This is a genomic window from Pseudomonas sp. LS1212 (assembly GCF_024741815.1).
Taxonomy (GTDB): Bacteria; Pseudomonadota; Gammaproteobacteria; order Pseudomonadales; family Pseudomonadaceae; genus Aquipseudomonas.
The window spans coordinates 459,713-517,383 of sequence record NZ_CP102951.1; the positions used below are offsets into that span (position 1 = coordinate 459,713).

Genomic DNA, 57,671 nt, shown 5'->3' on the forward strand with positions numbered 1-57,671 from the left:
CCGGCAGTTCCTTGAGCAGGTGGGCGCAGGCCTTGAGCAGCAGCGGCAGGACGGTCAGCTTGACGCCGGCTTTCTCGGCCACGGCCTTTTGGGCTACGCGGAAGGCTTCCAGCTCGGTGATGTCGGCCGAGTCGAACTGGGTCACGTGCGGCACGTTCAGCCAGCTGCGGTGCAGGTTGGCTGCGCCGACCTGCATCAGGCGGGTCATCGCCACTTCTTCGATTTCGCCGAAGCGGCTGAAATCGACCTCGGGGATCGGTGGAATGCCGGCGCCGCCGGTAGCACCGGCTGCCGGTGCTTCCTTGGCCTTCTGCATCATGGTCTTGACGTAAGCCTGGACGTCTTCCTTGAGCACGCGACCGTGCGGGCCGCTTGAGCCCACGGCGCTCAGCTCGACGCCGAATTCACGGGCCAGCTGACGAACTGCGGGGCCGGCGTGAACCTTAGCGCCGTTTGCTGCAGGTGCAGCGGCCGGCGCCGGAGCGGCTTCGGCTTTTGCAGCCGGTGCCGGGGCAGCGGCAGGTGCAGCGGCTTCAGCCTTGGCCGGAGCGGCGGCCTGAGCAGGCGCGGCGGCCGGGGCTGCGCCCACGACCTTGAGCTTCAGGATCAGGTCGCCGGTACCGACTTCGTCGTCCAGCTTCACGCTGACGCTTTCGACCACGCCAGCGGCAGGAGACGGGATCTCCATGCTGGCCTTGTCGGATTCCAGGGTGATCAGCGATTGATCGGCTTCGACGGTGTCGCCAGCCTTGACCAGGACTTCAATGATCTTGGCCTTGCCCGCTGAACCGATGTCCGGAACGTGAATGTCCTGGACAGTCGCCGCAGCCGGTGCAGCAGCAGGAGCTGGCGCCGCGGCAGGCGCGGCTGCCGCTTTCTCTTGGGCAGGGGCAGCCGCTGGCGCCTGGGCCGCCGTTGCCGCAGCGGCACCTTCGACATCCAGTTCCATCAGCTCGTCGCCTTCTTTCAGGCGATCACCCAGCTTTACCTTCAAGCTCTTGATGACCCCGGCCTTCGGGGCCGGGATTTCCATGCTGGCCTTGTCCGACTCCAGCGTCAGCAGGCTTTGGTCGGCTTCGATGCGATCGCCGACCTTGACCAGCAATTCAATGACTTCACCTTCACCGCTGCCGATGTCAGGTACGCGAATGAGCTCGCTCACAGAAATTCTCCTCAGCAGTCCAGTGGGTTGCGTTTCTCGGGGTCGATACCGAACTTGACGATGGCTTCTGCCACCACTTTAGGTTCGATGTCGCCGCGATCGGCCAAGGCTTCCAGGGCAGCCAGCACAACGAAGTGGCGGTCGACTTCGAAGAAGTGACGCAGCTTCTTGCGGCTGTCGCTGCGACCGAAGCCATCGGTACCCAGGACTTTGAATTCTTTGCTCGGAACCCACTGACGAATCTGTTCGGCAAACAGCTTCATGTAGTCGGTAGAGGCGATCACCGGACCCTTGCGGCCGTTCAGGCACTCTTCGACATAGCTCAGCGCAGGCTTTTGCTCCGGGTGCAGGCGGTTGCTGCGTTCCACGGCCAGGCCATTGCGACGCAGCTCGTTAAAGCTGGTAACGCTCCAGACATCGGCGCCGACGTTGTACTGTTCACGCAGGATCTTCGCCGCTTCACGCACTTCACGCAGGATGGTACCCGAACCCATCAGTTGCACGTGGTGTGCAGCTTCGCGGTTGTCTTCCTCGAGCAGGTACATGCCCTTGACGATGCCTTCCTCGACGCCTGCCGGCATGGCTGGCTGGGTGTAGGCTTCGTTCATCACGGTGATGTAGTAGAAGATGTCCTGTTGCTCTTCGGTCATCTTCTTCATGCCGTCCTGGATGATCACCGCCAGCTCATAGCCGTAGGTCGGATCATAGGTGCGGCAGTTCGGGATGGTGCCGGCCAGCATGTGGCTGTGACCGTCTTCGTGCTGCAGGCCTTCGCCGTTGAGCGTGGTACGGCCGGCGGTGCCGCCGATCAGGAAGCCACGGGTGCGGCTGTCGCCAGCGGCCCAGGCCAGGTCGCCGATACGCTGGAAGCCGAACATCGAGTAGAAGATGTAGAACGGCAGCATCGGCTGGTTGTGGTTGGAGTACGAAGTACCGGCGGCAATGAAGGAGCTCATGGCGCCCGCTTCGTTGATGCCTTCCTCGAGGATCTGGCCCTTCTTGTCTTCGCGGTAGAACATCACCTGGTCTTTATCGACTGGCTCGTAGAGCTGGCCGACGGACGAGTAGATGCCCAGCTGGCGGAACATGCCTTCCATACCGAAGGTACGGGCTTCGTCCGGGATGATCGGAACGATGCGCTGGCCGATTTCCTTGTCCTTGACCAGTTGCGCGAGGATCCGCACGAAGGCCATGGTGGTGGAGATTTCGCGGTCGCCCGAACCGTCCAGGATCGCCTTGAGGGTTTCCAGTGGCGGGGTCGGGATGCTGAAGCTCTTGGCGCGACGCTGCGGGACGAAACCGCCCAGTGCGGTACGACGTTCGCTCAGGTAACGGGCTTCGGCGCTGCCTTCTTCGGGCTTGAAGAACGGCAGGTTTTCGATCTCGTCGTCCTTGACCGGAATGTCGAAGCGGTCGCGGAACGACTTCAGGCTATCGACATCGACCTTCTTGGTGTTGTGCGCAGTGTTCTTCGCTTCGCCGGCACCGGTGCCATAACCCTTGATGGTCTTGGCCAGGATGACGGTAGGCTGCTCTTTGTGGTTGACCGCTTCGTGGTAAGCCGCATAGACCTTGTACGGGTCGTGGCCGCCACGGTTGAGCTTCCAGATCTCGTCGTCGGAGAGGTCTTCGACCATCGCCTTGAGTTCCGGGGTGTTGAAGAAGTGCTCACGCACGAAGGCGCCGTCTTTGGCCTTGTAGTTCTGGTACTCGCCGTCGATGACTTCGTCCATGCGGCGTTGCAGGATACCGTCGGTGTCCTTGGCCAGCAGCGGGTCCCAGAAACGGCCCCAGACGACCTTGTTGACGTTCCACTGGGCACCGCGGAACACGCCTTCGAGTTCCTGGATGATCTTGCCGTTGCCGCGAACCGGGCCGTCGAGGCGCTGCAGGTTGCAGTTGATGACGAAGATCAGGTTGTCGAGTTTTTCACGGCCCGCCAGAGAGATCGCGCCCAGGGATTCCGGCTCGTCGCACTCGCCGTCGCCCATGAAGCACCAGATCTTCTGCTTGCCTGCAGGAATGTAGCCACGGCTTTCCAGGTACTTCATGAAGCGTGCCTGGTAGATCGCCTGGATCGGGCCAAGGCCCATCGATACGGTCGGGAACTGCCAGAAATCAGGCATCAGCCATGGGTGCGGGTAGGACGACAGGCCTTTGCCATCGACTTCCTGGCGGAAGTTGTTCATCTGGTCTTCGGTGATCCGGCCTTCCATGAACGCACGGGCGTAGACGCCTGGCGATGCGTGGCCCTGGAAGTAGATCAGGTCGCCGCCGTGCTCGTCGGTAGGGGCCTGGAAGAAGTAGTTGAAGCCGATGTCATACAAGGTGGCGCTGGAGGCGAAGCTGGAGATGTGGCCGCCCAGATCCGAGTCTTTCAGGTTGGTACGCATTACCATGGCCAGCGCGTTCCAGCGTACCAGCGAGCGAATGCGGCGTTCCATGAACAGGTCGCCAGGCATGCGTGCTTCGTGGGTGACGGGAATCGTGTTGCGGTATGGCGTGGTGATGGCATAGGGCAGTTGGGAGCCACTGCGGGTGGCCAACTCGCCCATACGGGTCATCAGATAGTGAGCGCGGTCTTCGCCTTCTTTGTCGAGAACCGACTCCAGGGCGTCCAGCCATTCCTGGGTTTCGACGGGATCGAGGTCTTGCATGGCTTGCTCCAGGGCGGAAAGGCTTCCAGAATCGGTTGCCTGAGTTTGCGACTGGCCTTGTGGGCAGACGACATGAAATTCTTGGATTACCGGAGGTTGTACCGGCGTTGTGTAGTTTTACTACAAATCGACAGTCATTTCATGCTTTCGAAGTAGGTATGCAGTAGTAAAACTACAGAAAAACGGCATCTGGCCCTCTGTTTGGTTGTGAGAAAAATCGATACTGTTGGTTAAAGCAGTGTCTGGAAAAGGTGAAATGCGATGATTTGTGCCAGAAATTTTGAATCTTCAGCTATTTCTAACTTTTGTATGACAGTCCAGCCTCGCGCGATTTTTCTCGCGACCTCCATCATATCCCGTTGCACGCCGATCAAGGATAGACCATGAGCATGCCTGCGCTGGCCGATCTGCCAGCCATCCTCCAGCCTTTAGTCAGCCGTAACGAGCAGTCGTTGCGGGCCGCCGTCGCCACCGTGCCCGGTGCTCACCTGGATGACTGGACGGCCCGGCGCTGGGCCGATTTCGCGCGGGTGTGCGCGGCCAGTGAATATGTGCTTGAGCAGGCGGTGCGCGATCCGGCCATGTTTCTGGCATTGGTCGCCAGTGGTGAGCTGGACCGGGGCTTCAAGCCGGGCGAACTCTGCGCGCAGATTGCCGCCGCCGCCCAGGCTGCCGAAACCGACGACCAGCTTGGCCGTCAATTGCGCCGTCAGCGTGCCCGGAATCAGGTACGCATCATTTGGCGCGACGTCACCCGCCAGGCGGATCTGGTGCAGACCTGTCGCGATCTGTCGGACATGGCCGATGCTTCGATCGACCAGGCTTATCAATGGCTGTACCTGCGCCATTGCCAGCAGTTCGGCACGCCCATGGGCCGGCGCAGTGGCCAGCCACAACAGATGGTCATCCTCGGGATGGGCAAGCTCGGCGCGGTGGAGTTGAATCTGTCTTCGGACATCGACCTGATCTTCGCCTACCCCGAAGGTGGCGAGACGGAAGGGGTCAAACGCCCGCTGGACAACCAGGAGTTCTTCATTCGCCTGGGCCAGCGCTTGATCAAGGCGCTGGATCCGATCACGGTCGACGGCTTTGTCTTCCGGGTCGACATGCGCTTGCGACCGTATGGCTCGTCCGGCGCCCTGGTGCTCAGCTTCAACGCGCTGGAGCAATACTATCAGGATCAGGGGCGCGACTGGGAGCGCTACGCGATGATCAAGGCGCGGGTGGTCGCCGGGGATCAAGTGGCCGGCGCGCAGTTGCTGGATATGCTGCGGCCTTTCGTTTATCGCCGTTACCTGGATTTCTCGGCCATCGAAGCGCTGCGGACCATGAAGCAGCTGATTCAGCAGGAAGTCCGGCGCAAGGGCATGTCGGACAACATCAAGCTGGGGGCGGGCGGTATTCGCGAAGTGGAGTTTATCGCCCAGGCGTTCCAGTTGATCCATGGCGGCCGCGACCTGAGCCTGCAACAAAGACCGCTGTTGAAGGTCCTCGCCACGCTGGAAGGGCAGGGTTATCTGCCGCCGGCGGTGGTAAGCGAACTGCGCGAGGGTTATGAGTTCCTGCGTTACACCGAACACGCGATCCAGGCGATTGCCGACCGCCAGACCCAGATGCTGCCCGATGGCGAGCAGGATCGCGCGCGTATTGCCCTTATGCTCGGGTTTACCGATTGGGCGGCGTTCCATGCGCAATTGATGTATTGGCGAGGGCGCGTCGATTGGCATTTCCGCCAGGTGATTGCCGATCCGGATGAAGAGGAAGGCGATGAGGGCGAAGTGGTGGTCGGCGGCGAATGGCTGCCGCTCTGGGAAGAGGAGCAGGATGATGAGGCCGCGTGCCGTCAGTTGCAGGAAGCCGGCTTTGTCGATGCGCCCAAGGCCTTGAAACAACTCGCCGGGCTGCGTGGCAGCCCTCAACTGCGTGCCATGCAACGGCTCGGTCGCGAGCGTCTGGATGCGTTCATTCCAAGGCTGTTGGCGCAGGCGGTGGAGCATGCCCATCCCGACCTGGTGCTGGAGCGGGTGCTGCCGCTGGTTGAAGCGGTGGCCCGGCGTTCGGCGTATCTGGTGCTGCTCACCGAGAACCCGGGCGCCTTGCGCCGATTGCTGACGCTGTGTGCCGCCAGCCCCTGGATCGCCGAACAGATCACCCGATTCCCGTTGCTGCTCGATGAGCTGCTCAATGAAGGACGGTTGTTCAGCCCGCCGCAGGCCCCTGAGCTGACCGCCGAGTTGCGCGAGCGCCTGACCCGGATTCCCGAGGATGATCTCGAGCAACAGATGGAAGCCTTGCGGCACTTCAAGCTCGCCCACAGTTTACGCGTGGCGGCTTCTGAAATTGCCGGCAGCCTGCCGCTGATGAAGGTCAGCGATTACCTGACCTGGCTGGCCGAAGCGATCCTGGAGCAAGTTCTGGCCCTGGCCTGGCGCCAGACCGTGGCCAAGTACGGCCAGCCGCAACGTATCGACGGCAGCCTGTGCGATCCGGGTTTCATCATTGTCGGCTATGGGAAGGTCGGGGGAATCGAACTGGGGCACGGCTCCGATCTTGACCTGGTGTTTGTCCACGACGGCGATCCGCAGGCTGAAACCGATGGGTCCAAGCCTATCGATGGCGCGCAATTCTTCACCCGCCTTGGGCAGCGGATCATCCATCTGCTGACCACCCAGACCAACTCCGGCCAGCTTTATGAAGTCGACATGCGCCTGCGCCCATCCGGGGCGGCGGGGTTGCTGGTCAGTTCGTTGGGTGCGTTCGAGCGCTATCAGGTCAATGAGGCCTGGACCTGGGAGCATCAGGCGCTGGTGCGGGCACGGGTGCTGGTCGGTTGCAAGGAGGTGGGCGCCGCGTTCGAGAGGGTCCGTGCCAGGATACTGGGGCGCGAGCGCGATCTGCCGAAGTTGCAGGCCGAAGTCAGCGAGATGCGCGCCAAGATGCGCGACAACCTTGGCACCAAGGCCACTGCCGCAGGCTTGGCCGCCAATGCCTTCGAGGCCACGGCGCCCTTTGATATCAAGCAGGATGCCGGTGGTATCGTTGATATTGAATTTATGGTGCAATACGCGGCCCTGGCCTGGTCTCATGAGCATCAGGCGTTAACGCTTTACACCGACAACATCCGTATTCTCGAGGGTCTGGAGCAGGCCGGGTTGATTCCTGCCGCCGATGCCAACCTGTTGCGTGAGGTCTACAAGGCCTATCGCTCCGCTGCCCATCGCCAGGCGTTGCAGAAGGAAGCCGGGGTGATTGGCGGTGATCAGTTCGTCGCCGAACGGCGCGAAGTACTGCGGATATGGGCTCAGCTAGGGTTGAGCCAGGGCTGAGTCAGGATCGAACAACGAGCTGTCGAAGGCTCGTTCAAACTGTCTGGCGGTTGCTCCATGCTGCCAGCTCTGGATTCATTGAGGAACGCAATGATGTCGATGGCCGATCGTGATGGCGTAATCTGGTATGACGGCAAGCTGGTGCCGTGGCGTGACGCCACCACCCATGTCCTGACCCACACCCTGCATTACGGCATGGGCGTGTTCGAAGGCGTGCGCGCCTACGACACCCCGCAAGGCACGGCGATCTTTCGCTTGCAGGCGCACACCGATCGTCTGTTCGATTCGGCCCACATCATGGGCATGAAGATTCCGTTCAGCAAAGATGAAATCAACGAAGCGACCCGTGTCGCCGTGCGCGAGAACAACCTCGACAGCGCCTACATCCGCCCGATGGCGTTCTACGGGTCCGAAGCCATGGGCCTGCGCGCCACCGGCTTGAAGGTCCACGTGATCATCGCGCCCTGGAGATGGGGCGCCTATATGGGCGATGAGGCCCTCAAGACCGGCATCAAGGTCCGTACCAGTTCCTTTACCCGGCACCACGTGAACATCTCCATGACCCGGGCCAAGGCCAACGGTCATTACATCAATTCCATGCTGGCCCTGCAGGAAGCGCTGTCGGGCGGTGCGGACGAAGCGCTGCTGCTGGACCCGGAAGGCTTTGTCGCCGAAGGCTCCGGCGAAAACGTGTTCCTGGTCAAGGACGGGGTGCTGTATACCCCGGACGTGACGGCCTGCCTGAACGGCATCACCCGCAGCACCGTGCTGACGCTGGCTGAGGAGATGGGGATCAAGTTCGTCGAGAAGCGCATTACCCGAGACGAAGTCTATATTGCCGATGAAGCCTTCTTCACCGGCACTGCCGCAGAAGTGACACCGATCCGTGAAGTCGACGGTCGCCAGATCGGTATTGGCCACCGTGGTCCTGTGACCGAGAAGCTGCAAAAGGCCTACTTTGATCTGGTCAGCGGTAAAACCACTGCACACAGCGAGTGGCGTACACTGGTCAAATAACGCCTGATTAAAAAAAGACGGGGAGGCCAGGCTGTTCTCATACAGGCTGAAGCCTCCCTGATCGTTTCTGGATAGAACATGAGAATTCTGATCATTGGCCCCAGCTGGGTCGGCGATATGGTGATGGCACAGACGTTGTTCCAGTGCCTGAAACAGCGTCACCCTGACAGTGTGATCGATGTATTGGCACCCGAGTGGAGCCGACCGATCCTGGAACGCATGCCTGAAGTGCGCCAGGCCTTGAGCTTTCCGCTCGGCCATGGCGTGCTGGAACTGGCGACCCGGCGCAGGATTGGCAAGTCCCTCAAAGGCCAATACGACCAGGCGATCCTGCTGCCGAACTCGCTCAAGTCGGCATTGGTACCATTCTTTGCCGGCATTCCCAAGCGGACCGGTTGGCGTGGCGAGTTCCGCTATGGTCTGCTCAATGACGTACATATGCTGGACAAGGAACGCTATCCGCTGATGATCGAGCGTTTCATGGCCCTGGCTTATGAGGCGGGTGCCGACCTGCCCAGGCCTTACCCGCGGCCGAGCCTGCGCATCGATGCAACCAGTCGGGATGCGGCCCTGGCCAAGTTCGGCTTGAGCCTGGACCGGCCGGTGCTGGCGCTGTGCCCGGGCGCCGAATTCGGCGAGTCCAAGCGCTGGCCGTCCGAGCATTACGCCAAGGTTGCCGAGATCAAGATTCGTGAAGGCTGGCAGGTCTGGCTGTTCGGCTCGAAGAACGACCATGCCGTGGGCGAATCGATTCGCGAGCGTCTGATTCCGGGCTTGCGCGAAGAGTCGGTCAACCTCAGTGGCGATACTTCTCTGGCCGAGGCCATTGACCTGATGTCCTGTGCCGACGCAGTGGTTTCCAACGATTCTGGCCTGATGCATGTGGCCGCGGCATTGAATCGCCCGCTGGTGGCTGTCTACGGCTCAACCTCGCCCGGCTTCACGCCGCCGCTGGCCGAACACGTCGAGATCGTGCGCCTGGGGCTCGATTGCAGCCCTTGCTTCGATCGGACCTGCCGCTACGGGCACTATAACTGCCTGCGTCAGCTCGAGCCTCAGGCGGTGGCAGCAGCCTTGCAGCGCCTGGACGGTCCGGCGCTGGTCGATATCACGGCAGAGGTCCAGTAAGTTGCGGGTATTGCTGATCAAGACCTCCTCCCTGGGCGATGTCATCCATACGCTGCCGGCCCTGACCGATGCTGCGCGGGCGATTCCGGGTATCCGTTTCGATTGGGTCGTGGAAGAGGGCTTTGCCGAGATCCCGGCCTGGCATCCGGCGGTAGACAAGGTCATACCCGTGGCGATCCGCCGCTGGCGCAAGAACCTCTGGCAGACCGTCAAGAATGGCGAGTGGCGGCGATTCAAGCAGCGCCTGCGCGAAACGAAATACGATCTGGTGATCGATGCCCAGGGGCTGCTCAAAAGTGCATGGCTGACCCGCTATGTAAAGGCGCCGGTCGCCGGCCTGGACCGCGAGTCGGCGCGCGAGCCGCTGGCCAGTCGTTTCTATCAACGGCGCCTGGCCGTGGCGCGCGGTCAGCATGCTGTCGAGCGCCTTCGCCAACTCTTTGCCCTGGCACTGGGTTATGACCTGCCTTCGGGCATCGGTGACTATGGCTTGAACCGCGCGCGCCTGTTGGAAAAACCGGCGTCAATTCCCTATGTATTGTTCTTGCACGGCACGACCTGGGACACCAAGCATTGGCCCGAGGCCTATTGGCGCGAGCTGGCCGAGCGATTGGGCCAGGCGGGCATTGAAGTGCGCCTGCCCTGGGGCAACCCGGCAGAGCGCGCCCGCGCCGAACGTATTGCCACCGGCTTGAAGAATGCCGTGGTACTGCCCAAATTGAATCTGGCAGGCGTCGCCCGTGTGCTGGCCGGTGCCAAGGCCTGTGTAGCGGTGGACACCGGGCTCGGTCACCTGGCCGCGGCACTGGATGTGCCGACCCTGTCGTTGTTCGGGCCGACCAACCCGGGCCTGACCGGGGCCTACGGCAAGGGGCAGGTGCACCTGGGCAGCGATTTTCCGTGCGCGCCGTGCCTGCAGAAGAAATGTGCCTATCAACCGACGGCTGAGGACCAGCGTCGGTTCGATCTCAAGCGCGAGTGGCCATTGTGTTTCACTCGTTTGAACCCCGAGCGCGTGGCCAGCCGACTGGCGGCCATGTTGCTTGCCGAGGATCTTCGTTGATGCAATTGGCTTTTGTGCTTTACAAGTATTTCCCGTTCGGTGGCCTGCAGCGCGACTTCATGCGCATTGCGCTGGAGTGCCAGCAGCGCGGCCATCAAATCCGGGTCTATACCCTGATCTGGGAGGGTGATGTGCCGCCCGGCTTCGAAGTGCTGGTGGCACCGGTTTCGGCCTTGTTCAATCATCGCCGCAATGAAAAGCTCAGCGCCTGGATGGAGGCCGACCTGGCCAAGCGTCCGGTAGACCGCCTGATCGGTTTCAACAAAATGCCTGGCCTGGACGTCTACTACGCCGCTGACGGCTGTTTCGAAGACAAGGCCCAGACCTTGCGCAACGCGCTGTACCGGCGCTGGGGCCGTTACCGGCACTTTGCCGAGTACGAGCGGGCGGTATTTGCGCGTGACGCGAAAACTGAAATCCTGATGATTTCCGAAGTGCAGCAGCCGTTGTTCATCAAGCACTACGACACCCCGGTGGAGCGCTTTCATCTGTTGCCGCCGGGCATTGCCCAGGATCGTCGGGCGCCGGCCAATGCGGCGCAGATTCGTGAAGAATTCCGTCGAGAGTTCGGGCTCAAGGACGATGAACTGTTGCTGGTGCAAATCGGCTCCGGCTTCAAGACCAAGGGCGTGGACCGTAGCCTGAAGGCTGTGGCCGCACTGCCATCGGCCCTGCGCAAGCGTACCCGGCTGTTCGTCATTGGCCAGGATGACCCCAAGGTTTTCCAGTTGCAGAGTGCTGCGCTGGGCCTGGGCGAACAGGTACAGTTCCTCAAGGGGCGCAGCGATATTCCGCGTTTTCTGCTGGGGGCGGACCTGCTGATCCATCCGGCCTACAACGAAAACACCGGAACGGTGTTGCTCGAGGCGTTGGTTGCCGGCCTGCCGGTACTGGTTTCCGCAGTCTGTGGTTATGCCCATTACATCGCCGAGGCCGACAGCGGCAAAGTGCTGGACGAGCCGTTCGAGCAGGGCCAGCTCAATCAATACCTCAAGCAAATGCTCGAAGACGATGTGGCGCGAGCCCAGTGGGCGCGCAACGGTCTTGCATTTGCCGATACTGCCGATCTTTACAGCATGCCGCAGCACGCGGCTGACGTGATTCTGGCGCAGGGGCGCGAATGAAACTGATACTGGCAGAACCCTTCAAGCGGCTCTGGGCCGGACGCGATGCCTTCACCGAGGTCGAGGGCTTGCAAGGGCAGGTTTACCGCGAGCTGGAAGGCCGTCGGACCTTGCGCACCGAAGTCGAGGGGCGGGGTTATTTCGTCAAGATCCACCGGGGTATCGGTTGGGGCGAGGTGGCCAAGAACCTGTTGACGGCAAAGTTGCCGGTGCTGGGCGCAGGCCAGGAGTGGCGGGCCATCGAGCGCCTGCATGAAGTCGGTGTGCCGACCATGACCGCCGTGGCCTATGGTGAGCGTGGCAGCAATCCGGCCGCCCAGCACTCGTTCATCGTCACCGAAGAGCTGGCGCCGACCATCAGCCTGGAAGATTTCAGCATTAACTGGCGCAAGGAGCCTGCGCAGCCGCGTCTCAAGCATGCATTGATCGCCGAAGTGGCGCGCATGACCGGCATGATGCACCGCGCCGGGGTCAATCATCGCGACTGCTACATCTGCCACTTCCTGTTGCATACCGACAAGCCGGTGACCGCCGAAGACTTCAAGCTTTCGCTCATCGACCTGCACCGGGCCCAGACCCGTTCGCAGATCACCCGGCGCTGGCGCAACAAGGACCTGGCGGCCCTGTATTTCTCGGCGCTGGATATCGGCTTGACTCAACGCGACAAACTGCGTTTTCTGCGCGGCTACTTCCAGCAGCCGCTACGCCAGATTCTGCGCGACGAGGCCGCGCTGCTCGCCTGGCTCCAGGCCAAGGCCAACAAGCTCTATGAGCGTAAACAACGTTATGGAGATGCGCTCTGATGGCGGGTTGGACTCTGGAACCGCCCTATGCACACCTGGCGGCAGACTTTGGAACTCTCGATGCCGTCTTTGCCCTGCAGGGTGAGCGGCTGACCCACGACCCGCTGTCGGAGGTCATCCGCGTCGAACGGGAGGGTGTCAATTATTACGTCAAGCGCTACACCGGTGCGGGTAAGGGGTTGCGCCGTTATCTGGGGCGGCCGCGGGTCAAGTCCGAATGGCAGAACCTCAAGCGCTTCGCCAAGTGGGGAATCCCCACTGCCGAGGTGGTGGCCTGGGGCCTGGAGCGGCGCGGAGCCGCTTATGCGCGCGGCGCGATGATCACCCGCGAACTGCCTTGCACCGAAGACCTTTCGGCGCTGGCGTTGCGCAAGGACCCGCTGCTGGCCAATGCCGCCTGGGTGGACCGGATCAGTCGGCAACTGGCCCATCACACGCGCGCGATGCATGACCATCATTTCACCCATAACGACCTGAAGTGGCGCAACCTGCTGGTCGATGACCAGGACACGCTGTACTTCATCGATTGCCCCAATGGCGCGTTCTGGCGGGGGTTCCTGCTGCGTTACCGGATCACCAAGGACCTGGCGTGCCTGGACAAGGTCGCCAAATATCATCTGTCGGCAACCCAGCGGCTGCGCTTCTATCTGCAGTACCGCAAGCGTGCGCGGCTCAATGCGTCGGACAAGCGACGCATCCGGCACATCGTGACGTTTTTCGAGGGGCGTGAATGAGGGATTTCATTGCAGAGGCCGATCAGGCACTGCTGGAGCGCCATGGATTGAATGCATTCGAGCAGCTCTGGGAGCTGGAACTCGATGCAGTGGACGAACCCAATACCGGGCGTGGCGGCTGGAGCAGCGTCTATCGCCTCGAACTCGAGGGCAAGGGGTATTACCTCAAGCGTCAGAGCGATTACCTGACGCGAACCTTGTATCGGCCCTTTGGCGAGCCGACCTTCGCTCGGGAGTTTCGCAACATCAGCCGCTACCAGAGGCTGGCCATCCCGGCCCTGCAGGCGGTGTTCTTCGGCGAGCGCCGGATCAATGGCGAGCGCTGCGCGATCCTGATGACGCGCGCCCTGGACGGCTGGTCCGACCTGGATGCGCTGTTGTCTGACTGGCCGACGTTCAAGCCTGCCCAGCGCGAGGCGATCCTCAAGGCCTGCGGCAACCTTGCGCGGGTGCTGCATGGAGCCGGCCAGGTACATGGCTGTTTCTATCCCAAGCATATCTTCCTGCGCGCCCGCGCCGACGGTTACCAGGCGCAGTTGATCGATCTGGAAAAGACCCGGCCGCTGCTGTTCGGCCTGCGCGATCGCGTCAAGGACCTCGAGCCGTTGTTGCGCAGGGCGTCAGTCTGGAGCGGTGCCGATATCCGGTTGTTTTTGTCGACCTATCTGGACCAGACTCAAGACAGCTCGTTGGTCGATACCTGGATGCAGCGTCTGACGCTGCGCCGCCGTCATAAAGAGGCACGCTGATGCGTTTGTCCGAATTGAAAAACACCGGACGCAGTCCGGCATTGCCCCTGAGCCTGGAATTGGCCGATGCCGCAGGCCCCGCTCAATTGCAGCTGCTGAGCCTGTTGCGGGTATTGCCGGGGCAGCGGTATGTCGGGGCCGCCGTCTGGCGTGGGCGTGCGGTGTTGGCCAAGCTGCTGGTCGGGCCCAAGGCTGCGCGGCACTTCCAGCGCGAGTTGGCCGGCGTGCGTTTGCTTGCCGGGCAGGGCCTGACCACCCCGGTGTTGTTGGCCGATGGCCTGCAGGAAGGCGAGGGCGGCTGGTTGCTGTTCGACTTCCTCGAAGGCGCCCAGAGCCTGGGCGATGCCTGGGGCGAGGTCGAGCATTTGCCGGCCTTGGCCGATGAGCAACAGGTGATTCTGGGCGAGGCCCTGGCGGCCGTGGGCGCGATGCACGCCAAAGGCTTGTGGCAGGAAGACTTGCACCTGGACAATCTGCTGCGTCATCAAGGGCAGTTGTACCTGATCGATGGTGCCGGGGTGTGTGCCGAGGAAGCCGGCAAACCGTTGTCGCGCCAGCGTGTGCTGCAGAACCTGGGGGTATTTTTCGCCCAGCTGCCCAAGCACTTCCAGCCCTATTACGAAGAGTTGCTGGTGCATTATCTATTGGCCAACGGCGAGCATGCCTTGCCGCTCGAAGCCCTGCAAAAGCAGGTTGAAAAGGTGCGTAACTGGCGCCTCAAGGACATCCTCGACAAGGTCGGTCGTGACTGCACGCTGTTCAGCGTCAGCCGTGGCGCTTTTGCCTTGCGTGCCATACGCCGCGAAGAAGAGCCGGCCATGTTGCCGGTGCTGGCCGAAGCCGACGCGCTGCTCGACAAGGGGCATTTGTACAAGACCGGCGGTGCGGCCAGTGTCGGCCGGGTCCAGGCTGGCGGCAGAACATTGGTGGTCAAGCGCTACAACATCAAGAATGTCCTGCATTGGCTCAAGCGCTTCTGGCGTCCGAGCCGCGCCTGGCATTCGTGGGTCGAGGGCAACCGCCTGGCGTTCCTCGGCATTGCCACGCCCAAGCCGCTGGCCCTGCTTGAGCGGCGTTTTCTCTGGTTGCGCCGGCAGGCCTATCTGGTGACTGAATACTTGCCCGGCCCGGACATGCTCGAGCGTTTCGCGCCCTACGTGGCAACGGGAGAAGTGCCGGAGAATGAACTGGTGGCGCTGGACCAGCTGTTTGCCGACTTGATCGGCCAGCGCATCAGCCATGGCGACCTCAAGGGGCATAACCTGTTCTGGCATGAGCAGCAATGGGCCCTGATCGACCTGGATGCCATGTGCCAGCACCACACCTTGCACAGCTTTGCCCCGGCGTATGCCCGGGACCGGGCGCGGCTGCTGCGCAACTGGCCGGCCGAGAGCGCCCTGCACCAGATGCTGGATCGGCGCTTGCCCAGGCTGGACTGAGCTCCGGTTTATGTAGCCGCTGCCGCAGGCTGCGCTCGCGCGCGTTAGCGGGCGCAAGATCTCGAGACCGCCGGGGAGCCCCTGCGGGACTCCAGCGCAGCCTGGCGGCAGCGGCTACAGGCTGTGGCGCGGGCGCATTCCATTCGCCTTTACGCTATAATCCCGCCCTTTAGCTGCTGCTCGCCCATTTGGCGGGGGCGCATTTTTCAAGATTAAAGAGGCTAGACCTTTGGCATTGACGATTCTTGGCCTGTCCGGCGCCCTTAGCCATGATCCTTCCGCGGCCCTGTACATCGACGGCAAGCTGATCGCCGCCGCTGAAGAAGAGCGCTTCGTGCGCGACAAACATGCAAAGAACCGCATGCCCTATGAGTCGGCGAAGTTCTGCCTCGAGCAGGCCGGTATCAAGCCTTCGGATGTCGATGTGGTCGCGATTCCGTTCGCCCCCATCAGCCTGTTCGACAAGGCGCGCTGGCACTACGCCAAGCGTTACTGGTACGCCCCGGATCGCGCCCTCGATGCATTGCTGATGGGCAACCGCCGCTACAAGCGCTATCGCAAGCACATCGTGTTCTGCCTGCAGCAGCTGGGCTTCGATCCGAAGAAAATCAAGATCGAGCCGGTCGAGCACCACCTCGCTCACGCTTCCAGTGCCTATCACTGCTCAGGGTTCAAGGAAAAGACCGCGATCCTCGGCATCGACGGCAAGGGCGAATACGCCACCACTTTCTTTGGCTACGGCGAAAACGGCAAGATCCACAAGATCAAGGAGTTCTTCGATCCGGACTCCCTGGGTGGCCTGTACGGCGCGATCACCGAGTTCCTCGGTTTCGAGATGCTCGACGGTGAGTTCAAGGTCATGGGCATGGCCCCTTACGGCGACGCCAGCAAGTACGACTTCTCGCGCCTGGCCAGTTTCGAGAACGGTGAGCTGGTGATCAACACCGAGTACGCCAACGTCATCGGCCTGCGTCGCCATAAAGAGAAAGGCAAAGGCTTCTATTTCTCGCCGAAACTGATCGAGTGGCTGGGGCCAAAGCGCGAAGGCGACATCGCCGACGAGCCGTACATTCACTATGCGGCGAGCATGCAGGCGTTGTTCGAGAAACTCGCACTGCAAATGATCGACCATTACCTGGGCGACATTCTCAAGGAAACCGGCAAGCTGGCATTCGCCGGCGGCTGCGCCCTGAACGTCAAGCTCAACCAGAAGATCATCGCCCGCCCCGACATGAAGGAGCTGTTCGTGCAACCGGCATCGGGCGATGCCGGTACTGCAGTCGGCGCGGCAGCCTATGTGTCTCACGCCCGTGGCGTACCGGTGGAGAAGATGGAACACGTCTATCTCGGCCCGGCCTACTCCAACGAGGACGTGATCGCGGCCTGTGCCCGCCACGCCAGCAAGCCGGTATGGCGCAAGATCGACAACATGCCCCAGCGCATTGCCAAAATCATGGTCGACGGCAACCCGGTGGCCTGGTTCCAGGGGCGCATGGAGTTCGGCCCGCGTGCCCTCGGTGGTCGCTCGATCATTGGTTGCCCAAGTGTGCCGGGCGTGGCCAACCGCATCAACGAACAGATCAAGTTCCGCGAGCGCTGGAGGCCTTTCTGCCCGTCGATGCTCGATACCGTCGGCCCGCAGATGATCAAGGTCGACCACCCGGCACCCTTCATGACCTTCACCTTCGAGGTGGCCGAAGAGTGGAAGACCCGTGTGCCGGAAGTCGTGCACGAAGACGGTACGTCGCGGGCCCAGGTACTCAAACGCGAATACAACCCGCGTTACTACGACATGATGAAGGCGCTCGAAGACCTGACCGGCAACGGTGTGTCCTTGAATACCTCGTTGAACCGTCGTGGCGAGCCGATGATCTGCTCGCCGACCGATGCGTTGAACATGTTCTTCGGCTCTGACCTGCAATACCTGATCATGGAAGACATCCTGGTGGTCAAGGATGGCGCGGATGCCTATGACTCGCTCGGCTGAACGTCACGTCCTGCAGTTCTGTCACGGCTATGACGGGCCGTTCCTGGACTGCGCCCGGCAATATGCCAGCCTGTTTGCCGGCAGCGGCTATCGCGTGACCACGGTGTTTCTCACCGGGGTCGCCGATCCTGAAGTCGCCGCTGGCTGCGCGTCTGATGAAGTCCTGTTTCTCGAATACAGCTCCAGTGCCGTGCGCGGCCTGAAGCTGGGCGCCATCCGGGATCTGCGCAAGATTGCCGCGTCGCGCAATTTCAGCTTCTGTATCGCGCATCGCTTCAAGCCGATTTACATCGCCTTGCTCGGCACCGATTTGCCGGTCATCGGCGTGCATCATGCCTTCGGCGATTATCAGCGGCGCACACGCAAACTCTTTGCCCACCTGTTTCGCAAGCGCCTGAGCCTGCTCGGCGTGTCCGATGCGGTGCGCGACGATATGCGCAAGTGCCTGCCCAATTGGCCGACCGGACGCATCCGCACCCTCTACAACCGTATTGATACCGAGTCCCTGCAGGCCTCGCAACTGCCGGCCAGCCAGGCACGAGAGGCACTAGGCCTGGCCAGTGACGCCTGGATCGTCGGCAATGTCGGGCGCCTGCATCCGGACAAGGATCAGGCCACCCTGTTGCGCGGTTTCGCCCAGGCGTTGCCGAGCCTGCCCAAGCCGGCTCAGTTGGTGATCATGGGCAAGGGCCGCCTGGAGCAGGACCTCAAGGAACTGGCCAATGAGCTGGGCATAAGCGCCTATGTCACCTTTGCCGGCCAGGTCCCGGATGCCCGGCGTTACTTCCGCGCTTTCGACGCCTTTGCCTTGAGCTCGGACCATGAGCCTTTCGGCATGGTCCTGCTCGAAGCCATGGCCGCCGGCGTACCCTTGCTGGCCACGGCGTGTGGCGGTGCCAAGGAAGTGGTCGAGGGTGTCGGCATCCTGTTCCCGCTTGGCGATGCCGCGCATCTGGCGCAGGGGCTTGTACATTTGGCGTCGCTCGATGCCGAGCAGCGCCAGGCGTGCGCTGAGCTGATGCAACAGCGCTTGCATGAGCGTTTTTCCGATCACGCCGTGCGTGAGGCATTCTGGCGACTGCCGCAAGTCACCGATCTGATTGCGGAGGCTTGATGCTGAACCGAATTCAAGGCTGGCGCGAGCGCGGCTGGACGGCGGTGGATGCCGCAACTTATGCACAAGCCTGGCAGCGTTTCGGCGGTAGCGTCGCGACCCATCCGTTGGTCGTCGAGCAACTGGCCGATCTGGCGCAGATCCCGGTGCGGTATCTGGCCTGGGAACAGGGCGGCGACATCAAGGCAGCGATTCCGACCTGGGGCCGGCACCTGGCCTTGTCCAAGGAAGTGCTCAAGCGCAAGGGCAAGAAAGGCCTGTTCGATCTGGGCAATGCCGAGCTGATCCTGCCTGCCGCCGCAGAGGCGAGGGCGCCACTGCGCCATGCGGGCCGTTACCTTTCTGCGCTTAACGAGGGCCGCTTCAGTGAGCTCAAGCCCCAGCCTGAAAGCCTGGCCATGGCGCGTGAGCCCGAAGAGCTGTCGAAGAAGTTTCGCTACAACCAGCGTCGCGAACTGCGCCTGCTTGAAGAGGCTGGCGGCGTGGTGCATCCGGTCAGCGATTTCAGCAGTGCCGAACTCGCCAGGATGTACTGCGATCTGTTTCTGCGGCGCTGGGAATTCCCTGCCACCGGGGCCGCGCGCATGACTGAAGTGATCGAGCGCTTGCGTTCGCTGTTGATCGGCTCGGTGGTGTTTCTGGGCGACGCGCCTATCGCTATTCAGTTGGTGTATCGGGTCGAGGCGCCCGAATGGATCAGCGTCGAGTACATCAATGGTGGCGTCGACCCGCAGACGCGTGCGTTCAGCCCGGGCAGCGTGTTGAGCTTTCTCAATACCCAAAGTGCCTGGGAAGATGCGCGTGCCCGGCAGAAACCGCTGCGGTTTTCCTTTGGGCGAGCGGACCGCGATTACAAGGATCGTTGGTGCAACCCCGTGCCGGTATTTCAGGTTTGAGCCGCAAGCAGGAGCTTCTCAAGCGTCATCGGCGCAACAAGCGCCTGGGCCTGTTGCTGGGCCTGGTGTTGCTGATTGCCATCGGGGTACTGGTCAAATGGTGGCTGCCGCTGTTGTTGGCGCTGTTGGCATGGGTCGCTCACGAAGCCTGGTTTGCCGATCACCTGTTCTACTCGCCGGCCGAGGATTATCAGTACCGCTTTGCGCAAGACAGCGAGCAGGCAAAGGTGCGTCTGGACGGGGAGCTGCTGCAGCTTGAGCAGCCATTGAGCCTGAGCGGGGATGAAACTCTGGTGCTGCGCATGCGGCTCAGAAGCACCTGGTTGGGGCGATTCCTCGATCCTGCGGTCGAGCTAACGGGGGACGACCAGCAGGACCGGCAGACGTTCGAGCGTGGCGTGAACGGCCAGCGTTACCTGAACCTGACAGGCCTTGGCACCTCGTTTAGCCAGGGTCGCCTGCGACTGCGTGGACGGTTCTGTCGTCTGCTTGGGCAGCCCGAGTTGTGGGTGTTCCGTCATCCGGACTATCGCCAGCAACGGGTCATGGTCATTGCGCCTCACGCCGACGATGCCGAACTGGCAGCCTTCGGCCTCTACAGCCAGGCACAAGACACCTGGGTCGTGACCCTGACCGCCGGTGAGATCGAGGCAGAGCACTATCAAAAAATGGGCATGGCAACTGCCGAGGCCGCGCGCTTGAAAGGACGCTTGCGGGCCTGGGACAGCATTGCCGTACCGCGCTGGGCCGGAGTACCCGAGGCGCAATGCGTACAACTCGGTTATTTCTGTTTGCAACTGCCGGCGATGCAGGCGGCACCGGATCAGTCGGTTGCCTCCCGGGAAGCAGACCTGAACGACACACGACTGTTTCGGCAGTTCAACGCGTTGACATTGCCGGGCGACAGTGATGGTGCACCGACCTGGAACAATCTGTTGGCAGACCTGCGGGCACTTCTGCTCCAGGCCAGGCCGCAAGTTATCGTACTGCCGCATCCTTCGCTGGACCCGCACCCTGACCATATCTGCGCGCAGCAGGCTGTGCTTGAGGCGCTGGACGGGTTGCAATGGCAACCTGATACCCTGCTGGGGTACGCCAATCATCTTCACGACAATGATCGTTGGCCGATGGGCGACTCGGGCGCTGGCGTGAATTTACCCCCATTGCTGGACGCCACGCAGTTCTGGGTTCCTTACAGTTTGTCGCTTGATCTTGCTCGGCAGCGCGACAAAGCGATGGCGCTGGGTATGATGCATGACTTGCAGCCTCGCCCACCTTTCAAGCGGCTAGTGCGACGGGGGGTGCAGCGCCTGTTGGCAGGGCGTCGGGATTCCGTTTATGGCGAGAATGAGTTCTTTCGCAAGGCGGTACGCCGGCACGAATTGTTCTGGGCCGTGAAACATAAATAAGGATGTGAGGCGCTTGTTTTGCCTCTCGAAATCTCTGACAGTGAGCTTCAAGTGATCAATCTAAACCCGCGGATTCTTTTCATTATTCCGTACTTCGGACGCTGGCCGTTCTGGATGCCGTTCTTCCTTGCGAGCTGTCGGTGCAATCCGGATATCGACTGGTTGCTGTTCAGTGACTGTGGTACGCCGGAGGATCTGCCAGACAATGTTCGGATAGAGGCGATCAGCTTTACCGAGTATTGCCAGATGGTTTCAAAGCGCCTGGAAATCGACTTTGTGCCGACCGAGGCGTACAAACTGTGCGATATCAAGCCTGCGCTGGGGTATATCCATGCTGACAGGCTCAAAGGTTACGATTTCTGGGCGTTCGGCGATATTGATTTGATTTATGGCGATTTGCGCGCGTATTTCACGGCGGAGCGCCTGGCCAACCATGATCTGTTTTCAACCCATGAGCGGCGGGTCGCGGGACATTTGTGCCTGATGCGCAATACGGCGTGCAAGCGCGAATTGTTCAAGGAAATCAAGGGCTGGCGCACGCGTTTTACCGATAATGAACATCATGCGCTGGATGAAGGTGCGTTCAGTCGCCTGTTCCTCTGGCGCAAGAACTTTCCGAAACCCTTGTTCGAGCTGGTCGGGAAGTTTAATCCCTTGCGGCGCCGCAGCGAATTCACCGAGGCATTCAGTACGCCCGGTGGTGTGATCAAGTGGCACGATGGCAGTGATGATTTTCCCAGGCAATGGTATTGGCGCGATGGCTGCCTGAGCAATGATCGCGATGGTAACCGGACCTTTCCGTATTTTCATTTCGTCTGCTGGAAGCGCAATGAGTGGTCCCGTCTGCCGGAACCGGACCAGGCGCACATCAAGCAATTGGCGCAAAAACCAGCGTGGGTCATCGACGAGACCGGTTTTCATCAGGGAGAGTTATGAGACAGCGTTCCAGGGTTTTGCAATTACAACCGGACTACAACGTCAAGAAGCACGATTTTGCTGATCTGGCAGAACAGATCGTCAAGGCCCTGCCGGTTGAACGCTATGAGGTGACCGCAGCATTTCTCAGAGGGCGGCCTCAGCCAGGTGATGCGGTAAGTCGTGCTGATCACTCAGTGTATTTCGACTTTTCGGACAAGGCACTCAAGGGCATGCGCGTGCGTGCCATGTGGCGCCTGTATCAGTTCTGCCGAAAAGAAAAGTTCGACGTGGTGATCTGCAATCGCTTCAAGCCGGTAAATATGATGTTGCAGCTCAATCGGTGGTTGAAGGTTCCACTTTGTATTGGAATCTCCCACGGGTTTGGCGAGTACGACCGCTATTACCGCCGGCGTCAGACCCAGCGCCTGATCGATCGTGCCTGGCGTATTGTCGGTGTGTCGCCTGCGGTCAAGCAATACTTGATCGAGTGCAGCTGTGGATTTACCGATCAGAACACCTATGCCATTACCAATGCCATCGATATCGAGCAGGCAGAAGGGTTGCAGCATTCGCGCGAACGCTCGCGAGAGCTGTTGGGGCTATCCCCCTCGGCTCGCTTGATCGGTGCATTGGGGCGACTGGTACCGGTTAAAGGGCACATCCATCTGTTGCAGGCTTTTGCTGCCCTCAAGGACAAATACCCTCAGGTGGAACTGGCGATCATTGGTGCGGGGCGCGAACAAGGGCGTCTGGAAAGCGAAATCGAGCGGTTGGGGCTGGCTGGACGGGCACATTTGCTCGGATTTCGTGAGAACGCGCTGCAATACGTGCGCGCATTCGATATCTGGACCATGCCATCGTTGGCCGAAGGCCTTGGGTTGGCGCTGCTTGAAGGCATGAGCGGCCATCTGCCGGTGATTGCTTCCAATGTGCCGGCGATGCTGCCATTAATTGAAGGGGCTGGCGGGCTGGCGGTGGAACCGGCCAATGTTACGGCGCTGACGACGGCCCTCGATAGCTATCTGGGGCTGAGCGATGATGCGCTACGCGCCAAGGGCGAACAGGCCTACCGCTATTTGCAGACACATCACGACATCGACGTTTTCCGACAGGAATACCTGGACTTGATCGACTCGGGTCTGAGCCTGGTACGGAAGGAGCAAGCATGAAAGACGATCAGCCACTGGTGACGGTGATTATCGCCTCGTACAACCACGGCCCCTATATCGAAGAAAGCATACTCAGTGTGCTTGGACAGACCTATCCGAATATTGAGCTGCTGGTTGTGGATGACGGCTCCAAGGATGACAGTGTCGAGCGAATTGCACGCTTGCAGGCCATCCATGGCTTCGATTTCAGGGTGCAGCAGAATCAGGGGCTGACCAATACCCTCAATGGCGCCATTGCCCGGGCCAAGGGCACGCTGATCGCGCCATTCGGTTCCGATGACATCATGCTGCCCGAGCGTATTGCTACCCAGGTAGCCTATATGGCCGACAAGCCGGAAGTCGGCATCTGTGCAGGTAATATCGAGCTCATTGATGCTCAAGGGCAGTTGTACCCCGAGAAGCGGCAGCGCAGGGACGTGCCATTCCGCCGTCTGGACTTCGATGACATGTTTCTTGAGCGCAAGCCCTACCCGCCAGCGCCGACGTTGCTGATCCGGCGCGAGGCACTGGAAAAGGTTGGCGGCTTTGACCCCAGCATCCGTCTTGAAGACTTACTGATCGAGCTGAAAATCACCCGGGCCGGATACTTCATTGACGGGCTTGGCGTATTGATGGCGCGCTACCGCAAGCATGCGACCAATTCGTACAAGAACCATCGTTTCATGATCGACAATATTCTGCGCTCCTACGCATTGTTCAGCGATCACCCGCAGTACGAGGAAGTGAAGTACAAGTTTCTCAACTCGATGTTTTTGAAAACATCGAACCGTGACCACGCGCTGGCGCGCGAACTGTTGACGCAGATACCGCTCAAGGCCTGGAGTCGCAAGACGTTGCGCGGGTTGACTCGGTTGTACTTTTTTCCGCTGGAACGCGATTGAGTGGAGTCAGCTAATGGTTGAGTGCGTATTAGTGATTCACGGCGCAGTTTCTTGTGCTGTTACGCACTCGGTATCCCGGTTGCGGCGCAGCCATTGAACCACTTTTTTGCCTGCCACAATTCCCGGTTTCTCGATGAACAGGAAGGTTATGCTGCTCAGTACAATCAGCAAGCAACTGCTCAGGGCGATAAGAGCGAGGAAAGGAATCGAGTTGTCCCGAGCGTAGGGGAGTTGTGGCAGTAGCTGATAGATCACCAGCCAGAGCACGAATCCATGAAGCAGGTACGTGCTGTAGCTGATTTCTCCGAGCCAGCGAATGCTGCGCCACTTCAGCGCGCCGAACAGGTCATTGCCGGAAGCGACGATGACAAAGAAGAGCGTGAGCAGCAGCAGTGGCAGGGTTGCAAAGCTTTTACGAAACGCGGTCATGACGATCAGCAGTGCGATCAGGGCGACGACGCTGGCAGTCCGAGTTTTTCCCCAGGCCAGTAATTTTGGCTGGCGAATCCAGTAGGTCGCCGCGATACCGCCCAGGAAGCTGGCCAGATAATGCTTTTTCAGCGAGTGCTCCCAGCCGATGACCTGGTACAGCGTGTAGATGCCTATCAGACACAGCGCCACTTGCACGCGACCGCCTCGGTAGATGAACAGCATGCCCAGCAGGGGCAGCGCCGTATAGAAGAACACTTCATAAGCCAAGGTCCAGGTAACGTTGGAGATCAACATTCCGGTCTGTGGATATTGATTGATATCCGGCCGATCGAAGCTTAGCCATAGGGCGATCTGCTTCGTGATGTCGAGCGGCGACTCCTTGAACTCCCAGCCTTGCAGGTAAAAGACGCACAGCACGACTATCGTCAACAGCGGCAGGTAGAGCGGATAGAGCCGGAATACCCGAGAGACTGCAAAGGCGAGCCAATCGTGCTGGCGACCTTGTTTGAGCAGCCTGCTCCAGAAAAGAAAACCGGTAATCATGAAAAATAGAGCGACGCTGGCCAGGCCGATCTGGGCAAAGAAATTATTGGGCGGTATGCCAATTTGGTTGGTCTGCAGATAGATCCAGGCAATGACGGAGTGATGGATAAATACGCCAAATGCCAGATAACCCCTCAAACCGTCAACGCTGGCGTAACGGCCCCCAATGGGTTCCAGGCTGTTGGCAATTCTAGGCACCAGACGCAGCAGCAGTGCTGCAGTAGCAATAGCCAAGGCGTAGGCTGCAAAAGTCAGGAATGGTGCAAGCGGCGACATTGTTGATCAGCCTGCGGTGTGTTTGAGTAAATGCGCGTGCTTGTGCATGTGCTTTACAGCCTTGTCAGACGCAAGGGCCGCATAGCCCTTGAGCAACTGCGCCAGATTTTCTTCGAAAAGCCAGCCGCGGTCCTGGGTATAGCGTTGCATGTGACGCAGGTTGCGCCGCCGAAGTGCCAGGCTCAATGAGGAGGGCAGGATGCGCATGTCGGCCACATCAATGAGACCGAGCTCACCGTTGTCCAGCAGCAGCACGTTGCCCAGATGCAAGGAGCGGAAATAGATGCCCTGTTCGTGCAGGTGGGCCAGATACCGGCCGAATTTCTGTGCCAGCACCTGACGCTCGGCGCTGTCTTGAGTCGCCTCAAACACTTGGCGCAAGGTTCGACCAGGCAGGGGCTGGTAGCGCACGGCGGTGCTGCCATCGCTCAAGCGATAAAGATCAAGTATCGGAGGCGCACTGAAACCGAGCGAGGATAACAGTTGGCTATTGCTGGCAAAGCGTTCGGAGTAGGGGTGAAAACTACCGGATGTATACCAGCGCCGGCCTCGAAACAACTTCAGGAAACTGCCATCCCCAAGACGCAGGACTTTTGGGCCCAGACCATCTTCTTCAATCACATCAGCGCCGGTCATGAGCGTGCCAGCCGCTGGCGGACTCAGGGGCTGTATGCGCATGCCCAATAGGTGATGCGTGCGCCGACTGATATTGAGGGCGGCAATCAGCGCCAGCGGAATCCACAACAGGAACCAGTGCTCCTTCGGGCGTGACAGAATTCCTCCCCCCTCGGTCAGCCCGGCGCCGATGCCAAACACCAGAAGGGAGGAGGCGAGGATGAAGAGCGGCTGAGTCCTATGGCGCCAGCAGCTCAAAAGCCCCCAGGCTTGCATGGCCAGCCAGGGTAGAAACCCGATAATACCGACGTAGTACAGAACACCCAATGCAAAACTGTGTGGCTCACTCAGGGAGTAACCGGTCCCCGGATCTATGCTCAGGTGGGAACCGTACCCATGGCCCAACAGCAGTTTTTCATTGATGAGTTGAAGCGTGATCGTCCAGATCTCGAAGCGGAAGGAGTCGCCTCGGCTGGAAATCATTTCAGGGAAAGCCGTCACTACCACCGCGGTGATCAGTGCGATGGCCGATATCATGAGTGCCGAGCGGTGATTCCAGCAGATAAGACTCAGCCAGATCGCCGCCAGCGTGATCGCTACCAGCGGTGTTCGTGAGCCTGTCGCCAACACCGCGGCGAACATGATTGCGAATGCTGGCGCACTGACAGCAAGCACCCGCAGGTTTTTGCTGGTCATACAAATGAATAGCCAGAAAGTAGAAAAGAAGCCGAATAAATGAGAGCTCAGTAGCGGATTGTCGAAAGCGCCGGTTCCGACCATGCGCAATCCATCCGTGTAGCTTCGGCTGAACGCATACAGGCTCAATAGTGAGGCCAGCAAGGCGATCAGCGCGGCAGATAGAAAAATGGGTTTCAGACTCTCATTGCGATAGCGCAATAGGAGACAAGTTCCCGCGAACAACATGAATGTATGCAGCGGTCGTTTCACAAGGCCCGAGACGCGGTCTTCGGAGGGACCCCAGGCCAGACTGAGGAGGGCAATAGCAGCAAAGGCCACATAGGCCAGGATCAGTGGCTCGCGCCAGAGATGTTTCAGTTCGCGAGGGCGCAGGCATATGGCAAGCAGCGCTGGAATACTGAAAAGCCCATAAAACAGCTTCTGGTGAATGCTGCGATCAGGAAGAAAGAACAACGAGCTCAACAAAAGCAGAAAGCCCAGTGGCAATACCCACAGACAGATAAAGTCGAATGTCCGGTTAGCGCTGCTATTCAAACTGCTGAGATGCATGTTGAGTGTTATTTCCGATAAGAGGTCGGCAATACCAGCGTATCTGCCTGTTAAATTTCGCCTGAATGTGGTAGGCGTCTCGCTGTTCGAATGATCCAGACAGCGCTCAGGAGAAGCTGTGATAAAGTCAGCTTCCCTTTTTGAGTACTTCGCGTGATATGACCGACTCCAGTCTCTGCGGCAGCCCCTCAAGCATGAAGATCTATTTCCGCCTTCTTGGCTATGTGCGGCCGTATGTCGGTCTGTTCCTGCTGAGCATCGTCGGATTTCTGATTTTTGCCTCGACCCAGCCGATGCTCGGCTACATTCTCAAGTATTTCGTGGACGGCCTGTCGAATCCGGAAGCCGCCCTGTTTCCCACCGTTCCTTACCTCCGGGATCTGCAGCTACTGCAGGCTGTCCCTCTGCTGATCATCCTGATTGCGGCATGGCAGGGTCTGGGATCCTATCTGGGGAACTACTTTCTGGCAAAGGTCTCGTTGGGCCTGGTCCACGATTTGCGCGTCCAGCTGTTCAACAATCTGCTGACGCTGCCGAATCGATACTTCGATCAGCATAACTCCGGGCACCTGATTTCTCGTATCACTTTCAACGTGACCATGGTCACGGGGGCGGCGACAGATGCGATCAAAGTCGTAATCCGCGAGGGCATGACGGTTATCTTTCTGTTCGTTTCGCTGCTGTTCATGAACTGGCGGCTGACCCTGGTGATGGTCGCCATTCTGCCGCTGATTGCGTTCATGGTGAGCCGCGCCAGCAAGAAGTTCCGCAAGCAGAGCAAGAAGATCCAGGTGGCCATGGGTGATGTCACTCATGTGGCATCCGAGACCATCCAGGGCTATCGCGTGGTTCGTAGCTTCGGTGGCGAGACCTACGAGCGCCAGCGCTTCCTCGATGCCAGCCAGAGCAATACCGACAAGCAGTTGCGCATGACCCGTACCGGCGCCATCTACACCCCCATGCTGCAGTTGGTGATCTATACCGCCATGGCTGTATTGATGTTTCTGGTGCTCTTCCTGCGTGGCGATGCATCGGCCGGTGACATGGTGGCCTATATTACGCTCGCGGGACTGCTTCCCAAGCCCATCCGTCAGCTCTCCGAAGTGAGTTCGACGATTCAGAAGGGCGTTGCGGGTGCAGAAAGTATTTTCGAGCAGCTGGATGTCGCCCCCGAAGTCGATCATGGCACTGTCGAGCGGGAATCGGTCAGTGGTCGACTGGATGTGCGTCATCTGAGCTTCACCTATCCGGGTACCGATCGGCTGGTCCTGGATGACATCAGTTTTTCGGTCGAGCCGGGACAAATGGTCGCCCTGGTTGGGCGCTCGGGGAGCGGCAAGTCGACGCTGGCCAGCTTGATTCCGCGCTTTTACCATCACACCATGGGTGAAATCCTGCTCGATGGTGTCGAGATCGAGCAGTTCCGCCTGCTGAACCTGCGTCGTCACATTGCCCAGGTGACCCAACACGTAACGCTGTTCAGTGATTCGGTCGCCAATAACATTGCCTATGGTGACCTGGCTGGAGCCCCTCGCGCCGATATCGAGGCCGCCGCTCAGGCCGCCTACGCGAAAGACTTTGTCGACCAGTTGCCGCAAGGCTTTGACACACAGGTTGGGGAAAACGGCGTTCTGCTCTCCGGTGGGCAGCGCCAGCGCCTGGCAATCGCCCGTGCATTGCTCAAGAATGCACCGTTGTTGATTCTCGATGAGGCCACCTCAGCTCTTGATACCGAATCAGAGCGGCATATTCAGGCGGCCCTGGACCACGTCATGAAAGGACGTACCACACTGGTGATCGCCCACCGACTCTCGACCATCGAGAAGGCCGACCTGATCCTGGTCATGGATCAGGGACGGATCGTCGAACGTGGAACCCACGCCCAGTTGCTGGCTCAAAATGGCTACTACGCCAGGTTGCATGCCATGGGGCTGGACGAGCCTGCCAAGGCTGACATCACTTGAAATACGGCGTCATGGCGATGAATTCGCACTGACGCCGGATGACTGCTTTAATCCAGACGCCTGCGACGATAGTCATGGCAAGCCTGCAAAAAAGACAGCGCTTGCCCTGTGTTAATATCGCGCCCCTTTTAATTTTTGTATGTGGGTTGCTCCATGAAGTTGTCCATGCCGCGATTCGATCAAGCCCCAGTGTTGGTGGTCGGCGATGTCATGCTCGACCGCTATTGGCATGGCGGTACCTCACGAATCTCGCCTGAAGCCCCGGTGCCGGTGGTCAAGGTCGAGCACATCGAGGACCGTCCGGGCGGTGCGGCTAACGTTGCCTTGAACATTGCCGCGCTGGGGGCGCCAGCTGCGCTGGTGGGTGTCACCGGCCAGGACGAGGCTGCCGACAGTTTGGTCAATAGCCTGCACGCCGCCGGCGTGCGCGCCATTTTCCAGCGTATTGCGCACCAGCCGACCATCGTCAAATTGCGAGTGATGAGTCGTCACCAGCAATTGCTGCGTATCGATTTTGAAGAGCCTTTCGCCACCGACCCCTTGTCGCTGGGAGTAGAGGTCGACAATCTGCTTGATGGCGTCAAGGTCCTGGTGTTGTCCGACTATGGCAAAGGTGCCTTGAAAAACCACCAAAGCCTGATCCAGGCTGCACGTAGCAGAGGCATCCCGGTGTTGGCCGACCCAAAGGGCAAGGACTTCTCGATTTATCGCGGCGCCAGCCTGATTACGCCGAACCTGAGCGAATTCGAAACCATCGTCGGCCGCTGTACCGATGAAGCCGAGCTGGTCGCCAAGGGCGCGCAGCTAATGGCTGAACTGGAGCTGGGCGCCTTGCTGGTGACCCGCGGCGAGCACGGCATGACCTTGCTGCGTCCTGATCATCCGGCGCTGCACCTGCCGGCCCGGGCGCGCGAAGTGTTCGACGTGACCGGTGCGGGCGACACGGTGATATCCACCCTGGCGGCGGCGATCGCGGCGGGCGAGGAGCTACCCAATGCCGTCGGTTTGGCCAACCTGGCCGCCGGCATCGTGGTCGGCAAGCTTGGTACCGCGGCCATCAGCGCACCGGAGCTGCGTCGTGCCATTCAGCGCGAAGAGGGTTCCGAGCGTGGCGTGCTGAGCCTGGATCAGCTGTTGCTGGCGATCGACGATGCGCGTGCGCACAAAGAGAAGATTGTCTTCACCAATGGCTGTTTCGATATTCTTCATGCCGGTCACGTGACCTACCTGGAACAGGCTCGTGCCCAGGGCAATCGCCTGATCGTTGCCGTCAATGACGATGCGTCGGTCAGCCGTTTGAAAGGTCCGGGGCGGCCGATCAACAGCGTCGATCGGCGCATGGCGGTATTGGCCGGTCTCGGTGCGGTGGACTGGGTTATCAGCTTCCCTGAAGACACTCCTTCCAATCTCCTTAGCCAGGTCAAGCCTGATGTATTGGTCAAGGGCGGCGACTATGGCGTCGAGCAGGTGGTGGGCGCCGATATCGTCAAGGCCTATGGCGGCGTGGTGAAGGTGCTTGGGCTTGTGGAAAACAGCTCGACCACTGCAATCGTCGAGAAAATTCGTCAGAACTGAGCCAGCGGGCCGTCGCTCAGGCGACGGCTTGCTCATTTGTCCAGGCCGTCACGCGCGATCTCCAGTAATTGCCGGGCCCTGCCGGTCAGGCGTTGCAACCCCGTCCGGGAGCCCTCGGGCTGGCTCAGGCCCTGTTGTCTGAGCCAATCCTTCCAGCGAATTCGCTCGTCCTTGACCAGCCAGCCTTCCTGCCGGGCGAAGCTCTCGGCCAGATAAAGACCGCGGGTGCTGGCCGGCTGCAGCTGATCCTTTTTCAAGGTGTACAGCTCAGGGCAGGGGTGCCCCTCTTCAAGAGGCATCAGGTACAGGTCCGGGCTGTTGCGATTCAGGCGTGCGACCAATTGGTCCTTTTCCAGGCGTTCGTCTACATGGAACAGGCTCAGGGACTTGGCCTCCCTGGGAACTTGCAGGCGCAAATCATAGATCAGCTGCAAGGACGCCGTGGGTAGATGAACATAGGCGCGGGGCCGTTCGATCAAATGCATGCTGCCGCAGCGCACAGGCCTTGCAGCGCCGGAAAGCGGTGTCAGGCTGAAGGGCATGGCATCACGGTAGTGCAGGGCGCCGGCATAGGGCGCTGGCAGCCAGGTTTCGTTGAAACGCCCGCCAAGCCAGCCTTCGGGCGTCTCCAGCAGGCATTCTTCGGCGACTTCCTGAATGGCCGTATGCAGCGGCAGATTCAGTTCATGGGCCGGAACATACCCCGAGATCAACTTGAGCACGACATCGCCCCGGTCCTGGCGGCGCTGGCGCACCAACACCCAGTAGTCACGGTTCTGCCAGTTGAGTGTCAGGCGCACTGAAACGCCCAGGTTGGCCAGCTCTACGGAGAAGCGCTCGCTGTCGCCAACCTGCACCTGCTTGCGCCGCTGCAGGGTCTGGGCGAAATTCAGCGGCATCCCGACGCTGTGATAGCTCAGGCTTTCGGGTGTCGCTTCGACGTGTAACGGCAGGGTTTTGAAGTTGCTGGGGTTTTTTCTTATCAGGGTACGCGGCATGTCGGCTCCTTCTTGGGGGCGGCCGCGAGGGCGGCTCTAGCTCTTGCGTATTACTGCAGCGGCAGTAGCCACGTTATGGGCAAGGTGCAGGGGATTTATCGTCCCGACAATGGCACTGGTTACCCCCGGATGGCCAAACAGCAACTCAAAACTGGCTCGCACCGGATCCACCCCGGGGCTCAGGCAGGCATGTCCGCTGGCCAGGGCTTTCTTGACCAGGATGCCTTTGCCATGGGCGACGGCGTAGTCGATTACGGGTTTTTCGTTCTGTTCGTTGAGATTGTAGGTGACCATGGCGCAATCGCCTTGTTCGAGTGCCTTGAGACCGCCGTCGACGGTTTTTCCGGAAAAGCCGTAGCCGCGAATCTTGCCTTCACGCTTGAGTTCGGCGAGGGTCGCATAGACGCCCGAATCGTTCAGTATGCTCAGGTCGTTGCCGTCGGAATGAACCAGGACCAGGTCAATGAAGTCGGTTTCCAGGCGTTTCAGGCTGCGTTCCACTGATAATCGCGTGTGTTCTGCGCTGAAGTCGAAATGCGAGAGACCGTTCTCGAACTCCTCGCCGACCTTGCTGACAATGACCCAGTCCTGGCGCTGCCCGCGCAGCAGCGGGCCGAGACGTTCTTCGCTGCGGCCGTAGGCCGGGGCGGTATCGATCAGATTGATACCCAGTTCCCGTGCCTGGTCGAGCAGCAGTCGTGCCTGCTGGTCATCGGGAATGGTGAAGCCATTGGGGTATTTGACGCCCTGGTCGCGGCCCAGTTTGACCGTGCCCAGGCCCAGCGGTGAAACGCGCAGGCCGGTGCTGCCCAGAGGGCGGTGCAGATCGTGCAGGCTTGGCAGGGTCATGGCAGCAGTTGCTCCCAGACGGGCTGGGCCACGGGCGGCCGGGGCAGTTGCGGCAGGGCAGGCTGGTTGCCGGGCTTGATCCCGTCGCGCTCCAGGGCGGCCAGCACCCGATCGGCAAAGTCCGGGGCGAGGGCCAGTTTGGTCGGCCAGCCGACCATCAATCGCTGCTGCTCAGCCAGGAAGGCATTGTCGGGGCGAACCAGCCCGGACTGGGCGGGTTCGGCGCGATCCACGCGCAGGGTCGCCCAACGCACGTGGCTGAGATCGATCCAGGGCAGCAGATTGGCGATTTCTTTCTTGGCCGCAGCGATCTGCGCCTCTGGCTCGCGCGCGACACCCTCGGCCTCGGCCAGATCACCGCCCAGATACCAGACCCACTGACCGTCGGCGGCCGGATGAGTGGTAACGGTCACGCGCGGCTTCGGCCCGCCGCCCAGACAGTGAGCATAGAGCGGTTTGAGGCTCGGCCCCTTGGCCAGCACCATGTGCAGGGGGCGACGTTGCATGGCCGGCTCGCTCAGGCCGAGCGCCTCGAGCAGCTCGGCATTACCAGCGCCCGCACTGAGCACGACACGCTGGGCGCGAATCTCACGGCCGTCCACGCGCAACCCGACCAGCGTGCCGTTTTCTTCCAGTGGCTCGATCCGTTGCCCTGCAAGCAGGCTATCGCCCGCCAGTTCGCCCAGGCGCTCGATCAGGCTTGGCACATCGATCACCAGTTCGGCCAGGCGGTAGACCTTGCCCTTGAACGCCCGGTCTTGCAATGCCGGTGGCAGCTGCTCGCCCTTGACCTGGTCGACGCGGCCGCGCACGGCTTTGCTGGCGAAAAAGCTGGTCAGGTTGCCGGCCAGCGTGCCCGGCGACCACAGGTAATGGGCTTCGGAAAGCAGGCGAACCCCGGAAAGGTCCAGCTCGCCGCTACCCGCCAGGGCTTCGCGCCAGCGGCGGGGCATATCGGCGATCGCTTCGGAGGCGCCGGTGAGGGTGCCATGCAGCGCATACTTGGCGCCGCCGTGAATGATCCCCTGGGACTTGAGACTTTGCCCGCCGCCGAGGCCGGCACTTTCCACCAGGACCGTCGAATAGCCCAGCCGCCGCAGGCGGGCATTGAGCCAGAGGCCGGCAACCCCTGCGCCGACAATCAGAACGTCGGTGGAAATAACGGATGGCATGAATCGACCTCGCAGGCTTGGACAGGAGCGCAGTATACAGCCTGATGCGCTCCTTACCCGTGCTCAGGTCAATGGCCGGAGGTTTTCGAGAACAGCTGGATCACCACCACACCGAGGACGATCAGGGCCATGCCGGCCATTGCTGGCATATCGAGCTTCTGCCCGTAGATGAACAACGCGGCCACGCTGACCATGACAATGCCCATGCCGGCCCAGACCGCATAAGCCACCCCTACCGGAATGCTGCGCACCACCAGTGTCAGCATCCAGAATGCCAGGGCGTAGCCCGCGATCACCAGAATCAGCGGCAGCGGCGTGCTGATACCTTTTACGGCTTTCATGGAAACGGTGGCGATCACTTCCGCGCAGATGGCAATGGCCAGGTAGTAGTAGGCAGTCATGGCGTATCTCCTTTGATGTGCCTGGCATTCTAGAGGTTGCTCAGATGGGGTAAAGTCATTACCTATCTGATATGGAGATAGGTTGGCATGAGCGAGCAGTGGAATCTGGAGCAGATCCGTTTATTCGTCGACGTGGCAGAGCAGCGCTCGTTTTCCGCCGTGGCGCGTAAACAGCACAAGGCCCAGTCGGCGATCAGCAACGCGATTGCTTTGCTGGAGGCTGACCTGGGGGTAACCCTGTTCGAGCGCAGCAGTGGGCGCCAGCCTCGCCTGACCGAGGCGGGCAGCGTCCTGCTTGAAGAAGCCAGGGAGCTGATGCGCCAATGCGAGCGTCTGGAGGGCCGCGCCCTGGCGCTGATGCGTGGCCAGGAAGCGCAGCTGCGGGTCGCCCAGGACGAAGCCATGCCGTATCAACCGGTGCTCGATAGCCTGGATGAACTGGCCGAGCGCTACCCGCTGGTCGAGGTCCAGCTTTCCAGCGGTGCGCAGGGTGATGTGGCGCGCAAGTTGGTCGAGCGCCGGGCTGACCTGGGCCTGCTGTTTCACCACGAGCAGATGCCGTCGGCGCTGGAGCGCCAGGCCCTGGGCAGCGTCGAGATGGTCACCGTGTGCGCGGTCAACCACCCCTTGGCATCGCAAGCCTATGTCAGTCGCCAGCAATTGGCGCGCCACCGCCAGCTGTTGATCGCTCCGCAGCAGAGCGGCTACCCCGGAGGGGAGCCGATCAGCCCGCAGATCTGGCGCGCCGACAGCTTCTACGTCATGGCCGAGTTGTTGATGCGAGGCCTGGGCTGGGCCTGGCTGCCTCGGCATGTGGTGCAATACCCGGCCTACCAGAGTCAGATGGTGGAGCTTGCCAGCGAATGGACGCCACCGGCCCTGGTGGTGGAACTGGTGTGTCGCCGCGACGAGCCCTTGGGGCCTGCCGCGCTCTGGCTGGCCGAGCGCTTTGCACTGCACTTGCGAGCCATTGGCTAGTACACTTCGGCGCCATGAACAGACCTCTCTATACCTTTTTGTTTCATCTCGGCCTGCCCTTGGTGGCATTGCGCCTTTACCTGCGCTCGCGCAAGGCGCCCGCTTATGCCCGACGTATCGGCGAACGCTTCGCCCTTGGCCTGCCTGTACTGCAGACGGGTGGCATCTGGGTGCATGCCGTATCGGTCGGTGAAAGCATTGCCGCCGCGCCGATGATCAAGGCCTTGCTCGTGCGTTATCCCGACTTGCCGATTACCGTCACCTGCATGACACCGACCGGTTCCGAGCGAATCAAGGCGATGTTTGCTGGAGAAAGCCGCATCCAGCACTGCTATTTGCCTTATGACTTGCCGTGGGCGGCTTCGCGCTTTCTTGATCGGACCAAGCCCAGGCTGGCGGTGATCATGGAAACCGAACTGTGGCCCAATCACATTCACCAATGTGCCCTGCGCGGCATACCGGTGGCCTTGGCCAATGCGCGCCTGTCCGAACGCTCGGCACGCGGTTATGCGCGGTTTGCCGGCCTGACCCGGCCGATGCTCGAGGAAATGAGCTTCATCGCCGTACAGACCGAAGCCGAGGCCGAGCGTTTTCGCAGTCTCGGTGCGCGTCCCGAGTGCGTTGAGGTGACTGGCTCGATCAAGTTCGACCTGACCATCGACCCACAGCTGCTGCAGCGTGCCGTTGACCTGCGCGAGCAATGGCAGGCCAGTGGTCGTCCGGTGTGGATCGCCGCCAGCACGCACGAGGGCGAAGATGAAGTGGTGTTGGCGGCACATCGGCAGTTGCTGGCCAGCCATCCGGATGCCTTGCTGATCCTGGTGCCGCGCCATCCCGAGCGTTTCAATGGTGTGTTCGACCTTTGCCAGCAACAAGGTTTCACCACCGTGCGCCGCTCCAGCGGCCAGGCGGTGGGTGCGCAGGATCAGGTTTTGCTCGGCGATACCATGGGCGAGTTGCTGTTTCTCTATGCACTGGCCGACAGCGCCTTCGTCGGTGGCAGCCTGGTCGCCAACGGCGGGCATAACCTGCTGGAGCCGGCAGCTTTGTCGAAGCCGGTTTTGAGCGGGCCGCACCTGTTTAATTTTCTGGAAATTGCCGCACTGTTGCGTGAGGCGGGGGCACTGCAGGAAGTCGAGGATGCGGCCAGCCTGGCCGTGGCGGTGCAGCGACTCATTGAACTGCCACGCGATGCCCAGAGGATGGGGGCGGCGGGGTTGGCGGTGATGCGCGCCAATCAAGGCGCCTTGCGACGCCTGCTGGATGGGTTGGGGCAGTTGATCGATCGGGCTTAATTGTTGGGCCGGGCGTTCAACTGCTCTTGCGCTGCCTTGGCCAAGTCCGGCGGCAGGAAGTCCTTGTCCGGGTTGTAATCCGGTTTCAGGTAGCGGGTCAGGGCCTCCAGGTCCGAAGGGCTCAAGGTCCCGGCCGCCTGCTTGAGGCGCAGGTTATCGAGGATGTAGTCGTAGCGGGTGTTGTTGTAGTCGCGTACCGAGTTATAGAGCTGACGCTGGGCATCGAGAACGTCGACGATATTGCGGGTACCGACCTGATAGCCGATCTCGGTGGCTTCCACGGCGCTCTGGTTGGAAATGATCGACTGCTTGCGGGCCTGCACTTGTTCCACATCGGTATTCACGGCGCGGTGCAGGTCGCGGGTGTTCTCCACCACCTGGCGACGCAGGCTTTCACGTTGCTGCTCGGTCTGGTTCAGGCGCTGGTAGGCCTCGCGAACCTGTGAGCTGGTCAAGCCGCCGCTATAGATCGGGATGTTCAGTTGCAGGCCGATGCTGGTTTGCTCGACATCGCCGCCGTAGCGCACGCCCGCGGTCGGGTTGCTGAACCCCAGGTTATCGTTGTCGCCTTTCTGGTACTGCGCCACCGCATCGACGGTCGGTGCATGGCCGGCCTTGCGCTGGCGCAGGGTTTCTTCGGCTGCGCTGACGGCGTAGTTGGTGGCCAGCAGGTTCAGGTTTTGCTGGGTGGCGGTGTCGACCCAGGTTTTGGCGTCGTTCGGCGTCGGGGCCAGCACCGGCAGGGTATGGACGACGCCCTGAATCGAGTTGTATTGGCGGTTGGTCAGGGTAATCAAGGCCTCGAAGGCATCGTCGACCCGGCGCTGGGCAACGATCCGGTTAGCTCGGGCGGTGTCGTAGCTGGCCTGGGATTGCAGTACGTCGGTCTTGTCGGACAAGCCCACGTCGAAGCGTTCGTTGGACTGGTCCAGTTGTCGCTTGAAGGCGGCTTCTTCGGCCTTGGTCGCAGCCAGGTTGTCCTGGGCACGAAGCACGGCAAAGTAGTTTTCGGATGTCTGCAATATCAGGTTCTGCTCGGTTGCCGAGAGCTGCAGGGCGGCTTGCTCATTGACGGCTTCAGCCGCTTGCAATTGGAACCAGCGATCGGCACGGAACACCGGCTGGGCCAGGGTCGCTTGCCAGGACGTGCCGCTGCGGTTCGTGGTCACCGAAGGCTCGTCGAGTTTGGTCCGGGTGTTTTGCAGGTCGCCACCGCCTGAAAGGTTGGGCAGCAGCCCGGCGCGGGCCTGGGGCACGACTTCTTTTTGGGCGGCATAGTCGTAACGGGCCGCGGCCAGGTCGGCGTTGTTGTTCACGGCCTCCTGGTAGACGCTGACCAGATCGGTTTTGGTCGCTAAGGGCGCTTCTGCTGCCCAGGCCAATCCGTTGGAAGCACAAGACACGGCAAGGGCCAGTGAAAGTTTGCGCAGCATAAGGCAATCCTTGGAGTGTGGAAAATTCTGGCCAGGCCTGCCATGACCGAGCGCACGCGTCTGCGCCAGCCTTGCGAGTGTAGTGGGCACGGCATCTGGCAACAATCCGCTATTTGCGCCATTTATCGAACGTTATGTCAGAGGGTTGGCGTTCTGGGTGAGTCTTGTCTAGACTGGGCGAGTTCTTGTCGGGGTGCCTTGCGTTGAGGCTGAGATCGGATAATTCCGGATCCCGTTGAACCTGATCAGGTTAGCGCCTGCGTAGGGAACAAGATTTCTCGTCTTCCCGGCGAGTCCTCTTGTGCTTGGTCCGGGATTGTCGTTGCAGTCATTACCTTGGCTCGACCGGCATTGCCGAGATCAGCACGGCACCAGTCCTGGTGCGTCCGCGCCTTTCAGGTTCGCTCCGACATTCCGCCGCCTGTGTGCTGTCTGGAGAGCCTGTGATGAGTAAACAACAAAAAAATATTGCCAATCTGAGTGAATCGGCCCAAGTCGATCAGCAGTCTGTGCAGCCCTTTACCCGTTCGCAAAAAATCTACGTCCAGGGCTCGCGCCCCGATATCCGCGTGCCCATGCGCGAAATCAGCCTCGACGTCACGCCGACCGATTTCGGTGGTGAAGTCAACGCGCCGGTGCTGGTCTACGATACTTCTGGTCCCTACACCGACCCTGATGTGCAGATCGATGTGCGCAAGGGCCTGGCCGATGTGCGTTCGGCCTGGATCGATGATCGCGGTGACACCGAACGCCTGGCCGGCCTGAGCTCGAATTTCGGCCAGCAGCGCCTGAACGACCCGGAACTGACCGCCTTGCGCTTCGCCCACGTCAACAGCCCGCGCCGGGCCAAGGCCGGTGCCAACGTCAGCCAGATGCACTATGCCCGCCAGGGCATCATCACCGCCGAGATGGAATACGTTGCCATCCGCGAGAACATGAAGCTGCAAGAGGCGCGTGCCGCAGGCCTGTTGAAGCAGCAGCATGCCGGCCACAGCTTTGGTGCCAGCATTCCGAAAGAAATCACCGCCGAGTTCGTCCGTGAGGAAATCGCCCGCGGTCGCGCGATCATTCCAGCCAACATCAACCACGTCGAGCTGGAGCCGATGATCATCGGCCGCAACTTCCTGGTGAAGATCAACGGCAACATCGGCAACAGTGCACTGGGCTCTTCGATCGAAGAAGAAGTGGCCAAGCTGACCTGGGGCATTCGCTGGGGTTCGGACACGGTCATGGACCTGTCTACCGGCAAGCACATCCACGAAACCCGTGAGTGGATCATCCGCAACTCGCCGGTGCCGATCGGCACCGTGCCGATTTACCAGGCGCTGGAGAAGGTCAATGGCGTCGCCGAAGACCTGACCTGGGAGCTGTTCCGCGACACCCTGATCGAGCAGGCCGAGCAAGGCGTGGACTACTTCACCATTCACGCCGGCGTGTTGCTGCGCTATGTGCCGATGACCGCCAAGCGCGTGACCGGGATCGTCAGCCGCGGTGGTTCGATCATGGCCAAGTGGTGCCTGGCGCACCACAAGGAAAACTTCCTGTACACGCACTTCGACGAGATCTGCGAAATCATGAAGGCCTACGACGTCAGCTTCTCGCTGGGTGATGGCCTGCGTCCGGGTTCGATCGCCGACGCCAACGACGAAGCGCAGTTCGGCGAGCTGGAAACCCTCGGCGAGCTGACCAAGATCGCCTGGAAGCACGACGTGCAGTGCATGATCGAAGGCCCCGGCCATGTGCCGATGCAGTTGATCAAGGAGAACATGGACAAGCAGCTGGAGTGCTGCGACGAGGCGCCGTTCTACACCCTCGGCCCGCTGACTACCGACATTGCACCGGGTTACGACCACATTACCTCGGGTATCGGTGCAGCGATGATCGGCTGGTTCGGTTGCGCCATGCTGTGCTACGTGACGCCCAAGGAACACCTGGGCCTGCCGAACAAGGATGACGTCAAGACCGGTATCATCACCTACAAGATCGCCGCCCATGCCGCCGACTTGGCCAAGGGTCACCCCGGCGCGCAGATTCGCGACAATGCCTTGAGCAAGGCGCGCTTCGAGTTCCGTTGGGAAGACCAGTTCAACCTCGGCCTGGACCCGGACACCGCGCGGTCCTACCACGATGAAACCCTGCCGAAGGACTCGGCCAAGGTCGCGCACTTCTGCTCCATGTGCGGGCCGAAGTTCTGCTCGATGAAAATCACCCAGGAAGTGCGTGAGTACGCGGCCAACCAGCGCATTGAAGCGGTGGATGTCGAGGTTGCGGATGGCATGCGCGAGCAGGCCGAGCGGTTCCGCCAGGAAGGTAGCCAGTTGTACAAGAAGGTTTGATGTTTTGAGCTGATACCTGGGTTGTCTGTACGGACGCCATCGCGGGCAAGCCCGCTCCCACAGGGTTTGCGTATACCTCTGTGGGAGCGGGCTTGCCCGCGATGGCGTCCGTACAGGCGATAAAAAATCCCATTCCCTGTGAGACAACACCCGTGAGCACACCCGCCAGCACATACTCCCCCGGCATTGCCGTACCTCTGACCCAGCGCGTCTTCGGCGCACGCGACCTGTTTTCCCTGTGGTTCTCCCTGGGCATTGGCCTGATGGTGCTGCAGACCGGTGCCTTGCTTGCGCCGGGCCTGGGTTTGTCGGGTTCGTTGCTGGCCATTTTTTTAGGTACGGCGGTAGGCGTTCTGCTGCTGGCCTCGGTCGGCGTCATCGGCAGCGATACCGGCCTGTCCTCCATGGCTGCGCTCAAGCTCAGCCTGGGCAAGCATGGTGCGGCCTTGCCGGCTGTCCTGAACCTGTTGCAACTGATCGGCTGGGGCTCGTTCGAAATCATCGTGATGCGCGATGCCGCCAGCCTGCTGGGCACGCGCGCGTTCAGCGAGGGTAGCCTGTGGTCCAATCCATTGCTCTGGACGCTGTTCTTCGGCGCCCTGGCGACCTTGTTGGCCGTCAGTGGCCCCTTGACCTTCGTGCGCCAGATCCTGCGCAAATGGGGTATCTGGCTGTTACTGGCAGCCTGCCTGTGGCTGACCTGGAATCTGTTCACCAAGGCCGACCTGGCTGCGCTGTGGGCGCAAGCGGGCGACGGTTCGATGTCGTTGGCCGTCGGCTTCGACATTGCTATCGCCATGCCGTTGTCCTGGCTTCCGTTGATTGCCGACTATTCGCGCTTCGGCCGCCGCGCCAAAAATGTCTTCGGTGGCACTGCCGTGGGTTTTTTCATTGGTAATTTCTGGCTGATGAGCCTGGGCGTAGCCTACACCCTGGCCTTTGCACCAAGTGGTGAGGTCAATGCCCTGCTGCTGGCACTGGCTGGCGCGGGTCTGGGTATTCCATTGTTGTTGATTCTGCTCGACGAATCGGAAAACGCTTTTGCCGACATTCACTCGGCGGCGGTTTCCAGCAGCCTGTTGTCGCACTTGAAGGTCGAGCACCTGGCCCTGGCCATTGGTGCCGTCTGCACGCTGATTGCCTGCCTGGCGCCGTTGGCGCAATACCAGAACTTCCTGCTGCTGATCGGTTCGGTATTTGCACCGCTGTTCGGCGTTGTACTGGTCGATCACTTCATCCTGCGTCGGCGCAGTGCCGACGGCGTGGTCCGGGCCTTGCACGGAACGGCCTTGCTGGCCTGGCTGGGCGGCGTCAGCACCTATCACCTGCTGGCGAACTTCTATCCGGATGTCGGTGCAACCCTGCCGGCGCTGATCCTGGCAGGGCTGCTGCAGTACTTTCTGGGGCGGGCTTTCAGCCGCGGCCAGGAAAGAGTTCCGGCTTGAGAATGCCGTTCAGGCGCGGGTAAGGGATCTTCAGTTCAGTGTGGCCCATGGAGTAGGGCGCGATGGTATACACGTTGTACTTGAGAACGACCGCGCCGTAGGTCAGAGCGATGTTCGGGGTTTTCTGGAAGGGCCAGGTTTTCACGAACTCCGCGTCCTGGTCCATCTTGGTGCTGGCCAGCCAGGCCTTGTGGGCCAGTTCCGCAGCCTGCCAGAAGGCGCCTTCCTGGCCAGGAACCAGCATGTCCTCAAGGGTCAGCACCTTGTGCTGCTGGCGCGAGTAGTTGATGAAGCCGCGCCCCGGGTTGCCGTGGGCGCCGCCGGTATCCAGATAGCTGGACAGCTCGATAATCACCAGACCGTCATGCTGCTCACGTACCTTGGCCTGCAGGTAGCTGCTGTGACGGCTGTCGGCGGTACGCATGAACTGATCTTCATAGGCCTTGAGTGAAGTCGGCAGCGGAGCGTCCGGCGAGCTGCCGGTCATCTGCAGCAGGCGGCGCTCGACGATCCCATCCAGTGTCGGCTCATCGGGAAAATGCAGGGTGTCGATGTTCACCAGCGGGCAGTCTGCCGTGGTGCAGCCGGGCTTGGTGTGTTCCCAGGCATCGCGCTTGACCTCCAGCGGTGCGCGCATATTGGGCTGGAACAGGCTTTGGCAGGCGCCCAGTGTCAGCGTGAGGCAAGCCACACAGGCAAGTTTCAGTAACGACATGGTGATCCTTGACGGTAGACGAAAGTTATCGTGCTTCGACTGTCGGCAACGCCTTCAGTTCGTCACTAAGCTGAATACTATCGATTCGAGCAGTGGCCGCCTATCGTGGTGGCCGGCCGATTTATTCAAAGGGGGCTGCGCGCCAGCCATGTGCGCGTTAGGATGGCCCGAAGCTGTAAGGTCGGGTAACGAGGATTTCCATGACAGACACTGTTAACGCTGTTCCTACAGCCGTCGATATCACCCGGCGCGAAAATTGTTTCCAGGGCTTTTACCAGCTCGATCGGGTTCATCTGCGCCATGAGCTGTTTGCTGGCGGCATGGGCAAGGAAATCAGTCGTGAACTGTTCGTGCGCCATGATGCGGTTTGTGTCCTGCCTTATGACCCGCAGCGCGATGAAGTGGTGCTGATCGAGCAGTTTCGGGTGGGGGCCTTGGGCAAGGCCGACAATCCCTGGCTGGTCGAGCTGGTCGCTGGTCTGATCGACAAGGATGAACAACCGGAAGAGGTTGCACACCGCGAGGCGCAGGAGGAAGCTGGACTTGTGTTCAGTGCATTGTGGCCGATGACCAAATATTTTCCGTCACCGGGCGGCAGCGACGAATATGTGCATCTGTATCTGGGGCGTTGCGACAGTGCTGGGGCGGGCGGTTTGCACGGTCTGGAGGAAGAGGGCGAAGACATTCGCGTGAAGGTCTGGGCATTCGAGGATGCCTTGCAGGCCGTACGCGATGGGCAAATCATCAATGCGGCGAGCATCATTGCCTTGCAATGGCTGGCGTTGAACCGCGATGAAGTCAGGGGGCTATGGTCGTGAACCTTTTGCGCGATCGCTACCGGGTCGATCTGGTCGGGTTGCAGGCTGCCTGCGAGGCCAACTATGCGCGTCTGATGCGCCTGTTGCCGGACATGCGCAACCAGCAGCGCTCGCGGCAGATCGCCATGACTCAGGGTGACCAGATGCTTGGCGTGCTGGCGCTTGAAGTGGTGCAGGCCTGTCCTTATACCACCACCCTGCGCATTCGCCAGGAGCACAGCCTGCCCTGGTTGCCGGTCCCGCAGCTGGAGGTCCAGGTGTATCACGATGCACGCATGGCTGAAGTGATCAGCGCCGAGCATGCCAGGCGTTTTCGGAGTATCTACCCTTACCCGAATGCCGCCATGCATCAACCGGATGAGAAAGCCCAGCTCAACCTGTTTCTGGGTGAGTGGCTGAGCCATTGCCTGGCCTGTGGGCACGAATACGCACACGTGCGCTGACGGCAGGTTTGCCGCGTTGAGCCATCCCTACCATAATCGTGCTGAATCCGTTAAAGGAGACGGCCTTGCCGAGCCAAACCGTTGACGCACCGGTGCTGCTGGTGCAATTGTCCGACAGCCATTTGTTCGCCGAAACGGACGCATCGCTGCTGGGCATGAATACCCATGACAGCCTGCAACGGGTCATCGAACGGGTTCTGCAAGAGCAGCCCGGAATAGATCTGCTGCTGGCCACGGGCGATCTGTCGCAGGACGGGACACTGGAGTCTTATCAAGAGTTTCGCCGAATGACGGCGCAAATCGCCGCGCCGGCGCGCTGGCTTTGCGGCAACCATGATGAGCGCCCGCAAATGGCGCAAGCAGTCGCAGGCAGCGACTTGCTGGACCCGGTCGTGGATATCGGCAACTGGCGCATTACCCTGCTCGATTCAGCCGTGCCGGGTTCGGTGCCGGGATACCTGGCCGATGATCAGTTGCAATTGCTTGCCCAATCGTTGAGTGAAGCGCCAGAGCGGCATCACCTGATTTGCGTCCATCATCAGCCGGTCTCGATTGATTGTGCCTGGATGGATCCGATCGGTTTGCGCAATCCCCATGCGCTGTTCGAAGTGCTGGACCGCTTTCCCCAGGTCAGGGCCCTGCTCTGGGGGCATATCCATCAAGAGCTGGACCGCGAGCGGCATGGCGTTCGCCTGCTCGCTTCGCCATCGACCTGTATCCAGTTCGCGCCACACAGCGCAGACTTCCGGCTCGATGACAAGGCGCCGGGCTACCGCTGGCTGCGCCTGCATGACGATGGCCGCCTGGAGACCGGGGTTTCGCGTCTTGTCGACTTCGTCTTCACGCCGGACTATGACTGCACCGGCTACTGAGCGACCACGTCCCTTTTATCGTTGCCAAACGTCTGAAGGTGACTTAACGGGCGCCTGGCAGGCTAAACTGCGCGTCTTTGCGTGCGCGTCAGGGCGCTGGGCTCATTAAATGGCATTTGGGGGCGGCATGTCGGGTTCGATTCTCTATATTCACGGTTTCAACAGTGCGCCTGCTTCGAGAAAGGCCTGCCAGCTGAGCGCCGTGATGCAGCGCCTGGGCCTGGCCGACGCGCTTCGAATACCGGCGTTGCACCACCATCCGCGCCAGGCGATGGCACAGCTTGAGGCGGCTATTGCCGAACTCGGCCGTCCGCTGCTGGTCGGCAGCTCGCTCGGCGGCTACTATGCGACTCACCTGGCCGAGCGCCATGGCCTCAAAGCCCTGCTGATCAATCCGGCGGTCAACCCGCATCATTTGTTCGACGGTTACCTTGGCAGCCAGCAGAATCTCTATACCGGAGAAACCTGGGAACTGACCCACGATCATGTCCAGGCCCTGGCTGAGCTCGAGGTGCCGGCGCCGCAAGACCCGCAGCGGTTTCAGGTGTGGTTGCAGACCGCCGATGAAACCCTGGACTATCGTCGCGCCGAGCGGTTCTATCGCGCCTGCGCCTTGCGCATCCAGGCCGGCGGCGATCATGGGTTCATGGGGTTTGCCGAGCGGCTGCCAGCCTTGTTGAGTTTTGCCGGCATCCCTGCGCAGCTGTACCAGGACATCGATTTTTCCGTACTTTGATTTTTCCGTGCTTTGATTTTTTCTATTTTCACGAACGACTGACGACGAGAACCCATGGCCACTCCCAGCGCTAGCTCTTATAACGCCGACGCCATCGAAGTCCTCTCGGGCCTCGACCCGGTGCGCAAACGGCCGGGCATGTACACCGACACCAGCCGGCCGAACCACCTCGCCCAGGAAGTCATCGACAACAGCGTCGATGAAGCATTGGCCGGGCATGCCAAGTCGGTGCAAGTGATTCTGCATGCTGATCATTCCCTGGAAGTATCCGACGATGGCCGGGGCATGCCGGTCGATATTCACCCGGAAGAAGGGGTGTCCGGTGTCGAACTGATCCTGACCAAGCTGCATGCCGGCGGCAAGTTCTCGAACAAGAACTACCAGTTCTCCGGCGGCCTGCATGGGGTCGGTATTTCGGTGGTCAACGCGCTTTCGACCCAGGTGCGGGTCCGCGTCAAGCGCGACGGCAACGAATACCAGATGACCTTCGCCGATGGCTACAAGGCCTCGGAGCTGGAAGTGATCGGTTCGGTCGGCAAGCGCAACACCGGTACCAGCGTGTATTTCGCGCCGGACCCGAAGTATTTCGACTCGCCGAAGTTCTCGATCAGCCGCCTCAAGCATGTACTCAAGGCCAAGGCCGTATTGTGTCCGGGGCTGCTGGTCAGTTTCGAAGACAAGTCCACCGGCGAGCGTGTCGAGTGGCACTACGAAGATGGCTTGCGTTCCTACCTGGTGGATGCTGTCAGCGAGTTCGCGCGCCTGCCCGATGAGCCGTTCTGCGGCAGCCTGGCGGGTAACAAGGAGGCGGCCGACTGGGCGCTGCTGTGGCTGCCCGAAGGTGGCGACAGTGTTCAGGAAAGTTACGTCAACCTGATCCCTACGGCTCAGGGAGGCACCCACGTCAACGGCCTACGCCAGGGTCTGCTCGATGCCATGCGCGAGTTCTGCGAGTTCCGCAATCTGCTGCCGCGCGGGGTCAAGCTGGCGCCGGAGGATGTCTGGGAGCGCATTGCCTTCGTCCTGTCGATGAAAATGCAGGAGCCGCAGTTCTCCGGCCAGACCAAGGAGCGACTGTCATCGCGTGAAGCCGCAGCCTTTGTCTCTGGCGTGGTCAAGGATGCCTTCAGCCTCTGGCTCAACGCGCACCCCGAACTGGGCATGCAGCTGGCGGAGCTGGCCATCAGTAACGCCGGGCGTCGCCTCAAGGCCAGCAAGAAGGTCGAGCGCAAGCGCATTACCCAAGGGCCTGCATTGCCGGGCAAGCTGGCCGATTGTGCCGGGCAGGACCCGATGCGCGCCGAACTGTTCCTGGTCGAGGGTGACTCGGCCGGTGGCTCCGCCAAGCAGGCGCGCGACAAGGAATTCCAGGCCATTCTGCCGTTGCGCGGGAAAATCCTTAATACCTGGGAAGTCGATGGCAGCGAAGTACTGGCCAGCCAGGAGGTGCACAACATCGCCGTAGCGGTCGGTATCGACCCTGGCTCAACCGATTTGAGCCAATTGCGCTACGGCAAGATCTGCATCCTCGCCGACGCCGACTCGGACGGCCTGCACATTGCCACGTTGCTCTGCGCATTGTTCGTCCAGCACTTCCGGCCGTTGGTCGATGCCGGTCACGTCTATGTGGCCATGCCGCCGCTGTACCGGATCGACCTGGGCAAAGAGATTTACTATGCCCTGGACGAAGCCGAACGCGATGGCATTCTTGATCGCCTGGTGGCCGAGAAGAAACGCGGCAAGCCGCAGGTCACCCGATTCAAGGGCCTGGGCGAAATGAACCCGCCGCAATTGCGCGAAACCACCATGGACCCGAACACCCGGCGCCTGGTCCAGCTCACCCTGGATGATTTCGCTCAGACCTCGGAAATCATGGACATGCTGCTGGCGAAGAAACGCGCTGGCGATCGCAAGAACTGGCTCGAGTCCAAAGGCAACCTGGCCGAGGTTCTGACCTGATGCGGCATGCGTTGGCAGCCTTGCTGCTGATCGCGTTGCCGGTAGTGGCCGAACCCTGGCCTGAGTTGAAGCTGGTTTCCGAGCATCCCGTCGACGGCGTGCTCGGCGGCAATCTCTCGGGGCTGGCCTGGTGCGGCGACGCCTTGTGGACAGTCTCGGATCGTGACGATGGCCTGCTCTATCGTCTCGACACCTCCCGGAACGTCTGGCAAGCGCTCGGTGTCCATATCGAGGTGCCGCCGGTGCCTGACAGCGGGTTACCCTGGGGGCTGCGTTCGCGTACCAAGGCGGTTTCCTATATCCGTGGTGGCGACCTGGATTTCGAAGGCGTGAGCTGCGATGCCGCAGGCAATCGCTACCTGGTCAGCGAGGCCCATGCGGCGGTGTTGCAAGTGCCGGTCGCCGGCGCCCCCAACTGGCTGAACATATCGCCGACCCTGGTCCGTCAGGCCCGGGGGAGTGGCATGCTGCTGCATTTCAATGCGTTGTTCGAAGGGCTTGCCGTGAATCCAGCGGGCGATCGGATCTGGCTGGCGGCCGAGCGCGAGCGTCGTGGGTTGCTGCTTATCCAGCGTCGGCAAACCACCTGGGACTGCAACGGTGGCTGCGTGCTTTCGAGTGAAGCGGGGCTGGAGCAACAACCGGCACAGATGCCCGACGCGAGATCGGCGCCCCGAGACTTTGCCGGCCTGTCCTTTTTCAACAACAAGCTTTTTACCCTTGAGCGCAATGCCTTTCGGATTTGCCGGCGCGATCCCGAGACCGCCAGGGTCGAGGGCTGCTGGTCATTCGCCGCCGACGGGCTGGCCGATGGGCGTCGTTACCCGCAGCCGTTCGGATTGGCCGAGGCGCTGGTTATCGATGAGCAAGGGGCCTGGATCGGGCTCGATAACAACGATCGCGCGCGCGAAGATGGCGAGCGTCGGCCTGTTGTCTGGCGTTTTGCGGCACCCAAGGGTGGCTGGAGCGCCAGATTGTGAACGTGCAACCACCTGGGAAGCGCGCTGGCCGCATTTTGCTGGTACTGGCCTGGGGCGCCGGGTTGTTCCTGGCCACGCGCTTTTTCGGGCAGTGGGAACAGCGCCAGGAGAATCCGAACACCCAGCTCAGCTCGCAACATGGAGATGGCTATGTCGAGGTCCAGCTGCTAGGCAATGGGCAGGGGCACTTTGTCGCAGACGGACGGATCAACGGCCAGGCGGTACAGTTTCTGCTCGATACCGGGGCAACCGATGTGGCAATTGCGCAGGCTTTGGCCAGGCGCTTGAGCCTGGAGCAAGGCGAGGTGGTCATCCTGAGTACGGCCAATGGCCGTAGCCAGGGCTACCGCACGCGGCTGGACAGCCTGCAGCTGGGCGATATCGTCTTGCGTGACGTCCGCGCCCTGGTTGCGCCCGGGCTGGGTGGCGAGCAGGTATTGTTGGGCATGAGCGCATTGAAACAACTTGAATTTACCCAGCGTGGTGGCACCTTGCTACTGCGCCAGACCACGAAATGATGAGGCCCGCATGAGCGACTCCCTTGATCTCAGCCTCGATGGCGTAGAACGCCGGTCTCTGGCTGACTTCACCGAACAGGCCTACCTCAACTACTCCATGTACGTGATCATGGACCGTGCCCTGCCGCATATCGGCGACGGCCTGAAACCGGTACAGCGGCGTATCGTCTACGCCATGAGCGAGTTGGGGCTGGATGCCGATTCCAAGCACAAGAAATCCGCGCGTACCGTGGGCGACGTGCTCGGCAAGTTCCACCCGCACGGTGATTCGGCTTGCTATGAAGCCATGGTGCTGATGGCGCAGCCGTTCAGCTACCGCTATACGTTGGTCGACGGGCAGGGCAACTGGGGTGCGCCGGATGATCCGAAGTCGTTCGCGGCGATGCGTTACACCGAAGCGCGCCTGTCGCGTTATTCGGAAGTTCTGCTCAGCGAACTGGGCCAGGGCACAGCCGACTGGGTACCGAATTTCGATGGCACGCTGGACGAACCGTCGGTTTTGCCGGCGCGTTTGCCGAATATCCTGCTCAACGGCACCACCGGTATTGCCGTGGGCATGGCCACCGATGTGCCGCCGCATAACCTGCGTGAGGTCGCCAGCGCCTGCGTGCGCCTGCTCGATGAGCCCAAGGCCACCGTCGAACAGCTCTGCGAGCATATCCAGGGCCCGGACTACCCGACCGAAGCCGAAATCATCACTCCGCGCGCCGAGTTGCTGAAAATCTACGAGACCGGTCGCGGCTCCGTGCGCATGCGTGCGGTGTATCGCATCGAGGATGGCGATATTGTCGTCACGGCCTTGCCGCATCAGGTTTCCGGCGCCAAGGTGATGGAGCAGATCGCGGCCCAGATGCAAGCCAAGAAGCTGCCGATGGTCGCCGACCTGCGCGATGAGTCGGACCATGAGAACCCGTGCCGGATCGTGATCATTGCCCGTTCCAACCGGGTCGATCTGGACGAGTTGATGCAGCATCTTTTCGCCACCACCGAGCTGGAGTCCAGCTACCGGGTCAACGTCAACATCATTGGCCTCGACGGTCGCCCGCAGCTCAAGAACCTGCGTGCGTTGCTGGTCGAATGGCTGGAGTTCCGCATCAACACGGTGCGTCGCCGGCTGCAGTTCCGCCTGGACAAGGTCGAGCGTCGCCTGCACCTGTTGGACGGTTTGCTGGTGGCTTTCCTCAACCTGGATGAAGTGATTCACATCATCCGCACCGAGGATCAACCCAAGGCGGTATTGATCGAGCGTTTTGCGCTCACCGAAATTCAGGCCGATTACATCCTCGACACCCGTCTGCGTCAGTTGGCGCGGCTCGAAGAGATGAAAATCCGCAACGAACAGGACGAGTTGGCCAAGGAGCAGGCGCGCCTGATCGCCTTGCTCGGCAGCGAAGCCAAGCTGCGCAAGCTGGTACGCGCCGAGTTGATCAAGGACGCCGAAACTTATGGCGACGATCGTCGCTCGCCGATCATCGAGCGTGCCGAAGCCAAGGCGTTGTCCGAAAACGAGCTGATGCCGACCGAGCCGGTTACCGTGGTGCTTTCCGAGAAAGGCTGGGTGCGTTGCGCCAAGGGGCATGACATCGATGCCACGGGTTTGTCCTACAAGGCGGGAGATGGTTTCAAGACCGCTGCTGCAGGGCGTTCCAACCAGTTTGCCGTGTTCATCGACTCGACGGGCCGCAGCTATTCGGTTGCAGCCCATACCCTGCCGTCTGCCCGTGGCCAGGGCGAGCCGTTGACCGGTCGCCTGACGCCACCCCCGGGCGCCAGTTTCGAGTGCGTCTTGCTGCCCGAAGATGATGCGCTCTATGTCATCGCCTCCGACGCGGGCTACGGCTTCGTGGTCAAGGGCGAAGACCTGCAGGCCAAGAACAAGGCGGGCAAAGCATTGCTGAGCCTGCCCAATGGCGCCAAAGTGATCAGCCCGCGCCCGGTAGCCGATCGCGAGCTGAATTGGCTGGCGGCGGTCACGACCGAAGGTCGCCTGTTGATTTTCAAGGTCGCCGACCTGCCACAGCTGGGTAAAGGAAAAGGCAACAAAATCATTGGCATCCCGGGCGACCGCGTGACCAGTCGTGAGGAATACGTCACTGATTTGGCGGTCATTCCAGACGGCGCAACCCTTGTATTGCAGGCCGGCAAGCGTACTCTGTCGTTGAAGGCCGACGACCTCGAACACTACAAAGGCGAACGTGGCCGTCGCGGTAACAAGCTGCCCCGTGGTTTCCAGAGGGTGGATGCACTATTGGTCGAAAACGCTGGATAATTGGTTCTAGAGCGGCCGATCGGTGTTTTTCAGCGCCGATCGGAACTTAAAGACTGGAGTCAAAGCGCATATTCGCGGATGATATGCCCCCTGCGGTGCCAGCGTGGCTGAGTACCCGGACGAATTCATTGAGTATCACTGCGGCTTGCCTTGTGGCTGCCGCCTGGATGGGATGATGACAGTTTCACGCCTTCCTTTTGTTGTTTTGCTGACGGGCCTGCTCGGTCTGGCAGGTTGCAGCGTGCACGAGCCGGCAGCGCTGTACCAGCTCGACAGCGGCAAGCCTGAGCAACCCACCCAGAGTACCGGCATGGCCGTGTTGCTGGGGCCGGTTTCGGTTGCCGATTATCTGCAGCGCGAAACCCTGTTGCAGCGCCAACCCGATGGCAGCCTGACCGCAGCGACCGATGGGCGCTGGGCTGGCAGTCTGTCGGCGGACATCGATCAACTGTTGCTGCGCCAACTGGCCTGGCGCCTGGATAGCCAGCGCGTGGTACTGGCCCCGGCGACCACCGGTTTCACCCCGGACGTGCAAGTCCTGCTGTCGATCACTCGCCTGGACTCGGGCACAAACCAGCCGGCCATCCTCGACGCCCAGTGGCGCCTGATCGACCGGCGTGGTCAGGTACGTGACAACCGTATCGTTCACCTTGAAGAACCGCATCAGGGCAGCGCTGCAGCCCAGGTTCAGGCTCAGGGCGTGTTGTTGCAGCGCCTGGCCGAGCAACTGACCGTCGCGGTGAAACCGCTGGCCAATCAGCCACCGATTGTCGAAGAGCCGCGCAAGGCAGCGCCGACACATGTGCGCAAGGAAGAGCCGGAGAAGCCCAAGATTCCACTGGCTTCGCCGATCCGAACGGATATGGAAGTGTTCCGCTTCTAAACAAAAAAGCCCGCATCTCGATGCGGGCTTTTTCATTCTGGCTCGATGACCTTCTGTCAGCTCTTGACCCGCGTCTCGTGCATCCGCGCCAGTTGGCGCTCCAGCAGCGACGGGTAGGGCTCCAGCAGCCGCTCGACACAGCAGGCACCCTCGGGGCTGGCGATGGGGCGGATGCGAGCACGCTGGCGGATGAGGCTGTCATCGCTGATCCTGCGCTCGACCAGCAACAGGTTGCGGCTGTGCTGCGACAGGGCCAGGGCATCCTGGGCGCTTTCGGTCAGCAGCAGGTCGATCTGGCTCAAGCCGAACAGGTCGTCGCCCAAGATCAGGCCCAGCTGCAATTGCAGGGTGATACCGCTGTCGGCGACTTCAATCTGCAAGGCATGGCCCAGGGCCCGGAGCAACTCACCACAGCAAATGGCGTTGGTCAGGTAATCGTCACCGCTGTCTTCGCTATGGAACAGCATTAGCGTGCTGCCATCGTTAAGGGTGTGCAGTTCGCTCTGGTACAGGGAGGCTGCCTGGTCGAGGCAGTCGCGGTAGCGTTGCAGCAGTTCGGTCAAGCGTGCGCGCGGCAGGCGTCGCAGCTGCTCCTGGGCGCCCAGTTGTACCGCCAATACGGCGCTGGCCTGGGGCTGGCGGGCCGTCGATGCCGATACGGGGCGCACGGCCGGCTTGCTGTCGGCTTCTTCGCGCAGGTCGGCGAACGGATCATCGCCATCCTCGTCCTGGTCTTCCTCGGCCTTGATGCGCCGTGGTGCGGCTTTCAACGGGGCGACAGGCGTTTCATCGAAGCGCGGGTCGCGCAGATTACGGACCTGGAATGCCGGTTCGTCGTCTTCTTCGTTCTCTTCTTCGGGTTCCGGCACTGGCTCGGGTTCCGGGATCTCCGGCGCCAGTTGAGCGTGCAACTGTCGCGCGAGATCGCCGACCTCGTCCTGGCGCTGGATCGCGGGCGTATAGGCATCGGGATCGCGCAGCCAGACCCGCAGTTGCATCAGCGGCGTCGAGATGTAGCGCCCCAGGCGCAGGCTCAGGGCCAGTGCCAGTGCCAGCAGAATGGCGCTGAGGATGCCCATGCTTTGCAGGCTGATGGTCATTGGCTGCAGGAACTGGGTCATGTCCAGGCTGATGCGCAAGTGCCCGGCGGTGACATCCTGAAAGGTGATCTTGGTCTGATAGAGGCCTTCGACCTCGCCCAGCAGGCCATTTTTCGGGCGCTGACCGGCTTCGGCAAGAATGCGGTTGTCGACGCTGTAGATCGCCGCATGGGCCACCAACGGGTTCTTGACCAGATTATTGAGCAGCACATTGAGACTGAGGATGTCGTTGGACACCAGCAGTTCGGTCGCCGAGGTGGCGGTCTGTGTGGTCAGGCTCTGGCCCAGTGCGTCGGCTTGCTCGTGCATGGCCTGCTTGAATTGCAGGCCCATGACGCAGGCATAGATCACCAGCGCCAGGGCGACGAGGAACACGTTATGGCTGGCGATTCGCAAAGCAAGCGGTACACGGCGATGGCGCAATGCCCGAAAGATCAGCAGAAAGAAGTTGTCGTTTTTAACAGGCGTGGGCCGGTTCACAGAGCACGGCTCTTTTGTCGGTGAAGTTGCTGCGCAGTATAGCGAGCGACCCTGACCCGGCAAAGCGTTGGCTGTGCCCGATGGTCACTGAATGTGGGTAGAATGCGGTTTTTTTCCACGAGTGGGGTGCGCCTTGCGCGAAATCGTCCTGATTAACATCACAGGTGAAGATCGTCCGGGTCTCACCGCAGCCATTACCGGCGTTCTGGCCCAGGGTGGTGTGAACATTCTCGATATTGGTCAGGCGGTAATCCACGACACCCTGTCGTTTGGCATCCTGGTTGAAATCCCGAGTACCGAACAGGCGTCGTCCGTCCTTAAGGACATCCTGTTTACCGCCTATAAGCTGGACCAGCAGGTTCGCTTCACGCCGGTATCGGAAGCCGACTACCAGCAATGGGTCGATGGCCAGGGCAAGGCACGGCATATCGTCACGTTGCTGACACGCAAGGTGACGGCCGAGCAGTTGCGGCGGGTCAGCTCGATTACCGCCAAATACGACCTGAACATCGACCATATCGACCGCCTGTCCGGGCGCATCGCGCTGGATACGCCGGTCGACCAGGGCAAGGGCTGCATCGAGTTTTCCGTGCGCGGTGAGCCGGCTGACCCGCAAGCGCTGCGGGCCGAGTTTCTCAGCGTGGCACAGGAACTGAACGTCGATATCGCCTTCCAGCAGGATTCGCTGTATCGCCGCAACCGTCGCCTGGCCGTGTTCGACATGGACTCGACCCTGATCGAGGCCGAGGTCATCGATGAGCTGGCCAAGGCCGCCGGGGTTGGCGAGCAGGTTTCCGAGATCACCGAGCGGGCAATGCGTGGCGAAATCGATTTTCGCGCAAGCTTCAAGGAGCGCCTGGCCTTGCTCAAGGGCCTGGACGTGAACGTGCTGGACGATATCGGTGCATCGCTGCGCCTGACCGAGGGTGCCGAGACACTCTTCGCCGAGCTCAAGCGCCTGGGCTACAAGACCGCCATCCTGTCCGGCGGCTTTACCTACTTTGCCAAGCAGCTGCAGGCCAAGCTGGGCATCGACTATGTGTTCGCCAACGAACTGGAAGTGGTTGACGGCAAAGTGACAGGCGTTGCGGTCGAGCCGATCGTCGATGCCCAGCGCAAGGCCGACCTGCTGGCAGAGCTGGCACGCAAGGAAGGGTTGCGCCTGGAGCAGACCATTGCCGTCGGCGACGGCGCCAACGACCTGCCGATGCTGGCGATCGCCGGCCTGGGCGTTGCGTTCCGGGCCAAGCCGCTGGTCAAGCAGTCCGCCAAGCAGGCCATTTCGACCCTGGGCCTGGATGGGATTCTGTATCTGCTCGGCTTCCGCGACCGCGACAGCCAGGCTTGATGCCGGCACGAAGGGCAGGTGCGGCGCACCTGTCCCTTTTCAGGTAAAGGTTGCGGCGGCTGCAGACTCTATCGGGTTGACCCGCCGCCAGCCGTTGCCATCGGCGACTACCGCGCTGCGGGCCCATTGCGCCATGTCGGCGCGAGGGCAGACACCGGTATTGCCACGACCGGCACCGGCAATCACCTTGTAAATCACCAGATCGTTCTTGTTGCGCCGGGCCGGCGCTTCATCGATGACCTGGCGCACGCTCCAGCTCTCACCGCTCTGGGCGTTGCTGTAGCAGGCGCCATGGAGAATATCGTCAGTGCCGATGCGCTGGGACTTGGCGTGCTCTTGAGCCAGCTGGATGATCTCCAGCAGGTCGTCGAAGCGAATGTCGATGAAGGAGTCGACCTGACGCAGCGCGTGGTAAAAGTCCTCGGGGGCTACGGCAGCAGGGGCCTGCTCGCTTGCAGCGGACTTGTTGAGCGGCTGGGGCTGATGGGCGAGCGCTGCCGGGTAACGGCGCCAGGCAAAGGGTGCATTGAACAGCACCGCCACGCCCAGGATGATTGCGCAATTGAGCAGGACCGGCTCCAGCACGAAGCTGAAACCCAGGTCATGCACGGCCTGGCCGCCAATCACCGCGCTCAAGGCGGTTGCCCCGCCCGGTGGGTGGATGCAGCGTGCGTAATGCATGGCCAGGATCGCCAGGGCGACCGCCAGGGCGGGCGTGAACATCTGCTCAGGCCAGAGCCACTGGCAACCGACACCGACCATCGCACTCAAGCCGTGGCCGCCGATCACCGCCCAAGGCTGCGAGAGCACCCCGTGGGGCGCGGCGAACAGCAACACGGCGCTGGCGCCCATGGAAGCCACGACCCACATGGCCGCCGCATTGGGCAACAGCCAGTGGGTCACTGCATAAATCAGGCTGAGACCGACGAACGCGCCCAGGCACGAGAGCAGTTTTTCAGTGTGGCTGGTGGCATTGGCCCGCCAGCCCAACAGGTCGAGCAAATTGCGCCAGAACGTTGCCAAATCAGGCCTCGACAGGCAGGCCCATGCCTTGCCCCATGCGCACCGGGGAACCTGCGCCCAGCTCTTGCGCCCATTTGATCTGGTCCGGGCCGAACAGGACAACGGCTGTCGAGCCCAACTTGAATCGGCCCAGCTCGGCGCCTTTTTCCAGATGAATCGGTGCGCGCGCCGCTTCGTCGTAACGCACGGTTTTCAGTTCGCGCTTGGGCGGCGTGACCAGCCCTGCCCAGACGGTTTCGACCGAGGCCACGATCATCGCGCCGACCAGTACCACGGCCATCGGGCCGCGCTCGGTGTCGAACACGCAGACGACACGTTCGTTGCGGGCGAACAGTTCCGGTACGTTTTCAGCGGTGGTCTGGTTGACCGAGAACAGCCGGCCAGGCACGTAGACCATTTCGCGCAGGGTGCCGGCCAGCGGCATGTGCACGCGGTGGTAGTCCTTGGGCGACAGATAAACGGTAGCAAAGTCGCCACCCATGAACGGCGCGGCAGTGGCTGCATCGCCGCCGAGCAGTTCCAGTACGCTGAAACTGTGGCCCTTGGCCTGGAAGATCCGCCCGTGTTCGATGGGGCCGAGCTGGCTGACGGCACCATCGGCCGGGCTCAGGATCGTGCCGGGCGTGTCGTCCAGCGGGCGTGCGTCGGCTTTCAGGGCGCGGGTGAAGAAGGCGTTGAAGTGCTCGTAGGCGGTCAAGTCTTCGACCAGGGCTTCGGACATGTTCACCTGATAGCGTTTGGCAAACCAGGCGGTGAAGGTGTTCTTGAACCAGCGCACGCGGCACTCGGCAATGCAGCCGGCAAGACGCGAAAGCAGATTATGCGGCAGCAGGTATTGGCTGAAAATGAACAAGCGGGATTTCATCAGTTTTCCTTAAACTTCTTTAGGCGTGTCCGGGAGGTTGCCCCACTCGCTCCAGGATCCGGCATAGCCCTTGACACGCGGGTAACCGAGCGCCTTGGCCACCAGGTAGGTAAAGCCAGAGCGGTGGTGGGTCTGGCAATGGGTGATCAGTTCTTTGTCTTTGGTGATACCCAGGTTTTCGAGGACTTGGGCTATGTCCTTGCGAATGCGCAAGTCGCGGTTCAAATCCATGCCGGCGGTCCATTCGAAATTGACCGCGCCGGGGATATGACCACCCTCGGCTGCAAGGACTTTCTTGCCGGAATATTCCAGCGGGCCGCGTGCATCCCATATTGCCAGGTCCAGGGCGCCCAGACGGCTTTGAAGGTACTCGCGGGTGGCGGTTGGCTCGTCGTGCAGAGTCAGCGCAACCGGGCCGCCGACGGCGGGCGGGACTTCGGTCGACAAGGGCAGGCCTTCGCGTTGCCAGGAAAGCAGCCCACCATCGATATAGTGGTAACGGCTATGCCCGATGACGTCGAGCAGCCAGATGAAGCGCCCGGCCCAACCACCGCCTTCATCGTCATAGACCACGTAGACAGCGTCAGGGTTGTGGCCCAGTTCACCGAACAGCGCTTCAAGCGCGGCTTGTGAAGGGAGCAGGCCCGGTGCAGGCAGTTGGCCCAGTTGCGTGCGCTTGGGGTCGACAAAGCGCGCACCGGGGATATGGCCGGCGGTATACCGGGCAGTACTGGTAAGGTCGACGAGGATCAATTCTGGAGCTTTCAGGCGAGCGTGCAGGTCACCGGGTTCGATCACCAGTGGCAAGCCAGAGAATTTAGGCATGTAAGGTCTCCAGATCAAAAGAGAGGGCCGGATTGTAGCGCAAGCATCAGTTAGTGCGGTTGCTAAAGCTGGTCAGTGCACGCTCGATGCACTGCGCTGTCTTGCCGAAGGCCTGCACGCTGATTTCCGAGAGCGGACCACCGCCCTGATCGGCCACCAGGAGCATGACGACACGGCCATTGCTGGCCAGCGAGCGCATGAGCAGATGCTCACCCTTGAACAACCCACGCAGGCTGGCCGGTAGTAGCGCCGAAAACTTCGCGTTATTGGCAGGTGTCAGACGAATCTGCGCAGGTTGAGCCAGTAGTCGCTGCAGCACGTTGCTCTGGCTGATCAGCAAATTGAGGCTGGCCGCTTCGGCGGGCAGCCCGTTGCTCTGGTGGACCCGCAGGGTAGTCAGCGTCTTGTCGGCCATCAACATCAATACGCGCTGCATGCCACATGCCACCAGTGCATCACGGGCATGGGTCGTCAGGTGCATGGCATTGGTGAAGCGACTCGGTTCTACCAGCAACGCCGAGCAGTACTTGCGCCACGCTTCCAGCGACTGCGCCGATGGCGGCGGGGCCGGCAGCAGGCCGCGGTGGACACGCCGGGCCGTCCAGGGCCAGATCAGCGCTTCGGCCGGGTGCCAGAGGCCGGGTGCCGCATGGGCGTGGGCGCTTTGCACTGCCTGCTGGTGGATCTGTTGTTGGAGGTCG

The 57,671-nt window shown here is 61.0% G+C and carries 47 protein-coding genes and 1 riboswitch (2 of these 48 running past the window's edge); of the genes, 32 read left to right on the top strand and 15 right to left on the bottom strand.

Features of this window, described 5'->3' with window-relative positions; genetic code table 11:
• Positions 1-1,162, bottom strand: partial view of a dihydrolipoyllysine-residue acetyltransferase gene (aceF, locus tag NVV94_RS02135; protein ID WP_258445617.1) — the 5' portion only. It extends 467 nt beyond the left edge of the window; 1,162 of the gene's 1,629 nt are visible here — the first part of the coding sequence; it begins with the start codon at positions 1,160-1,162; the stop codon falls past the left edge of the window.
• Between the two features lie 11 nt (positions 1,163-1,173).
• On the bottom strand, positions 1,174-3,819 hold the full coding sequence (gene aceE, locus NVV94_RS02140) for a pyruvate dehydrogenase (acetyl-transferring), homodimeric type (RefSeq protein WP_258445618.1): 2,646 nt from the start codon (positions 3,817-3,819) through the stop codon (positions 1,174-1,176).
• Positions 3,820-4,202: 383 nt separating this feature from the next.
• Between aceE and glnE the strand changes: the two genes are divergently transcribed.
• The 16 genes from glnE to NVV94_RS02220 all read left to right on the top strand — a co-directional run bounded on the left by glnE (position 4,203) and on the right by NVV94_RS02220 (position 23,576).
• Entirely contained in the window at positions 4,203-7,145 is a 2,943-nt protein-coding gene (gene glnE, locus NVV94_RS02145; protein WP_258445619.1) for a bifunctional [glutamate--ammonia ligase]-adenylyl-L-tyrosine phosphorylase/[glutamate--ammonia-ligase] adenylyltransferase, read from the top strand.
• Positions 7,146-7,238: 93 nt separating this feature from the next.
• Positions 7,239-8,162: a branched-chain amino acid transaminase gene (locus tag NVV94_RS02150; protein ID WP_258445620.1), complete on the top strand. Its 924-nt coding sequence runs from the start codon at positions 7,239-7,241 to the stop codon at positions 8,160-8,162.
• A 78-nt stretch (positions 8,163-8,240) separates the two neighbouring features.
• Entirely contained in the window at positions 8,241-9,290 is a 1,050-nt protein-coding gene (gene waaF / locus NVV94_RS02155) for a lipopolysaccharide heptosyltransferase II (protein WP_258445621.1), read from the top strand.
• A gap of 1 nt (position 9,291) precedes the next feature.
• On the top strand, positions 9,292-10,353 hold the full coding sequence (waaC, locus tag NVV94_RS02160; RefSeq protein ID WP_258445622.1) for a lipopolysaccharide heptosyltransferase I: 1,062 nt from the start codon (positions 9,292-9,294) through the stop codon (positions 10,351-10,353).
• Complete coding sequence (locus NVV94_RS02165) at positions 10,353-11,477, top strand: glycosyltransferase family 4 protein (RefSeq protein WP_258445623.1); 1,125 nt, start codon at positions 10,353-10,355, stop codon at positions 11,475-11,477. The genes waaC and NVV94_RS02165 overlap by 1 nt, the downstream gene beginning before the upstream one ends.
• A complete protein-coding gene (gene rfaP, locus NVV94_RS02170; protein ID WP_258445624.1) occupies positions 11,474-12,280 on the top strand; it encodes a lipopolysaccharide core heptose(I) kinase RfaP in 807 nt (268 codons plus the stop codon). Before NVV94_RS02165 ends, rfaP begins: the two co-directional genes overlap by 4 nt.
• Positions 12,280-13,014: a lipopolysaccharide kinase InaA family protein gene (locus tag NVV94_RS02175; RefSeq protein ID WP_258445625.1), complete on the top strand. Its 735-nt coding sequence runs from the start codon at positions 12,280-12,282 to the stop codon at positions 13,012-13,014. The genes rfaP and NVV94_RS02175 overlap by 1 nt, the downstream gene beginning before the upstream one ends.
• Positions 13,011-13,763 (top strand): lipopolysaccharide kinase InaA family protein, encoded by a 753-nt coding sequence (locus NVV94_RS02180; RefSeq protein WP_258445626.1) that lies wholly within the window; start codon positions 13,011-13,013, stop codon positions 13,761-13,763. Before NVV94_RS02175 ends, NVV94_RS02180 begins: the two co-directional genes overlap by 4 nt.
• Positions 13,763-15,202, top strand: a complete 1,440-nt coding sequence (locus tag NVV94_RS02185; protein WP_258445627.1) for a lipopolysaccharide kinase InaA family protein — start codon at positions 13,763-13,765, stop codon at positions 15,200-15,202. Before NVV94_RS02180 ends, NVV94_RS02185 begins: the two co-directional genes overlap by 1 nt.
• Before the next feature lie 229 nt (positions 15,203-15,431).
• Positions 15,432-17,189, top strand: a complete 1,758-nt coding sequence (locus NVV94_RS02190) for a carbamoyltransferase (RefSeq protein ID WP_258445628.1) — start codon at positions 15,432-15,434, stop codon at positions 17,187-17,189.
• Positions 17,173-18,303 (top strand): glycosyltransferase, encoded by a 1,131-nt coding sequence (locus NVV94_RS02195; protein ID WP_258447603.1) that lies wholly within the window; start codon positions 17,173-17,175, stop codon positions 18,301-18,303. Before NVV94_RS02190 ends, NVV94_RS02195 begins: the two co-directional genes overlap by 17 nt.
• Positions 18,303-19,199: an antimicrobial resistance protein Mig-14 gene (locus tag NVV94_RS02200; protein ID WP_258445629.1), complete on the top strand. Its 897-nt coding sequence runs from the start codon at positions 18,303-18,305 to the stop codon at positions 19,197-19,199. Before NVV94_RS02195 ends, NVV94_RS02200 begins: the two co-directional genes overlap by 1 nt.
• On the top strand, positions 19,196-20,608 hold the full coding sequence (locus NVV94_RS02205; RefSeq protein ID WP_258447604.1) for a PIG-L deacetylase family protein: 1,413 nt from the start codon (positions 19,196-19,198) through the stop codon (positions 20,606-20,608). The genes NVV94_RS02200 and NVV94_RS02205 overlap by 4 nt, the downstream gene beginning before the upstream one ends.
• A 51-nt stretch (positions 20,609-20,659) precedes the next feature.
• The gene (locus NVV94_RS02210) at positions 20,660-21,544 is read left to right on the top strand and encodes a DUF6625 family protein (RefSeq protein ID WP_258445630.1); all 885 of its coding nucleotides are present in this window, start codon (positions 20,660-20,662) and stop codon (positions 21,542-21,544) included.
• Positions 21,541-22,695 carry a glycosyltransferase gene (locus tag NVV94_RS02215; protein ID WP_258445631.1) on the top strand — a complete coding sequence of 385 codons (1,155 nt, stop codon included), beginning with the start codon at positions 21,541-21,543 and terminating at the stop codon, positions 22,693-22,695. The genes NVV94_RS02210 and NVV94_RS02215 overlap by 4 nt, the downstream gene beginning before the upstream one ends.
• Positions 22,692-23,576: a glycosyltransferase gene (locus tag NVV94_RS02220; protein ID WP_258445632.1), complete on the top strand. Its 885-nt coding sequence runs from the start codon at positions 22,692-22,694 to the stop codon at positions 23,574-23,576. Before NVV94_RS02215 ends, NVV94_RS02220 begins: the two co-directional genes overlap by 4 nt.
• Positions 23,577-23,612: 36 nt before the next feature.
• On the opposite strand, the gene NVV94_RS02225 is transcribed toward NVV94_RS02220, so the two are convergent.
• Together NVV94_RS02225 and NVV94_RS02230 are read right to left on the bottom strand one after the other, a co-directional pair.
• Positions 23,613-24,827 (bottom strand): acyltransferase, encoded by a 1,215-nt coding sequence (locus NVV94_RS02225; RefSeq protein ID WP_258445633.1) that lies wholly within the window; start codon positions 24,825-24,827, stop codon positions 23,613-23,615.
• 6 nt (positions 24,828-24,833) lie between these two features.
• Positions 24,834-26,690, bottom strand: coding sequence for a bifunctional O-antigen ligase/aminoglycoside phosphotransferase family protein (locus NVV94_RS02230; protein ID WP_258445634.1), 1,857 nt, complete (start codon positions 26,688-26,690; stop codon positions 24,834-24,836).
• Positions 26,691-26,848: 158 nt separating this feature from the next.
• Here NVV94_RS02230 and msbA point away from each other — a divergent pair, with 158 nt between their 5' ends.
• Both msbA and hldE read left to right on the top strand, forming a co-directional pair.
• Entirely contained in the window at positions 26,849-28,654 is a 1,806-nt protein-coding gene (gene msbA / locus NVV94_RS02235) for a lipid A export permease/ATP-binding protein MsbA (protein ID WP_258445635.1), read from the top strand.
• A 153-nt stretch (positions 28,655-28,807) separates the two neighbouring features.
• A complete protein-coding gene (gene hldE, locus NVV94_RS02240; protein WP_258445636.1) occupies positions 28,808-30,229 on the top strand; it encodes a bifunctional D-glycero-beta-D-manno-heptose-7-phosphate kinase/D-glycero-beta-D-manno-heptose 1-phosphate adenylyltransferase HldE in 1,422 nt (473 codons plus the stop codon).
• A 32-nt stretch (positions 30,230-30,261) separates the two neighbouring features.
• Here the strand turns inward: hldE and NVV94_RS02245 are convergent, their stop codons facing one another.
• The 4 genes from NVV94_RS02245 to NVV94_RS02260 form a co-directional block, all read right to left on the bottom strand.
• Positions 30,262-31,227, bottom strand: a complete 966-nt coding sequence (locus NVV94_RS02245; RefSeq protein WP_258445637.1) for a metal ABC transporter ATPase — start codon at positions 31,225-31,227, stop codon at positions 30,262-30,264.
• A 36-nt stretch (positions 31,228-31,263) separates the two neighbouring features.
• Positions 31,264-32,076, bottom strand: coding sequence for an aldo/keto reductase (locus tag NVV94_RS02250; protein ID WP_258445638.1), 813 nt, complete (start codon positions 32,074-32,076; stop codon positions 31,264-31,266).
• Positions 32,073-33,248: an FAD-binding oxidoreductase gene (locus tag NVV94_RS02255; protein WP_258445639.1), complete on the bottom strand. Its 1,176-nt coding sequence runs from the start codon at positions 33,246-33,248 to the stop codon at positions 32,073-32,075. Before NVV94_RS02255 ends, NVV94_RS02250 begins: the two co-directional genes overlap by 4 nt.
• Before the next feature lie 68 nt (positions 33,249-33,316).
• Positions 33,317-33,649, bottom strand: coding sequence for a multidrug efflux SMR transporter (locus NVV94_RS02260; RefSeq protein ID WP_258445640.1), 333 nt, complete (start codon positions 33,647-33,649; stop codon positions 33,317-33,319).
• A gap of 87 nt (positions 33,650-33,736) precedes the next feature.
• Here NVV94_RS02260 and NVV94_RS02265 point away from each other — a divergent pair, with 87 nt between their 5' ends.
• Both NVV94_RS02265 and waaA read left to right on the top strand, forming a co-directional pair.
• Positions 33,737-34,627, top strand: a complete 891-nt coding sequence (locus NVV94_RS02265) for a LysR family transcriptional regulator (RefSeq protein WP_258445641.1) — start codon at positions 33,737-33,739, stop codon at positions 34,625-34,627.
• 14 nt (positions 34,628-34,641) lie between these two features.
• Positions 34,642-35,922: a lipid IV(A) 3-deoxy-D-manno-octulosonic acid transferase gene (gene waaA, locus NVV94_RS02270; protein WP_258445642.1), complete on the top strand. Its 1,281-nt coding sequence runs from the start codon at positions 34,642-34,644 to the stop codon at positions 35,920-35,922.
• On the opposite strand, the gene NVV94_RS02275 is transcribed toward waaA, so the two are convergent.
• Entirely contained in the window at positions 35,919-37,355 is a 1,437-nt protein-coding gene (locus tag NVV94_RS02275; protein WP_258445643.1) for a TolC family outer membrane protein, read from the bottom strand. The genes waaA and NVV94_RS02275 overlap by 4 nt on opposite strands.
• Before the next feature lie 179 nt (positions 37,356-37,534).
• A riboswitch (TPP riboswitch) is annotated at positions 37,535-37,640 on the top strand.
• A gap of 161 nt (positions 37,641-37,801) precedes the next feature.
• On the opposite strand from NVV94_RS02275, the gene thiC reads away from it, so the two are divergent.
• Both thiC and cytX read left to right on the top strand, forming a co-directional pair.
• Positions 37,802-39,691 (top strand): phosphomethylpyrimidine synthase ThiC, encoded by a 1,890-nt coding sequence (gene thiC, locus NVV94_RS02280; protein WP_258445644.1) that lies wholly within the window; start codon positions 37,802-37,804, stop codon positions 39,689-39,691.
• A 152-nt stretch (positions 39,692-39,843) separates the two neighbouring features.
• The gene (gene cytX / locus NVV94_RS02285) at positions 39,844-41,136 is read left to right on the top strand and encodes a putative hydroxymethylpyrimidine transporter CytX (protein ID WP_258445645.1); all 1,293 of its coding nucleotides are present in this window, start codon (positions 39,844-39,846) and stop codon (positions 41,134-41,136) included.
• On the opposite strand, the gene NVV94_RS02290 is transcribed toward cytX, so the two are convergent.
• Entirely contained in the window at positions 41,105-41,851 is a 747-nt protein-coding gene (locus NVV94_RS02290) for an RsiV family protein (protein WP_258445646.1), read from the bottom strand. The genes cytX and NVV94_RS02290 overlap by 32 nt on opposite strands.
• Positions 41,852-42,051: 200 nt before the next feature.
• On the opposite strand from NVV94_RS02290, the gene NVV94_RS02295 reads away from it, so the two are divergent.
• The 9 genes from NVV94_RS02295 to NVV94_RS02335 all read left to right on the top strand — a co-directional run bounded on the left by NVV94_RS02295 (position 42,052) and on the right by NVV94_RS02335 (position 51,329).
• Entirely contained in the window at positions 42,052-42,669 is a 618-nt protein-coding gene (locus NVV94_RS02295; protein WP_258445647.1) for an NUDIX domain-containing protein, read from the top strand.
• On the top strand, positions 42,660-43,112 hold the full coding sequence (locus NVV94_RS02300; RefSeq protein ID WP_258445648.1) for a DUF1249 domain-containing protein: 453 nt from the start codon (positions 42,660-42,662) through the stop codon (positions 43,110-43,112). The genes NVV94_RS02295 and NVV94_RS02300 overlap by 10 nt, the downstream gene beginning before the upstream one ends.
• A 65-nt stretch (positions 43,113-43,177) precedes the next feature.
• Positions 43,178-43,984 (top strand): 3',5'-cyclic-AMP phosphodiesterase, encoded by an 807-nt coding sequence (gene cpdA, locus NVV94_RS02305; protein WP_258445649.1) that lies wholly within the window; start codon positions 43,178-43,180, stop codon positions 43,982-43,984.
• Between the two features lie 127 nt (positions 43,985-44,111).
• Entirely contained in the window at positions 44,112-44,720 is a 609-nt protein-coding gene (locus tag NVV94_RS02310) for a YqiA/YcfP family alpha/beta fold hydrolase (protein WP_258445650.1), read from the top strand.
• A 54-nt stretch (positions 44,721-44,774) separates the two neighbouring features.
• Positions 44,775-46,679 (top strand): DNA topoisomerase IV subunit B, encoded by a 1,905-nt coding sequence (gene parE, locus NVV94_RS02315; protein ID WP_258445651.1) that lies wholly within the window; start codon positions 44,775-44,777, stop codon positions 46,677-46,679.
• Positions 46,679-47,659 carry an esterase-like activity of phytase family protein gene (locus NVV94_RS02320; RefSeq protein ID WP_258445652.1) on the top strand — a complete coding sequence of 327 codons (981 nt, stop codon included), beginning with the start codon at positions 46,679-46,681 and terminating at the stop codon, positions 47,657-47,659. The genes parE and NVV94_RS02320 overlap by 1 nt, the downstream gene beginning before the upstream one ends.
• Positions 47,656-48,177 carry a TIGR02281 family clan AA aspartic protease gene (locus NVV94_RS02325; RefSeq protein ID WP_258445653.1) on the top strand — a complete coding sequence of 174 codons (522 nt, stop codon included), beginning with the start codon at positions 47,656-47,658 and terminating at the stop codon, positions 48,175-48,177. Before NVV94_RS02320 ends, NVV94_RS02325 begins: the two co-directional genes overlap by 4 nt.
• 10 nt (positions 48,178-48,187) lie before the next feature.
• Entirely contained in the window at positions 48,188-50,446 is a 2,259-nt protein-coding gene (gene parC / locus NVV94_RS02330; protein WP_258445654.1) for a DNA topoisomerase IV subunit A, read from the top strand.
• Between the two features lie 175 nt (positions 50,447-50,621).
• Positions 50,622-51,329: a membrane integrity-associated transporter subunit PqiC gene (locus tag NVV94_RS02335; RefSeq protein ID WP_258445655.1), complete on the top strand. Its 708-nt coding sequence runs from the start codon at positions 50,622-50,624 to the stop codon at positions 51,327-51,329.
• A gap of 56 nt (positions 51,330-51,385) precedes the next feature.
• Here NVV94_RS02335 and NVV94_RS02340 read toward each other — a convergent pair whose 3' ends face one another.
• Positions 51,386-52,909: a histidine kinase gene (locus NVV94_RS02340; protein ID WP_258445656.1), complete on the bottom strand. Its 1,524-nt coding sequence runs from the start codon at positions 52,907-52,909 to the stop codon at positions 51,386-51,388.
• Between the two features lie 133 nt (positions 52,910-53,042).
• On the opposite strand from NVV94_RS02340, the gene serB reads away from it, so the two are divergent.
• A complete protein-coding gene (gene serB, locus NVV94_RS02345) occupies positions 53,043-54,257 on the top strand; it encodes a phosphoserine phosphatase SerB (RefSeq protein ID WP_258445657.1) in 1,215 nt (404 codons plus the stop codon).
• Between the two features lie 39 nt (positions 54,258-54,296).
• On the opposite strand, the gene NVV94_RS02350 is transcribed toward serB, so the two are convergent.
• The 4 genes in view from NVV94_RS02350 to NVV94_RS02365 are tightly spaced (at most 46 nt apart) and all read right to left on the bottom strand, a layout consistent with a single transcriptional unit that may run on beyond the window.
• Positions 54,297-55,280: an HPP family protein gene (locus NVV94_RS02350; RefSeq protein ID WP_258445658.1), complete on the bottom strand. Its 984-nt coding sequence runs from the start codon at positions 55,278-55,280 to the stop codon at positions 54,297-54,299.
• A gap of 1 nt (position 55,281) precedes the next feature.
• On the bottom strand, positions 55,282-56,145 hold the full coding sequence (gene asd, locus NVV94_RS02355) for an archaetidylserine decarboxylase (protein WP_258445659.1): 864 nt from the start codon (positions 56,143-56,145) through the stop codon (positions 55,282-55,284).
• Between the two features lie 9 nt (positions 56,146-56,154).
• Entirely contained in the window at positions 56,155-56,970 is an 816-nt protein-coding gene (locus NVV94_RS02360) for a rhodanese-like domain-containing protein (protein ID WP_258445660.1), read from the bottom strand.
• A gap of 46 nt (positions 56,971-57,016) precedes the next feature.
• A protein-coding gene (locus NVV94_RS02365; protein ID WP_258447605.1) for an HDOD domain-containing protein crosses the window boundary here: on the bottom strand, positions 57,017-57,671 show its final stretch. Its footprint extends 878 nt past the window's final position; 655 of the gene's 1,533 nt are visible here — the last part of the coding sequence; its start codon lies off the right edge, out of view — the gene reads right to left on this strand; the stop codon is at positions 57,017-57,019.

Excerpts from the sequence above, each read along its gene's own strand:
- NVV94_RS02250 (WP_258445638.1), bottom strand. The coding sequence starts at position 32,076 with ATGACCCTGCCAAGCCTGCACGATCTGCACCGCCCTCTGGGCAGCACC.
- waaF (WP_258445621.1), top strand. The coding sequence starts at position 8,241 with ATGAGAATTCTGATCATTGGCCCCAGCTGGGTCGGCGATATGGTGATG.
- thiC (WP_258445644.1), top strand. The coding sequence starts at position 37,802 with ATGAGTAAACAACAAAAAAATATTGCCAATCTGAGTGAATCGGCCCAA.
- NVV94_RS02360 (WP_258445660.1), bottom strand. The coding sequence starts at position 56,970 with ATGCCTAAATTCTCTGGCTTGCCACTGGTGATCGAACCCGGTGACCTG.
- NVV94_RS02195 (WP_258447603.1), top strand. The coding sequence starts at position 17,173 with ATGACTCGCTCGGCTGAACGTCACGTCCTGCAGTTCTGTCACGGCTAT.
- msbA (WP_258445635.1), top strand. The coding sequence starts at position 26,849 with ATGACCGACTCCAGTCTCTGCGGCAGCCCCTCAAGCATGAAGATCTAT.
- NVV94_RS02215 (WP_258445631.1), top strand. The coding sequence starts at position 21,541 with ATGAGACAGCGTTCCAGGGTTTTGCAATTACAACCGGACTACAACGTC.
- rfaP (WP_258445624.1), top strand. The coding sequence starts at position 11,474 with ATGAAACTGATACTGGCAGAACCCTTCAAGCGGCTCTGGGCCGGACGC.
- hldE (WP_258445636.1), top strand. The coding sequence starts at position 28,808 with ATGAAGTTGTCCATGCCGCGATTCGATCAAGCCCCAGTGTTGGTGGTC.
- waaA (WP_258445642.1), top strand. The coding sequence starts at position 34,642 with ATGAACAGACCTCTCTATACCTTTTTGTTTCATCTCGGCCTGCCCTTG.
- parE (WP_258445651.1), top strand. The coding sequence starts at position 44,775 with ATGGCCACTCCCAGCGCTAGCTCTTATAACGCCGACGCCATCGAAGTC.
- NVV94_RS02295 (WP_258445647.1), top strand. The coding sequence starts at position 42,052 with ATGACAGACACTGTTAACGCTGTTCCTACAGCCGTCGATATCACCCGG.
- NVV94_RS02225 (WP_258445633.1), bottom strand. The coding sequence starts at position 24,827 with ATGTCGCCGCTTGCACCATTCCTGACTTTTGCAGCCTACGCCTTGGCT.
- NVV94_RS02150 (WP_258445620.1), top strand. The coding sequence starts at position 7,239 with ATGTCGATGGCCGATCGTGATGGCGTAATCTGGTATGACGGCAAGCTG.
- NVV94_RS02335 (WP_258445655.1), top strand. The coding sequence starts at position 50,622 with ATGACAGTTTCACGCCTTCCTTTTGTTGTTTTGCTGACGGGCCTGCTC.
- NVV94_RS02300 (WP_258445648.1), top strand. The coding sequence starts at position 42,660 with ATGGTCGTGAACCTTTTGCGCGATCGCTACCGGGTCGATCTGGTCGGG.
- NVV94_RS02320 (WP_258445652.1), top strand. The coding sequence starts at position 46,679 with ATGCGGCATGCGTTGGCAGCCTTGCTGCTGATCGCGTTGCCGGTAGTG.
- NVV94_RS02220 (WP_258445632.1), top strand. The coding sequence starts at position 22,692 with ATGAAAGACGATCAGCCACTGGTGACGGTGATTATCGCCTCGTACAAC.
- NVV94_RS02175 (WP_258445625.1), top strand. The coding sequence starts at position 12,280 with ATGGCGGGTTGGACTCTGGAACCGCCCTATGCACACCTGGCGGCAGAC.
- NVV94_RS02200 (WP_258445629.1), top strand. The coding sequence starts at position 18,303 with ATGCTGAACCGAATTCAAGGCTGGCGCGAGCGCGGCTGGACGGCGGTG.
- NVV94_RS02180 (WP_258445626.1), top strand. The coding sequence starts at position 13,011 with ATGAGGGATTTCATTGCAGAGGCCGATCAGGCACTGCTGGAGCGCCAT.
- NVV94_RS02310 (WP_258445650.1), top strand. The coding sequence starts at position 44,112 with ATGTCGGGTTCGATTCTCTATATTCACGGTTTCAACAGTGCGCCTGCT.
- NVV94_RS02275 (WP_258445643.1), bottom strand. The coding sequence starts at position 37,355 with ATGCTGCGCAAACTTTCACTGGCCCTTGCCGTGTCTTGTGCTTCCAAC.
- NVV94_RS02165 (WP_258445623.1), top strand. The coding sequence starts at position 10,353 with ATGCAATTGGCTTTTGTGCTTTACAAGTATTTCCCGTTCGGTGGCCTG.
- NVV94_RS02260 (WP_258445640.1), bottom strand. The coding sequence starts at position 33,649 with ATGACTGCCTACTACTACCTGGCCATTGCCATCTGCGCGGAAGTGATC.
- NVV94_RS02245 (WP_258445637.1), bottom strand. The coding sequence starts at position 31,227 with ATGCCGCGTACCCTGATAAGAAAAAACCCCAGCAACTTCAAAACCCTG.
- asd (WP_258445659.1), bottom strand. The coding sequence starts at position 56,145 with ATGAAATCCCGCTTGTTCATTTTCAGCCAATACCTGCTGCCGCATAAT.
- glnE (WP_258445619.1), top strand. The coding sequence starts at position 4,203 with ATGAGCATGCCTGCGCTGGCCGATCTGCCAGCCATCCTCCAGCCTTTA.
- aceE (WP_258445618.1), bottom strand. The coding sequence starts at position 3,819 with ATGCAAGACCTCGATCCCGTCGAAACCCAGGAATGGCTGGACGCCCTG.
- NVV94_RS02255 (WP_258445639.1), bottom strand. The coding sequence starts at position 33,248 with ATGCCATCCGTTATTTCCACCGACGTTCTGATTGTCGGCGCAGGGGTT.
- NVV94_RS02290 (WP_258445646.1), bottom strand. The coding sequence starts at position 41,851 with ATGTCGTTACTGAAACTTGCCTGTGTGGCTTGCCTCACGCTGACACTG.
- NVV94_RS02185 (WP_258445627.1), top strand. The coding sequence starts at position 13,763 with ATGCGTTTGTCCGAATTGAAAAACACCGGACGCAGTCCGGCATTGCCC.
- NVV94_RS02230 (WP_258445634.1), bottom strand. The coding sequence starts at position 26,690 with ATGCATCTCAGCAGTTTGAATAGCAGCGCTAACCGGACATTCGACTTT.
- parC (WP_258445654.1), top strand. The coding sequence starts at position 48,188 with ATGAGCGACTCCCTTGATCTCAGCCTCGATGGCGTAGAACGCCGGTCT.
- NVV94_RS02265 (WP_258445641.1), top strand. The coding sequence starts at position 33,737 with ATGAGCGAGCAGTGGAATCTGGAGCAGATCCGTTTATTCGTCGACGTG.